Here is a 40,850-nt window from a genome sequence, read left to right on the forward strand (position 1 = left end):
CACTGCCCGCGGCGGATTCGCCGCTGACCCCCTTCGAAATCATCGTCGAGTTCAACAGGGTGTTCAGCGAGCACCCCGACCTTGACCTGATTGCCGATTGCGGTGACGCCTTTTTCATGTCGCTGGGCATGTTCCCGCGCGACGTACTGGCCTCTTCCTTGTACATGAGCATGGGCCTGGCGGTACCGGGCGCCATCGGTTACCAGCTGGCAAGCGGCAAGCGCCCACTGGTGCTGGTGGGGGACGGCGCGTTTCACATGACCGGCAACGAGCTGATGCATGCCGCCCGCTTCGGCACCACGCCCATTGTCGTGATTCTCAACAACCAGCGCTGGACCTCTTTGTCGAGCAAGCCGCAGGACCGCCCGCTGACCGAGCAGCCGGACCTTGAGTTCATCGATATCGCCCGCTTCCACAAAGTGCAGGGTTTCACTGCCAACACCTCGCAGCAGCTTCGCGAACAGCTTGCCGAAGCCTTGGCCATGAACCGGCCGGTGCTGATCGACGCGCGCGTCGCACCAGACTCGCGCTCCTATCTTTGCGAGCGGTTCTTCGATGCGGTGCAGAAACAGCAGCATCTGCCTAAAGCCTGAGCACCAGTGCCCCAGCCTCAGAATGGAGTCGTTTGAAATGGAAGCCGTCACCACACTCGCGCTCACTGCCGCCCAGCACGCTATCTGGCTGGGCCAGCAGCTCGCCAGCGAGAGCGCCGCCTACAATATCGCCAGCCTGCTGCACCTGGACGGCCGCGTGGACACACAGCGCCTGCAGGCTGCGCTGGACCAGGCGATGAGCGAGAGCACCTGCCTGCGGGCACGCATGGTCGAAGCACAAGGCCTGGTACAGCAACAAATTCTGCCGATGGCGCAAAGCGTCATCGCCGAACACGCCTTCGCCAACGAGAGCCTCGCCCGCCAATGGCTGGCCGCTGACCTGTTGACGCCCGTGGACCTGGAGCACGGCCCATTGCTGCAGGCCAGCGTGGTGCGCGTCGCCGAAAACGCCGATTGCCTGTACGTGAAGAGCCACCATATCGCGCTGGACGGCGTAGGCCTCGGCCTGTTCCTCAAGCGCTGGGCGGCGCTGTACAGCGGACAAGGCGACAACGCAGCGCCACTGGGAGCATTTCACAAGGTGCTGGAGGCCGAACAGGCCTACCAGGCATCGCCTGCCTTCACCCAGGACCGTGACTACTGGCACAAGCAGGTCGACAGCAGTCTGACCGTGGCCAGCCTCAACTCACAGGTGAAACTGCCGACCAGCCAGGCACTGCTGCACCGCGGCCAGTTGTCCGAAGCGGCGTTCCAGCGCCTGCGCCAGTGCGCCAGCCAATCGCAGAGCCATTGGGTGCACGCGCTGATAGGTGCCTTTGCCGCCTTCATCGGCCGTAGCACCGGCCAGCGCGATGTGGTCGTCGGCATCCCGATGATGAATCGCCTCGATACCCAGGCGCACGATGTGCCCTGCACATTGGCCAACGTGCTGCCATTGCAGGCGCGAATAGACCCATGGACGCGGGTAAGCGAACTGGTAGCCCAGGCCGGCGACGCCCTGGCCGGCATGCGCGCGCATCAGCGCTACCGGGCAGAGGATATCCGCCGCGACTGCAACCTGGTTGGCGAAGGACGGCGACTCACCGGCCCGCAGATCAACATCGACATCTATTCGCCCACGCTGGCGTTCGGCTCGCTTCACTGCGCGGTCGAGGTGCTCAGCGCCGGCGCCGCCGACGACCTTTCACTGCAGGTCATGCCCCTGCCTGGCCAAGGGCTGCAAGTCTGCGCCATGGCCAACCCGGCGCTCTACGACGCGGGTGCGCTGGCAAGCCACGTCGAGCGTTTCCTTGCCTTCGTTGAAGCGTTCGCCAGCGACGCCGAGCGCCCGCTCGGCCAACTCAGTGCCCACCCACAACAGCCCAACCCGCCGCTGGCACCAACCAGCCAACACCAGGCCACACTGCTCGATGGCTTCGCCCGCTGGGTTGCCAGCACGCCAGACGCCATTGCGCTGACATTGGGCGAACGGGCACTGAGCTACCGGGAGCTGGATTGCCAGGCCAATCGCCTGGCGCATCTGATCAAAGCCAACCTGTCGCCCCGTCCATCGTCACCACAGCGCACCATCGCCCTGCTGCTGGAGCGCTCCCTGGAAACCGTGGTGGCCATCCTGGCCGTGCTCAAGTGCGGAGCGGCCTACGTGCCGCTGGACCCCGACGCTCCCCATGAGCGCTTGGCCAGCATCCTTGACGAGTGCAACGCCGATATCTTGCTGTGCAGCGAAGCCACGGTGGCCAAGGCGTGCGAGCTGCAGCCTGGCAAGCAACCGTTGAGCATCGACGCCAGGGCCGCACTGCAGGCCTTGCAGGAGGCCGCAGATCACGTACCACCGGGCGGGCCACAGCCTCAGGACCTGGCGTACGTCATCTATACCTCAGGTTCCACAGGCAAACCCAAGGGTGTGTGCGTCAGCCACCATAACGTGGTGCGGCTGTTCGGCAGTACCCACAGCTGGTTCGACTACCGCAACAGTGACGTCTGGACCGGCTGCCATGCCTACATGTTCGATGCCTCGGTGTGGGAGATGTGGGGAGCACTGCTGCACGGCGGGCGCCTGGTGATCGTGCCAGTGGCAATTACCCGCGACCCTCATGCCCTGCTGGAGCTGGTGGTGGACGAACAGGTCACGGTGTTCGGCCAGATCCCCTCGGCGTTCTACCGTTTCATGGAGGCCGAAGCCGACCGCCCCGAACTGGCCGCACGCATGACGCTGCGCTACCAGTGCTTCGGTGGCGAGCCCCTCGACCTGGGTCGCCTGGCCCCGTGGTTCGACCTGCCGCGCCCGGCGAACACGCAATTGCTCAATTTGTATGGCATCACTGAAACCACCATCAACACCTGCCATCGTTTCATCACCCGTGAACAGGTAATGGCAAATGCCGGCAGCCTGATCGGCCGCCCCTACGCCGACATGGACGTACTGGTTCTGGATGACGCCTTGCAGCCAGTGCCCGAAGGTGAACAAGGTGAAATGTATGTGCGTGGCGAAGGCTTGGCCCAGGGTTACCTGGCCCGCCCCGAACTGGATGCCGCACGCTTCGTCGCTGACCCGTTCGGTGCTTCGGGGCAACGCATGTACCGCAGCGGTGACGTGGCGATCCGCCTGGCCGACGGTGAGCTCGAGTACATCGGCCGCGCCGACCAGCAGGTGAAGCTGCGAGGCTATCGCATCGAACTTGGGGAAATAGAAAGCTGCCTGCGTGCCCACCCATCGGTTTCAAATGCCGTAGCCCTGGTGACAAACGACCGAGCCAACGATCCGAAGCTGATCGCCCATGTCGTGCCGGCACCGGGTTATGCAGTGGGTGACGTAGACAGCGAGGCCTTGCGCGAGCACCTGCGTGAACATTTGCCAGCCTACATGGTGCCAGCGGCTATCGGGGTGCAGCAGGCATTTGCCATCACCGCCAACGGCAAGCTCGATCGCCGTGCCCTGCCCGCGATCGAGGCAAACCATGCGCGCCACCTGGAGCCTGCCCGGGACCGCCTCGATGAACAGGTTCTGGCCCACTGGTCAACGCACCTGGATCTACCGCGCATCGGCCTGGACGACGATTTTTTCAGCATCGGCGGCGACTCGATCAAAGCCATCGGCCTGTGCCGGGACATGGGCCTGCCCGTGCTGCAGCTGTTCGAGCAACCTACGCCCCGCGGCTGCGCCGACTACCTGCGCCACAGTGGCCTGAGCGCCGCTGCCAGCGGCTGGACCCAGGCCATGGGAGCCGGTGCCCAGCCAGGCCGCACCACGCTGCTGCTGGTGCCGTTCGCCGGCGGCAACGTGTTTGCCTATCGCCAACTGGTAGAGCAGCTTGGCAGCGCCTTCAACTACCTGTGCGTACGCCTGCCGGGCCACGATGTGGTACAGGCCGATGAACCCTTCGCAGACAACGCAACCATTGCCGCCGGCGTGGTCGCCGAAGTGCTGAGCAAGGTGCAAGGGCCGTTGCTGGTTTATGGCCACTGTGCCGGCAATGCGCTGGCCCTGGACATCAGCCGCCGCCTGGAACAGGCCGGCGCCGACCTGCGGGGGTTGACCATCGGCGGCATGTTGCTTGACCTGCAGCCTGAAGAGGTGGAACAGCAGGTGGCCCAGCGCTCTGGCGAGCAGATCATCGATTTCCTGCGTGAGCTGGGCGGGTTCAGGGAGGTGCCCGATGCGCACAGCCTGGCCGCCATTGCCAGGATGACCAAGCACGATGCCGGCCAGACCGCTGCATTCTTCAGCAATGAGGCCAGGCAGCGCGGCATGCTGCGCGCGCCCATCCATGTCATCGTCGGCAGCGCCGACCCGTTGACCCCGGACTACACCAGTCGCTACCTCGACTGGCAGGCCTACAGCGCAGATGTTTCGCTGGACGTGATCGAAGGTGGCGGCCACTACTTCGTCAGCGAGCAGCCAGAAACACTGGCGCAAGTGCTGCTGCGGCACAACGCAACGCTGGTCACGCCCCAGGCTCGGCGCCTGCAGCGTGTGCTACGCGACTTCCACAACCCGTTCGATGCCCCCCACGGCCAGTTCCTGCTGCTACGCAACAGCGCCTTGCAGCCTTCGCTATGGCCGAGCTTCAGCCCGATACCGCAAGGCTGGCAGGTGGCATTCGGCCCGGCTTCGCGCCAGCAGTGCCTGGACCACCTGGAGGCCCACGCTCAACCTGCCGCCCCGCAACTGCCCGGCCTTGACGCCCCTTACTGGCCAGAGCGCTTCGAGCGCTACTACCGCCAGCAGGGAGCCTGGACCGGAGAAACCCTCGATGCCTGTATCGCCCGCCATGCCGGCCAAACCCCCGAGCGGATCGCCTTGACTGACGGGGAGCGCAGCCTTACCTACGCCGAACTGCACAGCCGCTGCAACCAACTGGCCGACGGATTCGCCCGCCTGGGGCTGCGACCGGGCGATCGTATCGTGGTGCAACTGCCCAACGTGCTGGAGTTCATAGAGACCACCTTCGCGCTGTTCCGGCTTGGCGTCGTCCCGGTGTTCGCCCTGCCCACCGACCGACGCAACGAGATCACCCACATTGTCCAGGCCAGCAAGGCCGTCGCGTACCTGATCAAGGATCACGCCCTGGGCTTCGACTATCGGGACATCGCCCGCGAGCTGCAAACCCTGCCGGATGCGATTCGTCACGTGATCGTACTGGGCGAAGCCGCAGAGTTCACACCCTATGCCAGCCTGTATGGCCGCGACCTTCCCGTTCCGGCCACAGACAGCCGCGCACCAGCGCTGATCACACTTTCTGGCGGCAGCACCGCCATGCCCAAGCTGATCCTGCGCCGGCATGACGACTATCTGTACAGCATCCGGGTCAGCGCCAGCATCTGCCAGTTGAGCCCGCAAAGCGTCTACCTGTGCGTGCTGCCAGCCGGGCACAACTTCACACTCAGCTCCCCGGGGTTCATCGGAACCCTGCTTGCGGGCGGCCGTGTCGTGATGCAGGCAGACCCCAGCGGCTCGGCCTGCTTCGCCAGCATCGCCCGGGAAGGGGTGACCTTCACCGCCCTGGTCCCAAGCCTGGCGCAGGCCTGGCTGCACGCGCCACGCCAGCACGACCTGAGCAGCCTGCGTTTCCTGCAAGTGGGTGGCGCGCGCCTGAGCGACGAGGTGGCGGCACGCTTGAGCGAAAACTTCGACTTCACCCTGCAACAGGTCTATGGCATGTCCGAAGGGCTGGTCTGCTACACCGACCTCAACGGCGACCTGGACCAACTGCTGCACACCCAAGGGCGGCCAATGAGCCCGCTGGACGAAATCCTGGTGGTCGATGATGACGATCTGCCGGTCGCCGTCGGGCAGCCAGGGCACCTGCTGGTACGTGGGCCGTACACCATCCGTGGCTACCTCGACGCCCCCCAGCAAAATGCCCGGGCATTTACCGCTGACGGTTTCTATCGCACCGGCGATGTGGTGTGCCTGCGCGAGGACGGCTACCTGGTGGTCACCGGCCGCCACAAGGACCAGGTCAACCGTGGCGGTGAAAAAATTGCTGCAGAAGAGATCGAAGGCCGCCTGCTGGCCCACCCCGGAGTGCTGGAAGCAGCAGTGATTGGCGTTCCCGACCCGCATCTGGGTGAGCGCACGTGTGCCGTCCTGGTCGTCGCCCCTGGCCAGGGCTGTGACACCGCCACCCTGAAGGCCCACTTGCAGGCACGCGGCGTTGCTGCACAGCGCATTCCCGATCAGTTCCAGTGGCTGCCCAGCCTGCCCAAGACCACGTTGGGCAAGACCGACAAGAAGGTACTGCGCCAGCAATTCGCGGCGTGAACCGCCCTATTTCGATTTCAAGGATACTGCGATGGCAATTCCACAGATTCAGCACTACCCGATTCCCGACCATGCCCCGCTGAACCGACCAGCGCTGCCTTGGTCGCCTGCGCCTGAGCGGCTGGCCCTGCTGGTCCATGACATGCAGAACCACTTTCTCAAGCCCTATGCCTCACCAGCCCTGGTCGATGCCTTGGTCCAGCGCATCCAGGCCCTGCGCGAAGCGTGCAATGCCCTTGGCATTCCGGTGTTCTATACCGCCCAGCCCGGTGACCAGGCCGTCGATTCACGTGGCCTGCTCTGCGACTTCTGGGGCCCGGGGTTGGCCGATGACGGCTTCAGCCCCAACATCGTCAGCGGGCTGGCACCCGATCCGCAGCGTGATGTGGTGCTGGTCAAGCATCGCTACAGTGCCTTCGCCCGTTCCGACCTGCTTGAGCGACTGCAAGCAGCCGGCCGCGACCAGCTGATCATCTGCGGTGTCTACGCCCACATCGGGTGCCTGGCCACCGCCACCGACGCCTTCATGGCAGACATCCAGCCGTTCGTCGTCGCCGATGCCCTGGCCGACTTTTCCCTGGAGCGTCACCAGTTGGCGCTGGAGCAGATGGCGCACTGTTCAAGCGTTGTGCTGTCGACGCAACAGCTGCTCGACACGCTCGCCCCGTCGAGCGTCGCCCATGACCTGCCGGGCGACGTCGCACGCTGCCTGGCGCTTCCCGTGAGCCAGGTCATGGAGGTGGACGACCCGGTCCAGCTGGGTCTGGATTCAGTGCGCTTGTTGATGCTGTTCGAGCAGTGGCAGCAAACCGGGCTGCCGCTGACTTTCCTCGAACTGCTCGAGCGCCGCAGCATTCGCGCCTGGGTACAACTGGTCGACCAGCGCCTGCAAGCGCAAGCCGCGGGAGCCCCGGTATGAAGCGCTTCATCGATAAATCCGTACTGGTAACGGGGGCCGCGCGCGGTATCGGTGCGGCTGTAGCCACGCGCCTGCTGGCCGAAGGCGCCACGGTGATTGCCCTGGACTGCGACAGTCAGGGCCTGGAGGCGCTCGCCGAACGCCTGCGCTCGGACAACCTCAAGCTTCACTGTGCCGACATCACCGACCGGCAAAAGATCATGAGCCTGGTCGAACGCATCGACGAGCATTACTCACTCGATGGCCTGGTCAACGCCGCCGGGGTAATGGTGTCAGCGCCCTTCGAGCAGCTAACGGCACAGGCCTGGTTGCAGCTTTTCGAGGTCAACGTGCACGGCACCTTCCATGTTTCCCAGTCGGTCGCCCGATGCATGGTGCAACGGCGCCGGGGCGCAATCGTCAGCGTTGCCTCCAACGCCGCGAGCACTCCGCGGGTCAACCTGAGCGGCTACTGCGCCTCGAAAGCCGCGGTGGCCATGCTCACCCGCTGCATGGGCCTGGAGCTCGGCAAGCAGGGTGTGCGCTGCAACGTGGTATCGCCCGGCTCCACCCGTACCCCCATGCTGCACCAGCTGGCCGGCAGCGACGCCACCTTGGACCAGCGCATGGTCCAGGGTGACCTCGGCCTGCACCGCATCGGCATCCCGCTGGGCAAGATCGCCGAGCCCCAGGACATTGCTGCCGGCATTACTTTCCTGCTGTCGGACGATGCCAACCACATCACCTTGCAGGATCTGGTCATGGACGGCGGCGCCACCTTCGGCTGAGTGCCCATCAAGGACAGAGTGAGGCAGACTCCAATGAACAACACCGTTTCGCCCCTCCCAAGGCACGCGCCCAGCAGTGCTCAGGTTTCCCCTGGCCAAGTGCGCCAGCTCCTGGACAAGGCCCTCTGTGGCCAAGGTTTCATCCAGTGGATTGAACTGCCGACCGAGGCAGACCTGGACCGTCACGCCATCGAGATCACCAACCAGCGCCTGCGTCGCTACCTGCAATGGATGATTGCCGGGCCGATACTGACGATTCTGCACGTCACCCCGGCCCAGGCCAGGCAACTGCAGGGTATCAACGATGCCTACCTGGCCATCGGCACGGGCACCGGCCCCGACTGCGCAAGCACGTTGAGCCTGCTCGACGGCCAGCTGCTTCCCGCCTGGCCGCAGGCGACAGCCCGGCCCCTGTCACTGCAGGCGCATGGGCTCAGCCCGGCACAAATCAGCCAACGGCTGGCCGACGCCAACCCAGGGAACCCCCACGGCCCTGCCCTGCTGCTATGCGATACGCCGCCACGACACGACGCCGGCCTCTGGCTGTTCGACCCACGCGACAACCTGTACGCCCTGCGAAACGTGGTGCAGCCACGCAGCCTCCCGCACGGCCTGGTGCACCACTGGCAAGGCAGGGTCGGCCCAACGACCAGGCCACCGCTACCCGTCCCCACGGACTTCGAAAAGGGACTGCAGCTTTGCAGTCATCTGGCCCATGTATTGAGGGAGCCAACTTGCGCATGATCAGCCACTTTGACCTTCTCCTCCCCGTGCCCGCGCTGGGCGTGCACGATACCGGCATCGGGCTGCTCGCCGAACTGAGCAACGTCTTCCCGGAGCTTGCCGGGCAGTTCAGCTGCGTGTTCAGCGAACACACCGATGGCTGTGACCGCTCACTGGTCGGGCTTGGCAGCCAGTATCGCCTGCGCGTGACTCGCGAAGCCCAGGCACTGCGCATCGACTGGCTGGACCAAGAGCGCGTGCTGCATCGCGACTCGCTGCACCTGGACAACGAGCGGCCGTTTCATGAGCAACTGTTCCAAGGGGTGGCACACGCCTGGAAAACCCTGGGCGATACCTCGCCAGAGCTGGCAGGTTTGCCCGGCAACGTGCCTCTGCTGGGTGGCTGGCGTTGTGCGACCCACCCCGAGCGCCTGACCGAGCCGATGATCATGACCCTGCCCCGCGTGTTCCTGTGGGTGGAGCATGGACGTGTCCACGGCGCGAGCTTCGATCCAGCCCACAACCCGCAGATAGAGCAGGCCGTGGCGCGGCTGGCGCCGCGCACTTATCCGGCCTTGCCCGGCGTCAGCAGCTGCGAACTCATTCCGCAGTGCACCGATTACGTCGACAACCTGCTCGACCTCTTGAACGAGATGGCCGCCAGCGATTCGGACAAGGTAGTGATCGGGCGTGAAGTGCGCCTGCGCATGCGCGAAGCAGTAGACCCGTTGCAGTTGCTCGACCAGGTCGCACCCCGCCCCAACCCGCATTACGAATACCTGTTCCGCTGGGATCAGGGGCCGGCATGGATCGGTATTTCACCGGAAACCCTGATCCGCACCGACGGCAGGAAAGTCGTCGTCGAACCCCTTGCCGGCACCCGCAAAGGCTCAAGTGAAGCGCTCAAGCGCGACCGCTACCGCCAGGAACTGCTGTCGGACAGCAAGGAGCTGGAAGAACACGAAACCGCTGCCCAGCTGTTTCTTGAACAGCTCCAACAGGTTTGCCGGCCGGGTTCACTGGACATGCGCGAATCCAGGAATGTCATTGACCTGGGCTATGTGCAACACCTCAAGAGCCGCATCGAAGGTGAACTGGCCAGCGAAGCGAACGTGTTCGATGCCCTGGCCGCTGTCTACCCGCCGGCAACCATCTGGGGCAAGCCCCTGGCCATGAGCGGCGAACGTATCCGCCGCTTCGAGTACATCGACCGCGAGTTCTTCACGGGCGGCCTGGGCTACCTCACCCTCGAAGGCCGCTGCAACTTCGCCCTGGCGATCAGGACCGCCAAGGTGACAGAAGCGCATGTGCATATCTTTGCCGGCAGCGGCATCGTCAAGGCCAGCGACCCGTACCGGGAATGGCTGGAAACCGGCAACAAGATGAAACCGTACCTGCAAAACAGCTCCTGGTCATATGAAGGGTGATAACGTCGCAACACCTTGCACAGGATCACGCTGGGTCTCTACACCGGCACAACAGTGCCAACGTCAAACTACATGGACAGCAAAAACATGATCTCTATCGCTCTGCCGGATGGCAGCCGCAAGCAATTCCCGGAGCCACTCAACGTCCAGCAACTGGCACTGACCATCGGCAGCGGCCTGGCGGCCGCGACCCTGGCGGCAAAGGTCGACGGGCGTCTGGTCGACGCCTCGCACCTGCTGACCGGCGATAACACGGTCGAGATCATCACCACCAAAAGCGCAGATGCCCTGGAGATCATCCGCCACTCCACCGCGCACTTGATGGCACAAGCCGTCCAGCGCCTGTACCCGGGCACCCAGGTGACCATTGGCCCTGTGATCGACAACGGGTTCTACTACGACTTCGTGGCCGAACGCCCTTTCAACCAGGACGACCTGCCACTGATCGAGGCCGAGATGCAGCGGATCGTCGACAGCGCACTGGCCATCGAACGCCGGGAGCTGCCGCGCGCGCAGGCTATCGAGCTGTTCAGCAGCCTGGGTGAGTCGTACAAGGTGAAGATCATCGAGGATATCCCGGCAGGCGAAACCCTCTCGGTGTATCAACAAGGTGAGTTCATCGACCTGTGCCGAGGGCCACATGTGCCGGATACCGGCAAGCTTGGCGCGTTCAAACTGATGAAGGTGGCCGGGGCCTATTGGCGCGGCGACTCCAGCAACGCAATGCTCAGCCGCATCTACGGCACCGCCTGGTTGAACGACAAACAGCTCAAGGCTTACCTGTCGCAGCTGGAAGAAGCGGAGAAGCGCGACCACCGCAAGCTGGCCAAGCAGCTCGACCTGTTCCACCAGCAGGAGGAAGCGCCAGGCATGGTGTTCTGGCACCCCAAGGGCTGGGCGATCTGGCAGACCGTAGAGCAGTACATGCGCAAGGTGTACCGCGACAGCGGTTATCAGGAAGTGCGCTCCCCGCAGGTGGTGGACAGCTCGCTCTGGCGCCGATCCGGGCACTGGGACAACTACAAGGAAAACATGTTCGTCACCGAATCGGAAAACCGCCAGTACGCGCTCAAGCCCATGAACTGCCCGGGCCACATTCAGATCTTCAAATTCGGCCTGCGCAGCCACCGCGAGCTGCCGATTCGTTACGGCGAGTTCGGTGGCTGCCACCGCAATGAACCTTCAGGGGCCCTGCACGGCATCATGCGGGTGCGTGCCTTCACCCAGGATGACGGGCACATCTTCTGTACCGAGCAGCAGATCGAGTCGGAGATCCGCACCTTCCATCACCAGGCACAGAAGGTCTACAAGGCCTTCGGCTTCGAGGATGTGGCGGTCAAGATCGCCTTGCGCCCGGAACCCAGCAAGCGCCTGGGCAGCGATGATGTCTGGGACAAAGCGGAAAACCAGCTGCGCTCGGCGCTGCGGGCCTGCGGCGTCAGCTGGGAGGAACTGCCAGGCGAAGGCGCCTTCTACAGCCCCAAGATCGAGTACCACCTGCGCGACGCCATTGGCCGGGAATGGCAGGTCGGCACCATCCAGGTCGACTACCACATGCCCGACCGCCTGGGCGCCGAGTACGTCGACGAACACTCACAGCGGCGCCGCCCGGTCATGCTTCACCGGGCAATCGTCGGCTCACTGGAACGTTTCATCGGCATCCTCATCGAGCACCACGCCGGGGTTTTCCCAACCTGGCTGGCACCTGTGCAGGCCATGTTGCTGACCGTGACCGAGGCCCAGAACGGCTATGCCGACCTGGTTCGCCAGCAGCTGTGTGAACGTGGGCTGCGAGTCGAGGCAGACCTGCGCAACGAGAAAATCGGCTACAAGATCCGCGAAAGCACCCTGCAGCGCGTGCCTTACCTGCTGGTGATCGGCGACCGCGAGAAAGACAGCGGCACAGTCGCCGTGCGCAGCCGTGCCGGCGAGGACCTCGGCATACTCAGCGTCGATGACTTCGCCGAACTGCTGCTCAAGGACACCCAGATGCACTGATACGGCCCGCCGCAGGTTCTGAACCCACAGAACCTGCGGCCAGACCAGGCATGAGCCGGTTTGCCACGGACGCTGAACTCAGGAGATCGCGATGTTCGAAGCCCCACCCGACTAGCGCGGCCCGCCGCCGCCCCTCGACACCATTCTGCTTTGCCTTGCAGCTACGCGCATGCGTCGTCGGCTCGTGCCTGTGCGTCGACGGCAAAGTGCTGCTTACCCCCGTCAGCGGGCCCTCTGTTCTCCAGAACGACAACCAGGATGTCAGACATGAACACCATTGCCACTTTGCGTTCGCCCGCCCTTGCTTCAGTCAGCCGTACGGACATGGATGCCGCTACCCAGGCACTGCCCAGCGCCCAAGCGCTGAGGGCTGCGCTGCCACTTCACGAACACCTGGCAGTACAGGTGCAACGACAGCGCCAGCACGTTCGCGACATCATCCATGGCACCGACCCGCGCCTGCTCGTGATCGTCGGCCCTTGTTCGCTGCATCATGGCCAGGCTGCCGTCGAATATGGAGGAAAACTGGCCGAGCTCGCCGACGAACTGCGTGACCGGCTGCTGATCGTCATGCGTGCCTATGTGGAAAAGCCACGGACCACGGTCGGTTGGAAAGGCCTGATGTACGACCCCTACCTCGACGGCAGCGACGACATGCAGGCCGGCCTGGAGTTGTCCAGGTCGCTGATGCTGGAGCTGGTCGGGCTCGGCCTGCCGTTAGCCTGTGAGATGCTGCAACCCATGGCCGCACAGTATTTCAGCGACCTGCTGAGCTGGGTCGCGATCGGTGCCAGGACCTGTGAATCGCAGATCCATCGCGAGCTGATCAGCAGCCTGGACGTACCGGCGGGTTTCAAGAACGCCACCGATGGCGGCCTGGGTGTGGCCTGCGACGCCATCAGCAGCGCTGCCCACCCGCACCGCTATTTCGGCACCGACCTGTATGGCCAGCCGGCGCTGATCAGCAGCACCGGCAACCGCGATAGTCACCTGGTGCTACGCGGGGGACGCAACGGCCCTAACCATCACGCCGACTCCGTCGCCCAGGCGCGGGCGCAGCTCATGGCCGCCGGTATCGCCCCACGCTTGCTGGTGGATTGCAGCCATGCCAACAGCAACAAGGACTTTACCCGTCAACCACAGGTACTGGAGCAAGTGCTGGCACAGCGCCAGGCAGGTAACCATGACCTCTTCGGTGTCATGCTGGAGAGCAATCTGAACCCCGGCCGGCAGGACCTTTCGAGGCAACTTCGCTACGGCGTGTCCATTACCGACGCCTGCCTCGGCTGGGACGATACCCGCACGCTGTTGCGCCGCGCCGCCGAGCGGCTCTGAAACCGAGCGGCTTGGCCCTGCACTGCGGCCAATGCAGCGGCCTGCGAAAGGCACCTTCTTGGAGGCATCTGCTTCAAGGCCGTGCAATGGTCAGATCGAACGCCGTGCGGGCGGCGCTCGATCCGACAGGCGCGGCTAGATCTTCGGCGAGTACCTCCCTGCCTGCTCGAACACCCTGAATGGCATGGCCTCTCAGGGTGCTTTTTTCATATGCAGAAACGCTTTACATGCTGCCAATTCATCAGGTTAGAATCGATTGGCACGCGACCTGCTAGTTCACACCTTCAGGTCCCTTCCCCCGCGATGTACCGGAGTACCTGCCTTTGGATGCAAGCACCATCAACAGCCTGTTCTTGATCGGCGCATTGCTGGTGGGTGCAAGTATCCTGGTCAGCTCGCTGTCATCGCGCCTGGGCATCCCGATCCTGGTCATCATCCTCGCCGTCGGCATGGTCGCCGGCGTGGATGGCGGCGGCATCATCTTCAACAACTACCCGACCGCGTATCTGGTGGGCAACCTGGCACTGGCGGTGATCCTGCTCGACGGCGGCCTGCGCACCCGGGTGGCGAGCTTTCGCGTAGCCTTGTGGCCGGCGCTGTCGCTGGCCACGGTGGGGGTGATGATCACCACCGCGCTGACCGGCATGGTCGCCGCCTGGCTGTTCAACCTGAGCATGATCCAGGGCCTTTTGATTGGCGCCATCGTAGGCTCCACCGACGCTGCGGCGGTGTTCTCGCTGCTCGGCGGCAAGGGCCTCAACGAGCGGGTCACGGCCACCCTGGAAATCGAGTCCGGCAGCAACGACCCGATGGCGGTGTTCCTCACCGTCACCCTGATCGACATGATCGCCAGCGGCCAGACCGGCCTGCACTGGAGCCTGCTCACCCATCTGCTGCGCGAGTTCGGCATCGGTACGCTGCTGGGCCTGGGCGGCGGCTGGCTGATGCTGCAACTGGTCAACCGCATCAACCTGGCCGGCGGCCTGTACCCGATCCTGGTGGTGGCCGGCGGCCTGGCAGTGTTCTCGCTGACCAACGCCCTGCACGGCAGCGGCTTCCTCGCCGTCTACCTGTGCGGCCTGGTGCTGGGCAACAAGCCGGTGCGCAGCCGCCACGGCATCCTGCACATGCTCGACGGCATGGCCTGGCTGGCGCAAATCGGCATGTTCCTGGTGCTGGGCCTTCTGGTCACGCCCCATGACCTGCTGCCCATCGCCCTGCCGGCACTGGGCCTGGCGCTGTGGATGATCGTGGTTGCCCGGCCGCTGTCGGTGGTCGCCGCGCTGTTGCCGTTCAAGGCCTTCCATGGCCGCGAGAAGGGTTTCATCAGCTGGGTCGGCCTGCGCGGCGCGGTACCGATCATCCTGGCGGTGTTCCCGCTGATGGCTGGCCTGCCCGACGCGCAGCTGTTCTTCAACCTGGCGTTCTTCATCGTGCTGGTGTCGCTGCTGGTGCAAGGCACCAGCCTGCCGTGGATGGCCAAGCTGCTCAAGGTCACGGTACCGCCAGACCCGGCGCCGATTTCGCGCTCGGCGCTGGAAGTGCACATCACCAGCGAGTGGGAGCTGTTCGTCTACCGCCTGGGCGCCGAGAAGTGGTGCATCGGCGCCGCCCTGCGCGAACTGAAGATGCCCGAAGGCACGCGCATCGCCGCGCTGTTTCGCAGCGAACAACTGCTGCACCCCTCGGGCAGTACCGTGCTTGAGGTCGGCGACATGCTCTGCGTGATCGGCCACGAACACAACCTGCCAGCGCTGGGCAAGCTGTTCAGCCAGGCGCCGCAACGCGGCCTGGACCTGCGCTTCTTCGGCGACTTCGTCCTCGAGGGCGATGCCGAGCTGGGCGCGGTGGCCGCGCTTTATGGCCTGAAACTCGACGGCCTGGACGCGAAAATGCCGCTGGCGCAGTTCATCCGACAGAAGGTCGGAGGCGCGCCAGTAGTAGGCGACCAGATCGAATGGCACGGCACGATCTGGACCGTCGCGGTCATGGACGGGAACAAGATCCAGAAAGTCGGCGTCAGATTCCCCGAAGGTACCCGGCCTGGCCCCGGGTTGTTCCTCTAAACTCCGATTTGCCCCGTCGCACAAGAATCCTGCCTATGTCCCTGCGCCATTATTGCCGCGCAGCCCTGCTGGGGCTGTGCCTGACCCTCTCGTTCGCCGCCGCGGCGGCGGAGGTCCCGACCACCTCGGGCATCCAGAACAGCCTCGACAAGATCGCCGAGCGCAAGCTGCCCGAAGCCGAACAGAAGGCCGTGCAGCAGGTGCTGGAACAGACCCTGGCACTGCTGGCCAGCAAGGAGGACAGCGAGAAGAAGCTCGAAGCCCTCAAGCAGCAGCTGGCCACCGCCCCTCAAGAGACCCGCGACAGCCAGCGCGAGCTGATCAAGCTCAAGGGCGCCAGCGCCCTGCCCGTGGCCCAGCGCTACGCCAGCCTCACGGTGCCGCAGCTTGAGCAGATGCTCAGCGAGCGCAGCACCCAGCAGGGCGAGCTGCAAAAAGCCCTGTCCGAAGCCAACAGCCTGATCATCAACTCGCAGACCCGCCCGGAGCGCGCCCAGGCCGAGATCAGCAGCAGCCAGACCCGCGCCCAACAGATCAACAACAGCCTCAAGAGCGGCAAGGACGGCGGCAAGCCGCTGACCAGCGACCTGCGCAACCAGCTCAACGCCGAGCTGGCCTCGCTCAACGCCCTGACCCAGCTGCGCCGCCAGGAACTGGCCGCCAACAGCCTGCTGCAGGACCTGGGCAACGCCCGCCACGACCTGCTGATCGCCCGCGCCGCGCGCCTGGAGCAAGAGATCCAGGACCTGCAGACGCTGATCAACGACAAGCGCCTGGCCCAGTCCCAGCAGGCCGTCACCCAGCAGTCGATCGAAGCGCAGAAGGCCGGCGGCAGCACCGTGCTGGCCAACGAGAGCACCGCCAACCTCAAGCTGTCGGACTACCTGCTCAAAAGCACCGACCGCCTGAACGAGCTGACCCAGCAGAACCTCAGGACCAAGCAACAGCTGGACAGCCTGACCCAGGCCGACCAGGCGCTGGACGAGCAGATCAACGTGCTCAAGGGCAGCCTGCTGCTGTCGAAGATCCTCTACAAGCAGAAGCAGGCCCTGCCGCACCTGAAGGTCGACCGCGACCTGGCCGACCAGATCGCCGATATCCGCCTGTACCAGTTCGAGATCAACCAGCAACGCGAGCAGATGAGCAGCCCGTCCAGCTATGTCGACAAGCTGCTGGCCAGCCAGCCGCAGGAAGACGCCACACCGCAGTTGCGCAAGGCCCTGCTGGAAGTGGCGATTACCCGGGGCGACCTGCTCGAACGCCTGAACCGTGAGCTCTCCGCGCTGCTCAACGAGTCGATCACCCTGCAGTTGAACCAGAAACAGCTGCTGAGCACCGCCCAGAACCTGCGCACCACCCTGGATGAGCAGATGTTCTGGATCCCCAGCAACAAGCCGCTGGACTGGGAGTGGCTGCGCTTCGTGCCAGAGCGCCTGACCGATCAGGTCGCCAGCCTGCCCTGGGGTTCGGGGGTCAAGGAGCTGGCCGACGGCCTCAGCCAGCGCCCGCTGCTGTTCCTGCCGCTGCTGCTGGTGATCGGCGCCCTGCTGTGGCGGCGCAAGTACCTGTACCAGCGCCTGGGCAAGGTTCACCAGGACATCGGCCACTTCAAGCGTGACAGCCAGTGGCACACGCCCCAGGCGATCCTGATCAACATCCTCCTGGCCATGCCGGTGGCCCTGGCCCTGGCCCTGGGCAGCTACGCCCTGCAGATCGACGCCCGCGGGCAGAACGCCAACCTCGGCGCCGCACTCTGGCAACTGGCCCAGGCCTGGCTGGTGTTCTACACCGCCTACCGCATCCTCGCCCCGGGCGGCGTGGCCGAGATCCACTTCCGCTGGCACAAGCCGCAGGTCGAGTTCCTGCGTGGCTGGGTGCGCCGGTTGGGTACCGTGGTGCTGGCCCTGGTGGGCGTGGTGGCGGTGGCCGAGCACCAGCCCTCGGCCCTGGCCGACGACGTGCTGGGCATCGGCGTGGTACTGGCCTGCTACGCCTTGATGGCCTGGCTGCTCAGCCGCCTGCTGCTGAGCAGCCCGGCGCACCGCGACACCTCGCTGTTCCGCCGCGCAGTCGGGGTGGCCTTCACCGCCCTGCCCATCGCCCTGTTCGTGGCCGTATGCTTCGGCTACTACTACACCGCCCTCAAGCTCACCGACCGGCTGATCTACACCCTCTACCTGCTGCTGTTCTGGTTGGTGATCGAAGCCGCCTTCGTGCGCGGCCTGTCGGTGGCGGCGCGGCGCCTGGCCTACCAGCGCGCCCTGAGCAAACGCCAGGCGGTCAAGGAAGGCCTGGACGGCGAAGTGCCGGTGGAAGAGCCGACCCTGGACATCGAGCAGGTCAACCAGCAGTCCCTGCGCCTGATCCGCCTGGCCCTGCTGGGCGGCTTCATCGCCGGCCTGTACTGGGTATGGGCAGACCTGATTTCGGTGTTCTCCTACCTGAACAACTTCACCCTGTACGAATACACCAGCGGCACCGGTGCCGCCGCCAGCATGGTGCCGATCAGCCTCGGCGACCTGCTGGGGGCACTGGTGATCGTCGGCATCACCTTCGCCCTGGCCGGCAACTTGCCGGGCCTGCTCGAAGTACTGGTGCTATCGCGGCTGAACCTGGCCCAGGGCAGCGCCTACGCCACCACCACGCTGCTGTCGTACATCATCGTCGGCGTCGGCATCGTCAGCACCCTGTCGACCCTCGGGGTCAGCTGGGACAAGCTGCAATGGCTGGTGGCGGCGCTGTCGGTGGGCCTGGGCTTCGGCATGCAGGAGATCTTCGCCAACTTCATCTCCGGCATCATGATCCTGTTCGAGCGCCCGGTACGCATCGGCGACACCATCACCATCGGCAACCTGTCCGGCACGGTGAGCAAGATCCGCATCCGCGCCACCACCATCACCGACTTCGACCGCAAGGACATCATCGTCCCCAACAAGACCTTCATCACCGGCCAGCTGATCAACTGGTCGCTGACCGACACGGTCACCCGGGTAACGCTGAAACTGGGCATCGACTACGGCTCGGACCTGGACCTGGTGCGCGAGATCCTGCTCAAGGGCGCCCACGAGAACCCACGAGTGCTCAAGGACCCGGAGCCGATCGTGTACTTCCTCAACTTCGGCGAGAGCTCGCTGGACCATGAGCTGCGCATGCACGTGCGCGACCTGGGCGACCGCAACCCGACGCTGGACGAGCTCAACCGCTACATCAACCGCGAGTTCAAGGCGCACGACATCAAGATCTCGGTACGCCAGGTGGAGGTGTTCGTGATGGATACCAAGGGCGGCAAGCAGCAGTTGATTCCGATGGAACAGCCCAAGCCGGATGGCACTGCGTCCAGCTGAGTGGACTCAAACGGGCATGCCCCCCAGAATGCTGGCGAGGGCTGCGCCCTCGATCGCTGGCAAGCCAGCTCCCACAAGATAACAGCGTTGTCTATGGGTGCCGGCTTGCCGGCGAAAGGGCCGCAAGGCGGCCCCAATGGCACCGATCCCCAGGAGCAGGCCCCGTGAAGTCCCTCGACCACCTCAGCTTCGACAACCGCTTCGCCCAGCTCGGCGACGCCTTCTCCACCCAGGTGCTGCCCGAGCCGATCGCCGAGCCGCGCCTGGTCGTCGCCAGCACATCGGCCATGGCCCTGCTCGACCTCGACCCGGCCCAGGCCGAACTGCCGGTGTTCGCCGAGCTGTTCGGTGGCCACAAGCTGTGGGAACAAGCCGACCCACGGGCGATGGTCTATTCCGGCCACCAGTTCGGCTCGTACAACCCGCGCCTGGGCGATGGCCGCGGCCTGCTGCTGGGCGAGGTGCTCAACGACGCTGGCGAGCACTGGGACCTGCACCTCAAGGGCGCCGGCCAGACCCCCTACTCGCGCATGGGCGACGGCCGCGCGGTGCTGCGTTCGTCGATTCGCGAGTTCCTTGCCTCCGAAGCCCTGCACGCCCTGGGCATCCCCAGCAGCCGCGCCTTGTGCGTGATCGGGTCAAGCACCCCGGTGTGGCGCGAAACCCGCGAAAGCGCCGCCATGCTCCTGCGCCTTGCACAGAGCCACGTGCGCTTCGGCCATTTCGAGTACTTCTACTACACCAAGCAGCCCGAGCAGCAGCGGGTGCTGATCGACCATGTGCTGGAGCAGCACTACCCCGAATGCCGCGATACCGAGCTGCCGTACCTGGCCATGTTCCGCACCATCGTCGAGCGCAACGCCGAGCTGATCGCCCGCTGGCAGGCCTATGGCTTCTGCCACGGGGTGATGAACACCGACAACATGTCGATCCTCGGCATCACCTTCGACTTCGGCCCCTACGCCTTCCTCGACGACTTCGACGCCAACTTCATCTGCAACCACTCCGACGACCGTGGCCGCTACAGCTACGCCAACCAGGTGCCGATCGCCCACTGGAACCTCAGCGCCCTGGCCCAGGCCCTGACCACGGTGATCGAGGTCGAGCCGCTCAAGGAAGTGCTGGCGCTGTTCCTGCCGCTGTACCAGGCCCACTACCTCGACCTGATGCGCCGCCGCCTGGGCCTGACCACCGCCGAAGAGGACGACATGGCGTTGCTGGAGCGCCTGCTGCAGCGCATGCAGAGCGGTGGTGTGGACTACACGTTGTTCTTCCGCAAGCTCGGCGACCAGCCAGTAGCCGAAGCGCTGAAAACGGTACGCGACGACTTCATCGACCTTGCCGGCTTCGACGCCTGGGGCGCCGACTACCTGGCGCGCTGCCAGCGTGAACCGGGCAATGCCGATGGGCGGCGCGAACGGATGCATGCGGTCAACCCGCTTTATGTACTGCGCAACTACCTGGCGCAGAAGGCCATCGAGGCGGCCGAAGCAGGCGACTACAGTGAAGTGCGGCGGTTGCATCAGGTGTTGAGCAAGCCGTTTGATGAGCAGGACGGGATGCAGGCCTATGCCGAGCGGCCGCCGGAGTGGGGCAAGCATCTGGAAATCAGCTGCTCATCCTGATTTGATCGCTGCATGTTAAACCCTGCGAGGGCTTTGCCCTCGATCGCGGCACAAGGCCGCTCCTACAGGCATCGCGCACCCCCTGTAGGAGCGGCCTTGTGCCGCGAAGCGGCCCCAAAAATCTCAAGGAGCTGAAATGTCCGATCCCCTGGTAATCCCCTGCCCCCACTGCAACGGCCTCAACCGCATCCCCGCCGAGCGCCTGGGCGACACCCCGAAATGCGGCCGCTGCAAACAGGATGTGCTGCTGAGCACCCCGTTCGAGCTGAGCGAAAGCAACTACGCCGCCCAGATCAAGGGCGACCTGCCGCTGCTGCTGGATGTCTGGGCCGACTGGTGTGGCCCGTGCAAGAGCTTCGCCCCGACCTTCGAACAGGCCGCCCGCCAGCTGGCCGGTCGCTGCCGCCTGGCCAAGCTCGACAGCGAAGCCAACCGCAACCTCGCCGGGCAACTGGGCATCCGCTCGATCCCCAGCCTGATCCTGTTCAGGAATGGCCGCGAAGTGACCCGCCAGGCCGGCGCGTTTCCGCTGCAGTCGTTGCTGGAGTGGCTGCGCGGGCAGGGGGTTTGAGGGGATTGCGTAAGGGCTGGCAGGTGGTTGGCGAGAGATTTTCAGCGCCTGTGAGATCGAGCGCCGCCCGCGCGGCGCTCGATCTCACAGGCGCCAAATAACCTTTGGCGAACCCCTGCGGGCCATCACGCACTTCTCTCCAGCAAATCATGCAACTCAACGAACTGCTGGGTCAGCTTGTGCCGTGGCTCCAGGTGGATCAGCGGCAGGCTGGCGTGGTGGGATTCGCGCATCTTCACCGAGCTGCTCAGGTACACCGGCAGCACCGGCAGCCCCTCGGCCAGCAGCTCGTCGAGCATCTGCTGCGGCAGGCTGGCGCGTGACTGGAACTGGTTGACCACGATGCCTTCGACCACCAGCTCGTCGTTGTGGTCTTCCTTCAGGTCGTCGATCTCGGCCAGCAGGCCGTACAGGGCCTGGCGCGAGAAGCTGTCGCAGTCGAAGGGGATCAGCACACGATCAGCGGCGATCAATGCAGAAACCGCGTAGAAGTTCAGGGCCGGCGGGGTATCGATGTAGATCCGCTCGTAATCCTCGTCCAGCTCTTCGAGCAGTTTGCGCAGCTTGTTGATCTTGTGCTTGGCCTCGAGCTTGGGCTGCAAGTCGGCCAGCTCTGCCGTGGCGGTGACCACATGCAGGTTGTCGAACGGGGTTTCGTAGATATCGACCTTGTTCTTCTTGGCGAACGGGCCGCTGGACAGCGACTGCTTGAAAAAGTCGGCGATGCCCATGGGGATGTCGTCACCGGTCAGCCCGGTCAGGTACTGGGTCGAGTTGGCCTGGGCATCCAGGTCGATCAGCAGGGTCCGGTAGCCTTCGCTGGCACTCACCGCCGCAAGATTGCAGGCAATGCTCGATTTGCCCACGCCACCTTTCTGATTGAACACCACGCGCCGCATGTCAGACCTCCGTGTATCAACGAATGCCCGAGTATGTGGCGACACTGCGCCATTGGCCAGCGTTGTTCGCTCAAGTTGACGGGAAGCCGTCCGACAAACTGCGGGCAACCGACTGTCGGAAATTGCGCAGCCATGGAAACGGACATGACGCAGACGCGTATGGATGTTGTCCGATAGCCATCATGTGGATTGATACACGTCCCGTGCACCGGGATAATGCGCGCCACCTTCCCGTGCGCCGAGCCTGCACGGCACGTGCTCCGAGTCATTCCCACGGACAGGAACTCCCTCAGGGCGGAACGTCACACTCATCATGATCACCTTCGACATCAGCCAATGGCGTGCCTGGGCCCCGGGCCTGACCAGCGCGGCCGACTGGCAGGCCTGGGCGGACGGCGCCGAACCCGTGCCCTGTGCCGAGCAGGCGCCGGACGTGGCGTTCCTGCCGGCGTTGCAACGCCGCCGCCTGAGCCATATGGCACGGATGGCCTTCGCCGTCGGCTGGCCCTTGGCCGAAGGCCACGCCCAGCTGCCGCTGGTGTTCGTCTCGCGCCACGGAGAAACCCCGCGCACCTTCTCGATCCTAAGCGAACTGGCCAGCCAGCAGCCCTTGTCGCCCACCCAGTTCAGCCTGTCGGTGCACAACGCAATGATCGGCCTGTGGTCGATCATGCGCGGGCAAACCTGCGAGATGACTGCGCTGGCCGCCGCCGGCGACGGCTTCGAGCAAGGCGCCGTGGAAGCCGCCGCGCTGCTGGCCGAAGGTGCGCCGGCGGTGCTGCTGATCGTCACCGAGGAACAACCCCCGGCCGCCTACGCGCCCTGCATCAGCGATGTGCCGTTCGCCTACGCCGTGGCCCTGCTGCTCACCCCCGGCCAGCAATGGCAGTTGTGCCTTGGGCCGGCACAAACGGCGCCAGCCCCCGAGCTACCCCATGCCCTGGCCTGGCTGCACGCCTCGCTCAGCGGCCAGCAGGCCTTTTCACACACCTGGAGCCGTCGCACATGGAACTGGCAACGTCAGCCATGAACCGCCCCCGCGACGCCTACCTGTGGCGCCTGGCGGCCACCGCGCTGAGCTTCCTGCTGTTCGGCCTGGGCGGCCTGTGCCTGCGCCTGCTGGTGTTCCCACTTTTGGCCTGCCTGCCCGGCAGTGCCGAACGCCATCGCCAACGCGCCCGGCGCACCATCGGCTGGCTGTTCTGGCGGTTCATCCTGATCATGCGCGGCCTTGGGGTGCTCACTTTCGAGATCAGCGGTGCCGAACGCCTGGGCCGGCACGGGCAGATGATCATCGCCAACCACCCTTCATTGATCGACGTGGTGTTCCTGCTCGGGCGGGTGCGCGAGGCCAACTGCGTGGTCAAGCACAGCCTGTTCGGCAACCCCTTCACCCGTGGGCCGGTGCGCGAGGCGCAGTACATCGGCAACGACGGCAGCCTGGACATGCTCGACAGCGCGGCCGCCTCGTTGCAACAGGGCCAGCCGCTGGTGATCTTTCCCGAAGGCACCCGCACCCCGCCCGGCCAGGCCCCGGCCTTCCATCGTGGCGCCGCCGCGATCGCCCTGCGCGGTGCGAAAATCATCACACCGGTGATCATCCAGGTCAGCCCCACCACCCTGACCAAGCACGAACCCTGGTACCGCATTCCCCGCCGACGCGTGCATTTCAGCCTGCGCGTCGGCGCCGACATCGACCCCCAGGCCTTCGCCAGCCTTGGCCCGGCGCCCCTGGCGTCGCGCAAACTCAATGATTACCTGCACCAGTACTACAACAAGGAGCTCGCCACCGATGAGCGATGCACAGCACGACCTGAACCGTGATATCAAGCAACTGATCATCGACGCCCTGGGCCTGGAAGACATCGGCGTGCAGGACATCGACGACGCGCAGACACTGTTCGGCGAAGGCCTGGGCCTGGACTCGGTGGACGCCCTCGAACTGGGTTTGGCGATCCAGAAGCGCTACGGCATCAAGATCGACGCCGATGCCAAGGACACCCGCAGCCACTTCACCAACGTCGCCACCCTCGCGGCGTTCATCACCGCCCGCCAGGCCGCCTGAGACCGCACCATGCAAACCCGCGAAGACATCTTCAATACCCTCCGTGACGCCCTGGTCGAGCTGTTCGAGCTCGAGCCCGAGCGCATCAGCCTGCAATCGCACCTGTACCAGGACCTGGAAATCGACAGCATCGATGCCATCGACCTGCTCGACCACATCAAGCGCAAGACCGGCAAGAAGATCAGCGCCGAGGACTTCAAGTCGGTACGCACCGTCAACGATGTGGTCGAAGCGGTGTATCGCCTGGTCAACACCGCGGCATGAAACGCCTGGTCGGCCTCGGCCTGCTGCTGGCCGGCGTGCTGTATCCGTTTGCCGTGCACTACGGCCTGGGCCACTTCGCCCCCTGGCAGTTCGCCCTGCTGCTCGGCGGCCTGTGGCTGGCCCGCGCGCTGAGCGCGCCACAACGCCCAGGTGGCCTGTGGATGGCACTGGCGGCGCTGGGGTTCTGCGCGCTGCTGGCGCTATCCGACAGCGCGCAACTGCTGCGCTGGTACCCGGTGCTGATCAGCAGCTTCATGCTTGGCCTGTTCGGCGCCAGCCTGGTGCAGGGCATGCCGGTGGCCGAGCGCCTGGCGCGCCTGCGCGAACCCGAGCTGCCAGCGGTGGCGGTGCGCTACACACGGCGGGTGACCCAGGCCTGGTGCCTGTTCTTCCTGGTCAACGGCCTGATCGCCGCGGGCCTGACACTGTGGGCGCCGCTGGCCTGGTGGACCCTGTACAACGGCCTGATCGCCTACGCCGCGATGGGCCTGCTGTTCGCCGTGGAATGGCTGATACGTCAACGTGTGCGAGGACGCTCATGAACTGGATCAACCTCGAACACCTGTTGCGCCCGCAGGCGTTGCCACGCCCGGTGACCGAGGCGCCGGCCCTGGACCACGCCGCGCTGTGCCGGCAAGCCCTGCGCCTGGCCGGTGGCCTGCAAGCCCGGGGCGTGCGCCGCCTGGCGGTGCATGTGGACGACGCCGCGACGCTGGCCATCGCCCTGCTCGGTGCCTGGCGCGCCGGGGCGCAGGTACTGCTGAGCGCCGACCTGCAACCGCAGACCCGCGCCCGCTGGCAGGCCCAGGTGGACTTGTGGCTCAGCGACCAGCCGGGCGACCCGCAGCTCGACGACCTGCTGGGCGAGCCACTGGCCAGCGCCGACCTCGACCCGGACCAGTGCCGCATCAGCCTGTGCACCTCAGGCTCCAGCGGCGAGCCCAAGCGCATCGACAAATGCCTGCGCCAGCTGGGCAACGAAGTCATCGCCCTGGAGCAGCTGTGGGGCGCATCGTTGGGCGATGCGCACATCCTCGGCAGTGTCGCCACCCAGCACATCTACGGCCTGCTGTTCCGCGTGTTGTGGCCACTGTGCGCCGGGCGCGGGTTCGCCCGCCACGCCCAGCCGTTCCCCGAAGACCTGCAACGGGCCAGCCGCGAACACCCGGCGTTCGCCTGGGTGGCCAGCCCGGCGCTGCTCAAGCGCATGGGCGACAACCTCGACTGGCCCGGGCTGAGCACGGTGCGCCGGGTGTTCTCCTCCGGCGGCGAACTGCCCGCCGAAGCCGCCGAACGCCTGCAACAGCGCCTCGGCCAGTGGCCTACGGAAATCCTCGGCAGTTCCGAAACCGGCGGCATCGCCTGGCGCCAGGGCGAAGCCCTGTGGCAGCCATTCGCCGATGTGGTGCTCAGCCAGGATGGCGACGGCGCCCTGTGCATCGCCTCGCCCTACCTGCCTGCCGGCCACGTCGAGCACAGCGCCGATGCCGTCGAGTTCGCCAGCGACGGGCGCTTCCGCCTGCTCGGCCGCCTCGACCGCACCGTCAAGCTGGAAGAAAAACGCATCTCCCTGCCCATGCTCGAACAGGCCCTGTGCGCCCACGCCTGGGTCGCCGAGGCGCGCCTGGGGGTGATCGAAGAAGGCCGCGCCTTCCTGGGTGCCCTGCTGGTGCCAAGCGCCGAAGGCCTGCATGTGCTGCGTAACCAGGGCCGCCGCGCACTGGTGGACGGCCTGCGTACGCACCTGGCCGAACATTGCGAGGCCATCGCCCTGCCCCGGCGCTGGCGCCTGTTGCGCCAGCTGCCGTACAACGCCCAGGGCAAGCTGCCCCAGGCCGAGGTGACGGCACTGCTGCTGGCGGCTCGCAGCCAGGCGCCCGAGGTCGTAGATCAGGCCCGTGAAGACAACCAGCTGCAACTGCAACTGGCCGTACCGCTGGACCTGCCCTGCTTCCCCGGCCATTTCCCGCACACACCGGTATTGCCCGGCGTGGTCCAGGTCGACTGGGCCATCGCCCTCGCTGCACCGCTGCTGGCCGCCAACCTGCGCTTCGCGGGTATGGAAGTGCTCAAGTTCCAGCAACTGGTGCGTCCCGGCGACCTGCTGCAGTTGGACCTGCGCTTCGAGGCGGCACGCGGCAAGCTGTACTTCGGCTACACCCGCGCCGGCCAACCCTGCGCCAGCGGCCGCATCCTGCTGGAGGTGGCCAGTGCATAAACCCTGTGCGGTGATCCCGGTGTACAACCACGAGCAGGCCGTGCCCAAGGTGGTCGACGACCTGCTACACGCCGGCCTGCCTTGCGTGCTGGTGGATGACGCCAGCCATGCGCCATGCGCCGAGGTGCTGCGCCAGCTGGCCGAGCGCGAGGATGTGCACCTGGTGCACCTGGCGGTCAACCAGGGCAAGGGCGGCGCGGTGATGGCCGGCCTGCGCGAGGCCGCGCGGCTGGGCTTCAGCCACGCCCTGCAGGTGGACGCCGACGGCCAGCACGACCTGGCCGATGTCGGCCACTTCCTGGCCCAGTCGCAGGTTTATCCACAGGCGCTGGTGTGCGGTTATCCACAGTACGACGCCAGTGTGCCCAAGGGTCGCCTGTACGCCCGCTACCTCACCCACGTGTGGGTGTGGATCAACAGCCTGTCGCTGGCCATCCCTGATTCGATGTGCGGCTTTCGCGTCTACCCGCTGCCGCCCACCCTGGCGCTGATCGACAGCGTCAAGCTGGGTAAACGCATGGACTTCGACCCCGAGATCCTGGTGCGCCTCGCCTGGCGCAACCAGCCGATGCGCTGGCTGCCGACCCGGGTGCACTACCCGCAGGACGGCCTGTCGCACTTTCGCCTGGTGCACGACAACGCGCTGATCTCGAAGATGCACGCCAAGCTGTTCTTCGGCATGCTGCTGCGCAGCCCGCTGATTCTCTGGCGCCGGTGGCACCGATGAGCGAGCAGCACTGGGCTGCGCAACGCGAGCGCGGCAGCTTCCGGTTGATGCAGCTGACCGCGCTATTGGCGCGGTTGCTCGGGCGCCGCCTGCTCAGCCCGCTGATCCATGTGATCGTCGCCTACTTCTTCCTGTTCGGCCGCCGCGCCCGGCGCAGCGCCTGGCAGTACCAGCAGCGCCTGCACCGGTGGAGCGCCGGGCAGACACCAGCGCCCAGCCAGTGGCAGGTGTTTCGCCAGTTCATGGCCTTCGCCGACGCCCTGCTGGACAAGCTCGACGTGTGGAACGGCCGCCTGCGCCTTGAAGACATCGACATTGTCGACCAGGCCGGACTGCGCGGGCAGCTGCGTGGCGAGCGCGGGCAACTGCTGGTGGGCGCCCACCTGGGCAACCTCGAGGTGTGCCGGGCGCTGGCCGAACTGGGCGAGCAGGTGACCATGAACGTGCTGGTGCACACCCGCCATGCCGAGCAGTTCAACCGCCTGCTGGGCGAGGCCGGCGCCACCCACCTGCGGCTGATCCAGGTCAGCGAGCTGGACCCGGCGATCATGTTGCAGCTCTCCCAGCGCCTGGAGCGCGGCGAGTGGCTGGCGATTGCCGGCGACCGCGTGCCGCTGCATGGCGCGCGCACCGCCACCGTGAACTTTCTCGGCCAGCCGGCCGCCTTCCCGCAAGGCCCGTGGCTGCTGGCCGGGCTGCTCGGCTGCCCGGTCAACCTGCTGTTCTGCCTCAAGCTCGACGGCCGCTACCAGATCACCCTGGAGCCCTTCGCCGAACAGTTGCAATGGCGCCGTGCCGAACGCGACCAGGTGATCCAGCAATGGACGGCACGCTACGCCGAGCGCCTGGCCCACTATTGCCGCCAGGCACCGCTGCAGTGGTTCAATTTCTACCCCTTCTGGAAGAGCGATGACGATGCAACCCCATGAGCCTGTCACCTTCGGCGAAGCGCCGCTGGCCATCGAGGACGTGCTGGCCGTGGCCGAGCGCCGCGCCGCTACCCGCCTGCAGGACGACGCCGCGTACCGCGCGCGCATCGCCCGTGGCGCGCGCTTTCTCGACACCCTGCTCGACCAGGAAGGGGTGATCTACGGGGTCACCACCGGTTACGGCGACTCCTGCGTGGTGGCCGTGCCGCTGGAGCATGTCGAAAGCCTGCCGCGCCACCTGTACACCTTCCACGGCTGCGGCCTGGGCCGCCTGCTCGACGCCCCGGCCACCCGCGCGGTGCTGGCGGCGCGCCTGCGCTCGCTGAGCCATGGCGTGTCCGGGGTGCGCATGGAACTGCTGGAGCGCCTGCAACTGTTCCTCGAACACGACATCCTGCCGCTGATCCCCGAAGAGGGCTCGGTGGGCGCCAGCGGCGACCTGACGCCACTGTCCTACGTGGCCGCCACCCTGTCCGGCGAGCGCGAGGTGCTGTACCGGGGCGAGCGCCGCAGCAGCGCCGAGGTTCACCGCGAACTGGGCTGGCAACCGCTGGTGCTGCGGCCCAAGGAGGCGCTGGCGCTGATGAATGGCACCGCAGTGATGACCGGCCTGGCCTGCCTGGCCTTCGCCCGCGCCGACTACCTGCTGCAACTGGCCACGCGCATCACCGCGCTCAACGTGATCGCGCTGCAGGGCAACCCCGAGCACTTCGACGAGCGCCTGTTCGCCGCCAAGCCGCACCCAGGCCAGACCCAGGTGGCTGCCTGGCTGCGCCAGGACCTGGCCATCGACGCGCCGCTGCCGTCGCTGCACCGCCTGCAGGACCGCTACTCGCTGCGCTGCGCGCCCCATGTGCTCGGCGTGCTGGCCGACAGCCTGGGCTGGCTGCGCGGCTTTATCGAAACCGAGCTGAACAGCGCCAACGACAACCCGATCATCGACGGCGACGCCGAGCGCGTGCTGCACGGCGGGCATTTCTACGGCGGGCACATCGCCTTCGCCATGGACAGCCTGAAAACCCTGGTGGCCAACGTCGCCGACCTGCTCGACCGCCAGCTCGCGCTGCTGGTGGACGTGCGCTACAACCACGGCCTGCCGAGCAACCTGTCCGGCGCCGAGGCCGAACGGGCCATGCTCAACCACGGTTTCAAGGCCGTGCAGATCGGCGCCAGCGCCTGGACCGCCGAAGCGCTCAAGCAGACCATGCCGGCCAGCGTGTTCTCGCGCTCCACCGAATGCCACAACCAGGACAAGGTGAGCATGGGCACCATCGCCGCGCGCGATGCCCTGCGGGTGCTGGAGCTGACCGAACAGGTCGCCGCCGCCACCTTGCTGGCGGCCAACCAGGGCGTCTGGCTGCGCGCCCGCCAGGCCGACGCCCGGCCATTGCCGCCAGCGCTTGCGCAGATGCACCAGGCGCTGCTGGCCGACTTCGCCCCGGTGATCGAGGACCGCGCCCTGGAACACGACCTGCGCCTGTGCCTGAGCCGTATCGGCCAGCGCCACTGGAGGCTGCATGCGTAACCCCGGGGTGTTTCACGTCGACAGCGAAATCGTCGTGCCATTCTTCGACGTGGACAGCATGCACATCGTCTGGCACGGGCATTACGTCAAGTACCTGGAAGTCGCACGCTGCGCCCTGCTCGAGCGCCTGCAGCACGATTACCGAGGCATGCAGGCCTCCGGCTACCACTGGCCGGTGATCGACCTGCAGCTGCGCTACATCCGTGGCGCCACCTTCGGCCAGCGCCTGACCGTGCGCGCCAGCCTGGTGGAGTGGGAGAACCGCTTGAAGATCCACTACCTGATCAGCGATGCCGAAACCGGCGAGCGCATGACCCGCGCCAGCACCGTGCAGGTGGCGGTGCATATCGACAGCGGCGAGATGCAGCTGGCCTCGCCGCAAGTGATGCTCGATGCAGTTGCGAAGGTGCTGGCATGAGTCGCCTGCTTGTCGCGCTCGGGCTGCTGCTCATCAGCCCCCTGACCCTGGCCTTCACCCTCGACGACCTGCAAAAGCAGCTCAGCCAGCCCGCCGTGGTCAAGGGCCCGTTCATCCAGGAAAAACACCTGCGCGCCCTGCCCCAGCCGCTGCTGAGCAAGGGCCGTTTCGTGCTGGCCCGTGACCACGGCCTGCTGTGGCTGCTGGACACCCCGCTGCGCCAGGACTACCGCATCGACGCCCAGGGCATCGCCCGGCGCGACCCCAACGGCTGGCAAACCTTGCCCAGCCGTAGTGCCGGCGCCGAGCAGAACCGCCTGTTCTTCGCCGTGCTGCAGGGCGACAGCAGCGGCCTGCAACGCGACTTCGAACTGGCCCTGTCCGGTGACGCCGGGCATTGGCAGCTGCGCCTGACACCCCGCTCGCTGCTGCTCAAGCAGGTGTTCACGCGCATCGACATCGCAGGCAGCCAGTACGTGGAGCGCATCGAACTGAGCGAGACCCAGGGCGACAGCACCGTGCTGCGCATGCCCGCCAGCACGGCGGCAGCGGCCCTGAGTGATACGGAGCGCAGCGATTTTGCCGACTGAACGCCTGCTGCCGCGCCTGTTCCTCGGGCTGCTGCTGGTGATGCTGGCCATCGCCGGCTGGCAGTGGCACCGCGGCGCGCCACTGTCAGCCGACTTGATGACCCTGGTGCCGGGCGCTGCACAGGATCCGCAGGTCGTGCGGGCCGAACAGCGCATGCAGGAGCCACTGAACCGCGAAATGCTGGTGCTGGTCGGCCACCCCGAGCGTGAGCAGGCCCTGGCCCTGGCCGAGCGCCTGGCCAGGCAATGGCAAGGCAGCGGCCTGTTCGAAAAGGTGCAATGGAGCCTGCAGACCGACCTGTCGGCGTTGCGCGCGCAACTGCTGCAAGGCCGCCTGGCCCTGCTCTCGGCGAAGGACCGCGAGCAGCTGAGCACGCAGCCCCAGGCTTTCATCGAGCAGCGCGTGCAGAGCCTGTTCGACCCCTTCGCCGGCTTCAGCCTGGTGCCCAGCCAGGACGACTGGCTGGGCCTGACCGGGCGCATCCAGAACAGCCAGCCGATGCCGGTCAACGTGCAGCTCGACACCGCCAGCGGCGCATTGGTCGCCGAGGCCGACGGCCAGCAATGGGTGCTGCTGCGGGCACGCACCCAGGGCAATGCCTTCGACATGCACCTGCCGTTGCAGGTGGCCGAGCTGCTCGCCACCAGCCGCCTCGACGCCGACCAGCACGGTGCCCGGCTGCTGGCGGCCAGCGGCCTGCTTTACGCCGCCGCCGGCCAGCAGCAGGCCAGCCGCGAGATCACCTGGGTGGGCGGTGGCGCCACACTGGGCATCCTGCTGCTGTTGCTGCTGGCCTTCCGCCGCTGGCGCGTGCTGCTGGCCTTCGTGCCGGTGCTGGTGGGCATGCTGTTCGGCGCGGTGGTGTGCGTGGCGCTGTTCGGGCAGATGCACGTGATGACCCTGGTGCTGGGTTCGAGCCTGATCGGCGTGGCGGTGGACTACCCGCTGCACTACCTGTCCAAGAGCTGGAGCCTCAAGCCCTGGCACAGCTGGCCGGCCCTGCGCCTGACCCTGCCGGGGCTGAGCCTGAGCCTGGCCACCAGTGCCATCGGCTACCTGGCCCTGGCCTTCACGCCATTCCCGGCGCTGACCCAGATCGCCGCGTTTTCCGCCGCCGGGCTGCTCGGCGCTTACCTGAGCGCGGTATGCCTGCTGCCGGCACTGCTCGCAGGCGTCGAGCTGCGCCCGGCGCAGTGGCCGCTGCGCATCGCGCAAACCCTGACCACGCTGCGTGAACGCCTGCTGGCCAGGGTGCCGAGTGCGGTGCTGCTGATCCTGGTGCTGCTGTTCTGCGCCGCCGGCCTGTGGCGCCTGGAGACGCGCAACGATATTCGTCAGTGGGTCGGCAGCCCGCCGCAGTTGCTGCAAGAGGCCCAGGCCGTGGCGCGCATCACCGGCTACCAGCCCACCAGCCAGTTCTACCTGGTACGCGGCAACGACCCGCAGCAACTGCTCGAGCGCCTGCAGGCGCTGAGCGGCAAGCTGGGCGAACTGGTCGAGCTGGGCAAGCTCAAGGGCTACATGAGCCTCAGCCAGCTGGTCGCCAGCCCTGCTGAACAGCTGCAGCTGCAACAAGCCCTCGCCCGGTTGCCAGCGCACTGGCAGCCCTTGGTCGCCCTTGGCGTGCCCGCAGCTGGCCTGGATAACGAACTCCAGCACCTGCAACAGCTGCCACTGCAAAGCATCGACGAGGTGCTGGCCGGCCCGCTGGGCGAAGCCTGGCGGCCCTTGTGGCTGGGCCAGGACGGCGACGGCGTGGCCGCCATCGTCAGCCTGCAAGGCCTGGGCGACACCGCCCTGCTGCGCCTGCAGACCGATGACCTGCCCGGCGTGCAACTGGTCGACCGCCTCGGCGAGCTGAACCAGCTGTTCGCCGCCACCCAGCTCAGCGCCGCCGAACTCAAGCTCTTGTCGTGCCTGCTGATCGTGGTGCTGCTGGTGCTGCCGTTCGGCCTGCGCGGCGCCCTGCGCATCGTCGCCCTGCCGCTGCTGGCGGCACTGTGCAGCCTGGCCAGCCTCGGCTGGCTGGGCCAGCCGCTGACCCTGTTCAGCCTGTTCGGCCTGCTGCTGGTAACGGCGATCAGCGTCGACTACGCGATCCTCATGCACGAGCGCATCGGCGGCGCCGCCGTGAGCCTGCTGGGCACCCTGCTGGCGGCAGTGACCACCTGGCTGTCGTTCGGCCTGCTGGCCTTGTCGAGCACCCCGGCGGTCAGCAACTTCGGCCTGGCGGTCAGCCTGGGCCTGGCTTTCAGTTTCCTGCTGGCCCCCTGGGCCGCCACCCGCGAAGGAGCGCATCCACCGCCATGAACAGCAGCACGTCCAAGGCCTTTTTCAGCGACACCTATGTCGAGGAAACCCGTTTCGGTTTCTGGTTCCTGCGCAGCCATACCTGGCAGCACCATGTGCTGCGGGTGGCGATCAACGACCTGCGCCGGCTGTTCGACGGCAACCCGCCGGCCGCGCCGGTGCTGCTGGATGTCGGCTGCGGCCAGGGCAAGTCGTTCCGCCACCTGCACCAGGTGTTCGCGCCTTCGCGGCTGCTGGGCACCGACGCCGACCCGCACAGCCTGGCGCTCAGTGCCGCCGAGGCCGAGCGCCTGGGCATCAGCGTGGAGCTGCACGGCAGCGACTGCGCCGCGCTGCCATACGCCGACGCCAGCGTCGATATCCTGTTCTGCCACCAGACCTTCCACCACCTGGTGGAGCAGGAAAAGGCCCTGGCCGAATTCCATCGCGTGCTCAGGCCGGGCGGCTACCTGCTGTTCGCCGAGTCCACCGAGGCCTATATCGACACCTGGGTGATCCGTTGGCTGTTCCGCCACCCGATGCACGTGCAAAAGAGCGCCGAGGGTTACCTGCAGATGCTCAGTGCCCAAGGCTTCGCGTTCAGCGCGCAGAATGTCTCGTACCCGTACCTGTGGTGGAGCCGCGCCAAGGACTTCGGCCTGCTCGAACGCTTCGGGCTGCGCAAACCACCACCGGTCGGGCAACGCGAAGAGACCTTGCTCAACGTGGTGGCGCGCAAACCGCTGGAGACGCCATGAAAGCCCTGCTGGCCATGTTCTGCTGCCTGCTGCTCGGCGCCTGCGCCGCGCGGCCGCCCTTGCCTGAGCAAACGCCCACGCTGGAACTGCCACGCCAGCTGCACGTCGAACGGGAACAGGCCGGGCAACGCCAGGACTGGCTGCTGGTGATCCAGCGCGAAGACACCCGCCTGCGCTGGTCGCTGCTCGACCTGCTGGGTATCCCCCAGGCCCGCCAGCTGCTCGATGGCCAGCAGTGGCAGGCCGACGGGCTGCTGCCGCCGAACCCGGCGGCGCGCGAGCTGTTCGCCGCGGTGCTGTTCGCCCTGACCCCGACGCAGCAATTGCCACAGGCTTACCCGCAAGCCCGCCAGCAAAATGACCGCCGCTGGCTCGGCGAGCGCTGGCAGGTGCGCTACCAGGGCGCCGATACCTTCACCTTGAACCTGGGCCAAGGGCTGCGATATCACGTAAGCCCCTTGCCCGACGAGAACACCCCATGAGCACCTACCTCAATGCCCTGGGCCTGGTCTGTGCCCTCGGCCACGGCCAGGCCGATGTGGCCCGCCGGCTGTTTGCCGGCGACTGCTCGGGCATGCTGACGCAAGCGGGCTGGGTGCCCGAGCGCAGCCTGCCGGTGGGCGCCGTCACCACCGCGCTGCCTGAGCTGCCGCTGCCCGAGCACCACAGCCGCAACAACCAGCTGCTGTACAACGCCGCGCTGCAGATCGAGCCGGCCATCCGCGAGGCGATCGCACGCCACGGCGCCCATCGGGTCGGCGTGGTGCTGGGCACCAGCACCTCAGGGATCGCCGAGGCCAGTGACGGCATCGCTCACTACCTGCGCGAGCAGCATTTTCCCGAGGGCTACCGTTACGCCCAGCAAGAGCTCAGCGCCCCGGCCAACTTCCTCGCCGACTGGCTGCAGCTGAGCGGCCCGGCCTACGTGATTTCCACCGCCTGCACCTCCAGCGCCCGGGCGCTGATGAGCGCACGCCGCCTGCTCGACCTGGGGCTGTGCGATGCCGTGCTGTGCGGCGGGGTCGACAGCCTGTGCGGCCTGACCCTCAACGGTTTCAGTGCCCTGGAGGCCGTCAGCGACACGCGCTGCAACCCGTTTTCGCGCAACCGCGCCGGCATCAACATCGGCGAAGGCGCGGCCGTGTTGATGATGACCCGCGAGGCCAACCTACAGGGCCCACGCATCGCCCTGCTGGGCGCTGGCGCCAGTTCCGACGCCCACCATATCTCGGCGCCGGAGCCCACCGGCAAAGGCGCCTTGCAGGCCATGGGCAAAGCCTTGGACAATGCCGGCCTTGCGCCTGCGCAGATCGGCTACCTGAACCTGCACGGCACCGCCACCGTGCACAACGACGCCATGGAAGCCCTGGCCGTGCACAGCCTGTTCGGCGCCGGCCTGCCCTGTTCGTCGAGCAAGCCCATGACCGGCCACACCCTGGGCGCCGCCGGCGCGCTGGAAGCGGCGTTCTGCTGGCTGGCCCTGAGCGGGCACAACCCGCAGGGCCTGCTGCCGCCGCATGCCTGGGATGGCCAGCAGGACCCGGCATTGCCGGCCCTGGCGCTGGTCGATGGCAGCCAGCGGCTGACAACGGAACGCCCGCGCTACCTGATGAGCAACTCGTTCGCCTTTGGCGGCAACAATGTCAGCCTGATTCTCGGAGACGCCCCATGATCCCCTGGCCCCTGGCCGAGCTGCTGCCCCATGCCGGTGACATGATCCTCATCGAGCAGATCGACAGCTGCGACGACGAGCAGATCCACACCCGCACCACGGTGCGCCCGGGCGGCCTGTTCAACCGCGCCGACGGCAGCCTGCCGGCCTGGCTGGGCCTGGAGCTGATGGCCCAGAGCGTGGCCGCCTTCGCCGGCTGCCGCGCCCGCCGCCTGGGCCTGCCGGTGGAGCTGGGCTTTCTGCTGGGCACGCGCAAGTTCGAATGCGCCGTCGAGCACTTCCCCGTTGGCGCCGAACTGCTGATCCACGCGCAGCGCTCGCTGGAAGACGACAACGGCATGGGCGTGTTCGAATGCCACCTGCGCGGCCCTGGCATCCATGCCACGGCCCGCCTGAATGTGTACCGCCCGCCACAGCCCGACCGCTACCTGGCCGAAGCCGGCCCAGAGGAACCGCACCATGACTGACAGCATTCTCGTTACCGGCTCCAGCCGTGGCATCGGCCGCGCCGTTGCCCTGCGCCTGGCGCGGGCCGGCTTCGACCTGGTGCTGCACTGCCGCAGTGGCCGGGCCGAGGCCGATGCGGTGGCGGAGGAAGTACGCGCGCTTGGCCAACAGGCCCGGGTGCTGCAGTTCGACGTGGCCGACCGCGCCCGCTGCAAGGCGGTGCTGGAAGCCGATGTCGAAGCCCACGGCGCCTACTACGGCGTGGTGTGCAATGCCGGGCTGACCCGCGACGGCGCCTTCCCGGCACTGACCGACGACGACTGGGACCAGGTGATGCGCACCAACCTCGACGGCTTCTACAACGTCCTGCACCCGCTGACGATGCCGATGATCCGCCGCCGCGCGCCGGGGCGTATCGTCTGCATCACCTCGGTGTCGGGGTTGATCGGCAATCGCGGCCAGGTCAACTACAGCGCCTCCAAGGCCGGCTTGATTGGCGCCGCCAAGGCCCTGGCGATCGAATTGGGCAAGCGCCGCATCACGGTCAACTGCGTGGCCCCCGGGCTGATCGACACGGCCATGCTCGACGAAAACGTACCGGTCGAGGAACTGCTGAAGATGATCCCGGCCGGGCGCATGGGCACCCCGGAAGAAGTGGCCGGCGCGGTGAATTTCCTGATGTCGCCCGAGGCGGCCTATATCACCCGCCAGGTGCTGGCGGTCAACGGAGGGCTGTGCTGATGCGCCGCGTCGTGGTCACCGGCATGGCCGGCATTACCGCCCTGGGCAACGACTGGGCGAGCATCGCCGCGCAGTTCGCCGCCGGGCGCAGCGGCATCCGCCGCATGGACGAGTGGGACCGCTACAGCGAGCTCAACACCCGCCTGGCTGGGCCCATCGATGACTTCCAAGTGCCCGCGCACTGGACCCGCAAGCAGCTGCGCAGCATGGGCCGGGTGTCGCGCCTGGCGGTGGCCGCCGCCGAGCGGGCGCTGGCCGATGCCGGGCTGCTCGACGACCCGAGCATCCGCGACGGGCGCATGGGCGTGGCCTGCGGTTCTTCCACCGGCAGCACCGACGAGATCAAGACCTTCGGCAACATGCTGCTCAACTCCACCTCCGACGGCCTCAACGCCAACTCCTACGTGCGCATGATGCCGCACACCACGGCAGCCAATATCAGCATCTACTTCGGCCTGACCGGGCGCCTGATCCCTACCTCCAGCGCCTGCACCAGCGGCAGCCAGGGCGTCGGCTATGCCTATGAAGCGATCAAGTTCGGGCGCCTGCCGCTGATGCTTGCCGGTGGCGCCGAAGAGCTGTGCCCCACCGAGGCCATGGTGTTCGACGCGCTCTATGCCACCAGCCTGAAGAACGACACCCCGCACCTGAGCCCGCGCCCCTATGACCTGGACCGCGACGGCCTGGTGATCGGCGAGGGCGGCGGCATGCTGGTGCTCGAGGAACTGGAGCACGCCCTGGCCCGCGGCGCGCGGATCTACGCCGAGGTGGTGGGCTTTGGCAGCAATGCCGACGGCCAGCACATCACCCGGCCCGAGCAAGTGACCATGCGCCGGGCCATGGAACTGGCGCTGGAAGACGCGGGCCTGGCGCCCGAGGCCATCGGTTATGTGAATGGCCATGGCACCGCCACCGAGCAAGGCGATATCGCCGAGACCCTGGCCACCAGCAGCCTGTTCGGGCCGCGCATGCCGATCAGCTCGCAGAAGAGCTACCTGGGCCATACCCTGGGTGCCTGCGGCGCCCTGGAATCCTGGTTCAGCATCGAGATGATGAACCGCGAGCAGTACGCCCCCACGCTCAACCTCGACAACGTCGACCCGCAATGCGGCGAGCTCGACTACCTGCAAGGCGCCTTCCGCGCCATGAGCCACGAATACGTGATGAACAACAACTTCGCCTTCGGCGGCGTCAACACCTCGTTGATCTTCCGCCGCTGGGCCTGACGCGCAAAACCACGGAGTGAAAGGAATGACTCGGATCCACCGCACCCTCGCCTTGCTGGCCATGGCCCTGGTCTTCACCGGGTGCACCAGCAAGCCGGTGTACAACGCCAAGGAAGACTTCGCCAGCAGCCTCAATTTCAGCGACGACCAGATGAAACGGGCAATCGTCACTGCGCTCAACGACCGCCAGTGGATCGTCCAGTCCGTGCGCCCGGGCATGGTCAAGGCGGCCATCACCGTGCGCGGCCGCCACCACGCCGAGGTCGATATCCCCTACAGCCCCACCGAGTTCCAGATCGTCTACCGCAGCAGCTGGGGCCTGGACTACAAGGACGGCAAGATCCACGGCAACTACAACCGCTGGATCAACCGCCTGCGCGACAACGTGCTCAAGGAGCTGTCGTTCAACCCGGACATCGAGGCGGTCAACGCCCTGGGCATCATCAACCAGGGCGTCGAAGGGCCGACCTACCTGAGCTTTCGCGAAGGCGTGAAACGCGCCACCGAAGCCGGCCTGCTCGACGGCAGCGTGAAGTTCTACCTGGCCGGCGAGGCGCTGCCGACCTCGGTGCGCACCCTGCGCACGGTGAGCAGCAGCCGCAAGACCAACGGCAGCAACAAGAGCGACAGCGAGGCCTGCTTCTGGGCCCTGCAATCGGCGCTGGCCACCCTGCAGCGTGCCGCCCAGGAAGCGGATGCCAACGCCGTGGTGAACATCGCCAGCGTCGACCAGCGCGACCTGTACAAGGACCCGGAGAAGTTCCAGTGCCGTGCCGGCATGCTGGTCAGCGCGGTAGCCCTGCGCGGCGAGCTGGCCCACGTCGACTGAGCGGCTCAGGCGGGCGGCGTGATCCGCTGCCCGCCCAGCAGTTCGGCGAAGGCACCCGCCATCGCCGAGCCCTCGCCGGCACGCCGCACCAGCCATACGGCGGTGTCGGCGCCCTCGTCCAGCAGGGTCCTGTAGACCACCCCGTCGATGCGCATGCGCTGGAATGACGCCGGCAGCACCGACACCCCCAACCCCGCCGACACCAGGCCGATGATGGTCATCGCCTCGCCCGCTTCCTGGGCGAAGTGCGGGCTGAAGCCGGCCTGGCGCGCCAGGCTCAGCAGCTGCGCGTGCAAGCCGCTGCCGTAGCTGCGCGGGAAGAACACGAACGGCTCGTCGGCCAGGGCCTGCATGTACAGGCCCTGCTCGCTGCCTGCGGCCAGCGGGTGCGAGGCGTTGATCACCGCCACCAGCGGCTCGCGCAGCAATTCGTTGACCACCAGCCCTTGTGGCACAGGCATAGGCCGCATCAGGCCGACTTCGATGGACTCGTCGAGCACCGCTTCGGCGACGTCACGGCTGCTCATTTCCTTGAGGTTCAGGTGCACCGCCGGGAACTGCTGGCGGAATGCGTGCAGCGCCTTGGGCAGCTTCGAGGTGAAGGGTGCCGAGGAGGTGAAGCCGATCTTCAGCTCACCCAGTTCACCCAGTTGCGCACGGCGGGCCACGTCGGCGGCCTTTTCCACCTGGGCCAGCACCTGCCGGGCTTCGTCGAGGAACAGCCGCCCGGCCTCGCTGAGCTCGACCCGACGGTTGGTACGCTCGAACAGCCGCGCGCCAAGCTCCTGCTCCAGCGCCTGGATCTGCTGGCTCAGCGGCGGTTGCGAGATGCCCAGCTGCTGGGCGGCGCGGCCGAAGTGCAGCTCTTCGGCCACGGCGATGAAATAACGCAGGTGACGCAGCTCCATGATCGGCTCCGAACAGGTCGTTAAACGTCTTAAACAGGTCGAACAATATATTGGATCTAATCATTAGCCAGCTATATGATTTTTCCATCGCAACGCCCCGAGGTACCCCCCGTGAGCTCCGCCGTCGCCCCCCTGCCCGCCGAACCCGAGCCTGCCGTCAACGACATCTGGATCGAGAAAGGCACCCCCGCCTTCATGAAAACCGTGCTGGCGCTGTTCAGCGGCGGCTTTGCCACCTTCGCCCTGTTGTATTGCGTGCAGCCGATGATGCCGCTGCTGTCCCGGGAGTTCGCCATCAACGCGGCGCAAAGCAGCCTGGTGCTGTCGGTGTCCACCGCCATGCTGGCCATCGGGCTGCTGGTGACCGGGCCGATTTCCGACCGTATCGGGCGCAAGCCGGTGATGGTCTGCGCCCTGCTTTGCGCAGCGTTAGCGACCCTGGCCAGCGCGGTGATGCCGAGCTGGGAGCTGGTGCTGGCCAGCCGTGCGCTGGTGGGCTTGGCACTGAGTGGCCTGGCAGCGGTGGCGATGACCTACCTGAGCGAAGAGATCCACCCGCAGCACATCGGCCTGGCCATGGGCCTGTACATCGGCGGCAATGCCATCGGTGGCATGAGCGGGCGGTTGATCACCGGCGTGTTGATCGACTTCGTCAGCTGGCACACGGCGATGCTGGTGATCGGCAGCCTGGCCCTGGTGGCGGCCGTGGTGTTCTGGAAGGTGCTGCCCGAGTCGCGCAACTTCCGCCCCCAGGCCATGAACCCGCGCAGCCTGCTGGACGGTTTCGTCATGCACTTCAAGGATGCCGGGCTACCCTGGTTGTTCCTTGAAGCCTTCCTGCTGATGGGCGCCTTCGTCACCTTGTTCAACTACATCGGCTACCGCCTGCTGGCCGGGCCCTACCACATGAACCAGGCCCTGGTCGGCCTGCTCTCGGTGGTGTACCTGTCGGGGATCTACAGCTCGGCGCAGGTCGGCGCGCTGGCCGACAAGCTGGGCCGGCGCAAGGTGTTCTGGGCCAGCATCCTGGTAATGGCCGGCGGCCTGCTGCTGACCCTGGCCAGCCCGCTGGCGGTGATCATCGTCGGCATGCTGGTGTTCACCTTCGGCTTCTTTGGCGCGCATTCGGTGGCCAGCAGCTGGATTGGCCGGCGGGCGCTCAAGGCCAAGGGGCAGGCGTCGTCGCTGTACCTGTTCTGCTACTACGCCGGGTCGAGTGTGGCGGGGACGGCGGGCGGGATGTTCTGGCAT

General features: G+C 66.4%; 34 protein-coding genes and 1 pseudogene (1 of these 35 only partly in view). 33 read left to right on the top strand and 2 right to left on the bottom strand.

The window, feature by feature from the left end; genetic code table 11:
• The 13 genes and pseudogenes from L6D77_RS18640 to trxC all read left to right on the top strand — a co-directional run.
• A protein-coding gene (locus L6D77_RS18640; RefSeq protein ID WP_232882926.1) for a thiamine pyrophosphate-dependent enzyme crosses the window boundary here: on the top strand, positions 1 to 593 show its 3' portion. 1,114 nt of this gene lie to the left of the window's left edge; only the last 593 of its 1,707 coding nucleotides appear in the window; the start codon falls outside the window, past its left edge; the stop codon is at positions 591 to 593.
• Positions 594 to 630: 37 nt separating this feature from the next.
• Positions 631 to 4,683: pseudogene (locus L6D77_RS18645) on the top strand (amino acid adenylation domain-containing protein); the annotation flags it as partial.
• A gap of 6 nt (positions 4,684 to 4,689) precedes the next feature.
• Positions 4,690 to 6,318, top strand: coding sequence for a (2,3-dihydroxybenzoyl)adenylate synthase (locus L6D77_RS27535; protein ID WP_373870598.1), 1,629 nt, complete (start codon positions 4,690 to 4,692; stop codon positions 6,316 to 6,318).
• A gap of 31 nt (positions 6,319 to 6,349) precedes the next feature.
• Entirely contained in the window at positions 6,350 to 7,237 is an 888-nt protein-coding gene (locus tag L6D77_RS18650; RefSeq protein WP_232882928.1) for an isochorismatase family protein, read from the top strand.
• Entirely contained in the window at positions 7,234 to 8,004 is a 771-nt protein-coding gene (locus tag L6D77_RS18655; protein ID WP_232882929.1) for a 2,3-dihydro-2,3-dihydroxybenzoate dehydrogenase, read from the top strand. The genes L6D77_RS18650 and L6D77_RS18655 overlap by 4 nt, the downstream gene beginning before the upstream one ends.
• A 99-nt stretch (positions 8,005 to 8,103) precedes the next feature.
• Positions 8,104 to 8,748 carry a hypothetical protein gene (locus tag L6D77_RS18660; RefSeq protein ID WP_232882930.1) on the top strand — a complete coding sequence of 215 codons (645 nt, stop codon included), beginning with the start codon at positions 8,104 to 8,106 and terminating at the stop codon, positions 8,746 to 8,748.
• Positions 8,745 to 10,154 carry a chorismate-binding protein gene (locus L6D77_RS18665; RefSeq protein WP_232882931.1) on the top strand — a complete coding sequence of 470 codons (1,410 nt, stop codon included), beginning with the start codon at positions 8,745 to 8,747 and terminating at the stop codon, positions 10,152 to 10,154. Before L6D77_RS18660 ends, L6D77_RS18665 begins: the two co-directional genes overlap by 4 nt.
• Positions 10,155 to 10,241: 87 nt before the next feature.
• Entirely contained in the window at positions 10,242 to 12,152 is a 1,911-nt protein-coding gene (gene thrS / locus L6D77_RS18670; RefSeq protein WP_232882932.1) for a threonine--tRNA ligase, read from the top strand.
• 267 nt (positions 12,153 to 12,419) lie between these two features.
• Positions 12,420 to 13,487, top strand: a complete 1,068-nt coding sequence (locus tag L6D77_RS18675; RefSeq protein WP_232882933.1) for a 3-deoxy-7-phosphoheptulonate synthase — start codon at positions 12,420 to 12,422, stop codon at positions 13,485 to 13,487.
• A 323-nt stretch (positions 13,488 to 13,810) separates the two neighbouring features.
• Positions 13,811 to 15,553 carry a potassium/proton antiporter gene (locus L6D77_RS18680; protein WP_232882934.1) on the top strand — a complete coding sequence of 581 codons (1,743 nt, stop codon included), beginning with the start codon at positions 13,811 to 13,813 and terminating at the stop codon, positions 15,551 to 15,553.
• A 35-nt stretch (positions 15,554 to 15,588) separates the two neighbouring features.
• Positions 15,589 to 18,897 (top strand): mechanosensitive channel MscK, encoded by a 3,309-nt coding sequence (gene mscK / locus L6D77_RS18685; RefSeq protein WP_232882935.1) that lies wholly within the window; start codon positions 15,589 to 15,591, stop codon positions 18,895 to 18,897.
• 164 nt (positions 18,898 to 19,061) lie between these two features.
• Positions 19,062 to 20,522: a protein adenylyltransferase SelO gene (gene selO / locus L6D77_RS18690; RefSeq protein ID WP_232882936.1), complete on the top strand. Its 1,461-nt coding sequence runs from the start codon at positions 19,062 to 19,064 to the stop codon at positions 20,520 to 20,522.
• 136 nt (positions 20,523 to 20,658) lie between these two features.
• The gene (gene trxC / locus L6D77_RS18695; protein ID WP_232882937.1) at positions 20,659 to 21,093 is read left to right on the top strand and encodes a thioredoxin TrxC; all 435 of its coding nucleotides are present in this window, start codon (positions 20,659 to 20,661) and stop codon (positions 21,091 to 21,093) included.
• A gap of 125 nt (positions 21,094 to 21,218) precedes the next feature.
• On the opposite strand, the gene L6D77_RS18700 is transcribed toward trxC, so the two are convergent.
• Positions 21,219 to 21,992, bottom strand: coding sequence for a ParA family protein (locus tag L6D77_RS18700; RefSeq protein WP_110995334.1), 774 nt, complete (start codon positions 21,990 to 21,992; stop codon positions 21,219 to 21,221).
• 313 nt (positions 21,993 to 22,305) lie between these two features.
• Here L6D77_RS18700 and L6D77_RS18705 point away from each other — a divergent pair, with 313 nt between their 5' ends.
• Genes L6D77_RS18705 through L6D77_RS18795 form a run of 19 tightly spaced genes read left to right on the top strand, consistent with a single transcriptional unit; the run spans position 22,306 to position 38,691 of the window.
• Complete coding sequence (locus L6D77_RS18705; protein WP_232882938.1) at positions 22,306 to 23,022, top strand: beta-ketoacyl synthase chain length factor; 717 nt, start codon at positions 22,306 to 22,308, stop codon at positions 23,020 to 23,022.
• On the top strand, positions 22,998 to 23,816 hold the full coding sequence (locus L6D77_RS18710; RefSeq protein WP_232882939.1) for a lysophospholipid acyltransferase family protein: 819 nt from the start codon (positions 22,998 to 23,000) through the stop codon (positions 23,814 to 23,816). The genes L6D77_RS18705 and L6D77_RS18710 overlap by 25 nt, the downstream gene beginning before the upstream one ends.
• Positions 23,785 to 24,057: a phosphopantetheine-binding protein gene (locus L6D77_RS18715; RefSeq protein WP_232882940.1), complete on the top strand. Its 273-nt coding sequence runs from the start codon at positions 23,785 to 23,787 to the stop codon at positions 24,055 to 24,057. The genes L6D77_RS18710 and L6D77_RS18715 overlap by 32 nt, the downstream gene beginning before the upstream one ends.
• A gap of 9 nt (positions 24,058 to 24,066) precedes the next feature.
• Positions 24,067 to 24,321: an acyl carrier protein gene (locus L6D77_RS18720; protein ID WP_232882941.1), complete on the top strand. Its 255-nt coding sequence runs from the start codon at positions 24,067 to 24,069 to the stop codon at positions 24,319 to 24,321.
• Entirely contained in the window at positions 24,318 to 24,863 is a 546-nt protein-coding gene (locus L6D77_RS18725; RefSeq protein WP_232882942.1) for a COG4648 family protein, read from the top strand. The genes L6D77_RS18720 and L6D77_RS18725 overlap by 4 nt, the downstream gene beginning before the upstream one ends.
• On the top strand, positions 24,860 to 26,539 hold the full coding sequence (locus L6D77_RS18730) for an ApeI family dehydratase (protein ID WP_232882943.1): 1,680 nt from the start codon (positions 24,860 to 24,862) through the stop codon (positions 26,537 to 26,539). The genes L6D77_RS18725 and L6D77_RS18730 overlap by 4 nt, the downstream gene beginning before the upstream one ends.
• Positions 26,532 to 27,266, top strand: a complete 735-nt coding sequence (locus L6D77_RS18735) for a glycosyltransferase family 2 protein (protein ID WP_232882944.1) — start codon at positions 26,532 to 26,534, stop codon at positions 27,264 to 27,266. Before L6D77_RS18730 ends, L6D77_RS18735 begins: the two co-directional genes overlap by 8 nt.
• On the top strand, positions 27,263 to 28,195 hold the full coding sequence (locus L6D77_RS18740; RefSeq protein WP_232882945.1) for an LpxL/LpxP family acyltransferase: 933 nt from the start codon (positions 27,263 to 27,265) through the stop codon (positions 28,193 to 28,195). The genes L6D77_RS18735 and L6D77_RS18740 overlap by 4 nt, the downstream gene beginning before the upstream one ends.
• The gene (locus tag L6D77_RS18745; protein ID WP_232882946.1) at positions 28,176 to 29,720 is read left to right on the top strand and encodes an HAL/PAL/TAL family ammonia-lyase; all 1,545 of its coding nucleotides are present in this window, start codon (positions 28,176 to 28,178) and stop codon (positions 29,718 to 29,720) included. The genes L6D77_RS18740 and L6D77_RS18745 overlap by 20 nt, the downstream gene beginning before the upstream one ends.
• Positions 29,713 to 30,138, top strand: coding sequence for an acyl-CoA thioesterase (locus tag L6D77_RS18750; protein ID WP_232882947.1), 426 nt, complete (start codon positions 29,713 to 29,715; stop codon positions 30,136 to 30,138). The genes L6D77_RS18745 and L6D77_RS18750 overlap by 8 nt, the downstream gene beginning before the upstream one ends.
• Positions 30,135 to 30,728, top strand: a complete 594-nt coding sequence (locus tag L6D77_RS18755; protein WP_232882948.1) for an outer membrane lipoprotein carrier protein LolA — start codon at positions 30,135 to 30,137, stop codon at positions 30,726 to 30,728. Before L6D77_RS18750 ends, L6D77_RS18755 begins: the two co-directional genes overlap by 4 nt.
• Positions 30,718 to 33,039 carry an MMPL family transporter gene (locus L6D77_RS18760; RefSeq protein ID WP_232882949.1) on the top strand — a complete coding sequence of 774 codons (2,322 nt, stop codon included), beginning with the start codon at positions 30,718 to 30,720 and terminating at the stop codon, positions 33,037 to 33,039. Before L6D77_RS18755 ends, L6D77_RS18760 begins: the two co-directional genes overlap by 11 nt.
• The gene (locus tag L6D77_RS18765) at positions 33,036 to 33,776 is read left to right on the top strand and encodes a class I SAM-dependent methyltransferase (protein WP_232882950.1); all 741 of its coding nucleotides are present in this window, start codon (positions 33,036 to 33,038) and stop codon (positions 33,774 to 33,776) included. Before L6D77_RS18760 ends, L6D77_RS18765 begins: the two co-directional genes overlap by 4 nt.
• Positions 33,773 to 34,258 (top strand): DUF3261 domain-containing protein, encoded by a 486-nt coding sequence (locus L6D77_RS18770; RefSeq protein ID WP_232882951.1) that lies wholly within the window; start codon positions 33,773 to 33,775, stop codon positions 34,256 to 34,258. Before L6D77_RS18765 ends, L6D77_RS18770 begins: the two co-directional genes overlap by 4 nt.
• The gene (locus L6D77_RS18775; RefSeq protein WP_232882952.1) at positions 34,255 to 35,448 is read left to right on the top strand and encodes a beta-ketoacyl-[acyl-carrier-protein] synthase family protein; all 1,194 of its coding nucleotides are present in this window, start codon (positions 34,255 to 34,257) and stop codon (positions 35,446 to 35,448) included. The genes L6D77_RS18770 and L6D77_RS18775 overlap by 4 nt, the downstream gene beginning before the upstream one ends.
• Positions 35,445 to 35,915: a hotdog family protein gene (locus L6D77_RS18780; RefSeq protein WP_232882953.1), complete on the top strand. Its 471-nt coding sequence runs from the start codon at positions 35,445 to 35,447 to the stop codon at positions 35,913 to 35,915. The genes L6D77_RS18775 and L6D77_RS18780 overlap by 4 nt, the downstream gene beginning before the upstream one ends.
• On the top strand, positions 35,908 to 36,636 hold the full coding sequence (gene fabG / locus L6D77_RS18785; protein ID WP_232882954.1) for a 3-oxoacyl-ACP reductase FabG: 729 nt from the start codon (positions 35,908 to 35,910) through the stop codon (positions 36,634 to 36,636). Before L6D77_RS18780 ends, fabG begins: the two co-directional genes overlap by 8 nt.
• A complete protein-coding gene (locus L6D77_RS18790) occupies positions 36,636 to 37,862 on the top strand; it encodes a beta-ketoacyl-ACP synthase (protein WP_232882955.1) in 1,227 nt (408 codons plus the stop codon). Before fabG ends, L6D77_RS18790 begins: the two co-directional genes overlap by 1 nt.
• 25 nt (positions 37,863 to 37,887) lie before the next feature.
• Positions 37,888 to 38,691, top strand: a complete 804-nt coding sequence (locus L6D77_RS18795; RefSeq protein ID WP_232882956.1) for a hypothetical protein — start codon at positions 37,888 to 37,890, stop codon at positions 38,689 to 38,691.
• Between the two features lie 5 nt (positions 38,692 to 38,696).
• Here L6D77_RS18795 and L6D77_RS18800 read toward each other — a convergent pair whose 3' ends face one another.
• A complete protein-coding gene (locus tag L6D77_RS18800; protein ID WP_232882957.1) occupies positions 38,697 to 39,599 on the bottom strand; it encodes a LysR family transcriptional regulator in 903 nt (300 codons plus the stop codon).
• A 111-nt stretch (positions 39,600 to 39,710) separates the two neighbouring features.
• On the opposite strand from L6D77_RS18800, the gene L6D77_RS18805 reads away from it, so the two are divergent.
• The coding region (locus L6D77_RS18805) for an MFS transporter (RefSeq protein WP_236170108.1) at positions 39,711 to 40,850 on the top strand (1,140 nt) is incomplete at its 3' end.

The organism is Pseudomonas parasichuanensis (assembly GCF_021601385.1).
GTDB classification, from domain to species: Bacteria; Pseudomonadota; Gammaproteobacteria; order Pseudomonadales; family Pseudomonadaceae; genus Aquipseudomonas; species Aquipseudomonas parasichuanensis.

What these genes read in the sequence shown, in the direction of transcription:
- L6D77_RS18730 (WP_232882943.1), top strand. Translation starts at nt 24,860, where the DNA reads ATGAACTGGATCAACCTCGAACACCTGTTGCGCCCGCAGGCGTTGCCA.
- L6D77_RS18795 (WP_232882956.1), top strand. Translation starts at nt 37,888, where the DNA reads ATGACTCGGATCCACCGCACCCTCGCCTTGCTGGCCATGGCCCTGGTC.
- L6D77_RS18675 (WP_232882933.1), top strand. Translation starts at nt 12,420, where the DNA reads ATGAACACCATTGCCACTTTGCGTTCGCCCGCCCTTGCTTCAGTCAGC.
- L6D77_RS18725 (WP_232882942.1), top strand. Translation starts at nt 24,318, where the DNA reads ATGAAACGCCTGGTCGGCCTCGGCCTGCTGCTGGCCGGCGTGCTGTAT.
- L6D77_RS18750 (WP_232882947.1), top strand. Translation starts at nt 29,713, where the DNA reads ATGCGTAACCCCGGGGTGTTTCACGTCGACAGCGAAATCGTCGTGCCA.
- L6D77_RS18650 (WP_232882928.1), top strand. Translation starts at nt 6,350, where the DNA reads ATGGCAATTCCACAGATTCAGCACTACCCGATTCCCGACCATGCCCCG.
- L6D77_RS18765 (WP_232882950.1), top strand. Translation starts at nt 33,036, where the DNA reads ATGAACAGCAGCACGTCCAAGGCCTTTTTCAGCGACACCTATGTCGAG.
- L6D77_RS18790 (WP_232882955.1), top strand. Translation starts at nt 36,636, where the DNA reads ATGCGCCGCGTCGTGGTCACCGGCATGGCCGGCATTACCGCCCTGGGC.
- L6D77_RS18705 (WP_232882938.1), top strand. Translation starts at nt 22,306, where the DNA reads ATGATCACCTTCGACATCAGCCAATGGCGTGCCTGGGCCCCGGGCCTG.
- L6D77_RS18655 (WP_232882929.1), top strand. Translation starts at nt 7,234, where the DNA reads ATGAAGCGCTTCATCGATAAATCCGTACTGGTAACGGGGGCCGCGCGC.
- L6D77_RS18740 (WP_232882945.1), top strand. Translation starts at nt 27,263, where the DNA reads ATGAGCGAGCAGCACTGGGCTGCGCAACGCGAGCGCGGCAGCTTCCGG.
- L6D77_RS18745 (WP_232882946.1), top strand. Translation starts at nt 28,176, where the DNA reads ATGACGATGCAACCCCATGAGCCTGTCACCTTCGGCGAAGCGCCGCTG.
- L6D77_RS18770 (WP_232882951.1), top strand. Translation starts at nt 33,773, where the DNA reads ATGAAAGCCCTGCTGGCCATGTTCTGCTGCCTGCTGCTCGGCGCCTGC.
- L6D77_RS18700 (WP_110995334.1), bottom strand. Translation starts at nt 21,992, where the DNA reads ATGCGGCGCGTGGTGTTCAATCAGAAAGGTGGCGTGGGCAAATCGAGC.
- L6D77_RS18755 (WP_232882948.1), top strand. Translation starts at nt 30,135, where the DNA reads ATGAGTCGCCTGCTTGTCGCGCTCGGGCTGCTGCTCATCAGCCCCCTG.
- fabG (WP_232882954.1), top strand. Translation starts at nt 35,908, where the DNA reads ATGACTGACAGCATTCTCGTTACCGGCTCCAGCCGTGGCATCGGCCGC.
- thrS (WP_232882932.1), top strand. Translation starts at nt 10,242, where the DNA reads ATGATCTCTATCGCTCTGCCGGATGGCAGCCGCAAGCAATTCCCGGAG.
- L6D77_RS18665 (WP_232882931.1), top strand. Translation starts at nt 8,745, where the DNA reads ATGATCAGCCACTTTGACCTTCTCCTCCCCGTGCCCGCGCTGGGCGTG.
- L6D77_RS18800 (WP_232882957.1), bottom strand. Translation starts at nt 39,599, where the DNA reads ATGGAGCTGCGTCACCTGCGTTATTTCATCGCCGTGGCCGAAGAGCTG.
- trxC (WP_232882937.1), top strand. Translation starts at nt 20,659, where the DNA reads ATGTCCGATCCCCTGGTAATCCCCTGCCCCCACTGCAACGGCCTCAAC.
- mscK (WP_232882935.1), top strand. Translation starts at nt 15,589, where the DNA reads ATGTCCCTGCGCCATTATTGCCGCGCAGCCCTGCTGGGGCTGTGCCTG.
- L6D77_RS18780 (WP_232882953.1), top strand. Translation starts at nt 35,445, where the DNA reads ATGATCCCCTGGCCCCTGGCCGAGCTGCTGCCCCATGCCGGTGACATG.
- L6D77_RS18720 (WP_232882941.1), top strand. Translation starts at nt 24,067, where the DNA reads ATGCAAACCCGCGAAGACATCTTCAATACCCTCCGTGACGCCCTGGTC.
- L6D77_RS18715 (WP_232882940.1), top strand. Translation starts at nt 23,785, where the DNA reads ATGAGCGATGCACAGCACGACCTGAACCGTGATATCAAGCAACTGATC.
- L6D77_RS18710 (WP_232882939.1), top strand. Translation starts at nt 22,998, where the DNA reads ATGGAACTGGCAACGTCAGCCATGAACCGCCCCCGCGACGCCTACCTG.
- L6D77_RS18775 (WP_232882952.1), top strand. Translation starts at nt 34,255, where the DNA reads ATGAGCACCTACCTCAATGCCCTGGGCCTGGTCTGTGCCCTCGGCCAC.